Origin of the sequence: Salipiger marinus (genome assembly GCF_900100085.1) — a bacterium.
GTDB lineage: Bacteria > Pseudomonadota > Alphaproteobacteria > Rhodobacterales > Rhodobacteraceae > Salipiger > Salipiger marinus.
The window spans coordinates 1-52277 of sequence record NZ_FNEJ01000028.1 but is presented as its reverse complement, the minus strand read 5'-3'; the positions used below and the strand labels follow the sequence as shown (position 1 = coordinate 52277).

The 52277-nt window shown below is 66.9% G+C and carries 63 protein-coding genes, 1 tRNA gene and 1 other RNA gene (1 of these 65 running past the window's edge); 29 read left to right on the top strand and 36 right to left on the bottom strand.

Annotation, left to right across the window (positions count from 1 at the left end; translation table 11 throughout):
• The 7 genes from BLR51_RS23080 to BLR51_RS23050 all read left to right on the top strand — a co-directional run.
• A protein-coding gene (locus BLR51_RS23080) for a DUF6749 family protein (protein ID WP_089851429.1) crosses the window boundary here: on the top strand, positions 1 to 298 show its 3' portion. The gene continues 230 nt to the left of window position 1, outside the view; the window shows 298 of its 528 coding nt (coding positions 231-528); its start codon lies beyond the left edge, outside the window; it ends in the stop codon at positions 296 to 298.
• Positions 299 to 370: 72 nt separating this feature from the next.
• On the top strand, positions 371 to 1435 hold the full coding sequence (locus BLR51_RS23075) for a DUF6902 family protein (protein ID WP_089851427.1): 1065 nt from the start codon (positions 371 to 373) through the stop codon (positions 1433 to 1435).
• Complete coding sequence (locus BLR51_RS23070; protein ID WP_089851425.1) at positions 1432 to 2316, top strand: DMT family transporter; 885 nt, start codon at positions 1432 to 1434, stop codon at positions 2314 to 2316. Before BLR51_RS23075 ends, BLR51_RS23070 begins: the two co-directional genes overlap by 4 nt.
• Before the next feature lie 112 nt (positions 2317 to 2428).
• On the top strand, positions 2429 to 5101 hold the full coding sequence (gene alaS / locus BLR51_RS23065) for an alanine--tRNA ligase (RefSeq protein WP_089851423.1): 2673 nt from the start codon (positions 2429 to 2431) through the stop codon (positions 5099 to 5101).
• Between the two features lie 3 nt (positions 5102 to 5104).
• Positions 5105 to 5389, top strand: a complete 285-nt coding sequence (locus BLR51_RS23060; protein ID WP_089851421.1) for a DUF1330 domain-containing protein — start codon at positions 5105 to 5107, stop codon at positions 5387 to 5389.
• A complete protein-coding gene (locus tag BLR51_RS23055) occupies positions 5389 to 5676 on the top strand; it encodes a DUF1330 domain-containing protein (protein ID WP_089851419.1) in 288 nt (95 codons plus the stop codon). Before BLR51_RS23060 ends, BLR51_RS23055 begins: the two co-directional genes overlap by 1 nt.
• A 7-nt stretch (positions 5677 to 5683) precedes the next feature.
• The gene (locus BLR51_RS23050; RefSeq protein ID WP_089851417.1) at positions 5684 to 6031 is read left to right on the top strand and encodes a DMT family protein; all 348 of its coding nucleotides are present in this window, start codon (positions 5684 to 5686) and stop codon (positions 6029 to 6031) included.
• 168 nt (positions 6032 to 6199) lie between these two features.
• Here the strand turns inward: BLR51_RS23050 and BLR51_RS23045 are convergent, their stop codons facing one another.
• The 3 genes from BLR51_RS23045 to BLR51_RS23035 form a co-directional block, all read right to left on the bottom strand.
• Positions 6200 to 6550, bottom strand: coding sequence for a cupin domain-containing protein (locus BLR51_RS23045; protein WP_089851415.1), 351 nt, complete (start codon positions 6548 to 6550; stop codon positions 6200 to 6202).
• A gap of 42 nt (positions 6551 to 6592) precedes the next feature.
• Positions 6593 to 8410: a translational GTPase TypA gene (gene typA / locus BLR51_RS23040; RefSeq protein WP_089851413.1), complete on the bottom strand. Its 1818-nt coding sequence runs from the start codon at positions 8408 to 8410 to the stop codon at positions 6593 to 6595.
• 64 nt (positions 8411 to 8474) lie between these two features.
• Positions 8475 to 8804 (bottom strand): SMR family transporter, encoded by a 330-nt coding sequence (locus tag BLR51_RS23035; RefSeq protein WP_089851411.1) that lies wholly within the window; start codon positions 8802 to 8804, stop codon positions 8475 to 8477.
• 147 nt (positions 8805 to 8951) lie between these two features.
• On the opposite strand from BLR51_RS23035, the gene BLR51_RS23030 reads away from it, so the two are divergent.
• The 4 genes from BLR51_RS23030 to BLR51_RS23015 all read left to right on the top strand — a co-directional run bounded on the left by BLR51_RS23030 (position 8952) and on the right by BLR51_RS23015 (position 15122).
• The gene (locus BLR51_RS23030) at positions 8952 to 9740 is read left to right on the top strand and encodes a hypothetical protein (RefSeq protein WP_089851409.1); all 789 of its coding nucleotides are present in this window, start codon (positions 8952 to 8954) and stop codon (positions 9738 to 9740) included.
• A 71-nt stretch (positions 9741 to 9811) separates the two neighbouring features.
• Entirely contained in the window at positions 9812 to 10375 is a 564-nt protein-coding gene (locus BLR51_RS23025) for a hypothetical protein (protein ID WP_089851407.1), read from the top strand.
• A gap of 19 nt (positions 10376 to 10394) precedes the next feature.
• Complete coding sequence (locus tag BLR51_RS28300; RefSeq protein ID WP_242656820.1) at positions 10395 to 12137, top strand: methyl-accepting chemotaxis protein; 1743 nt, start codon at positions 10395 to 10397, stop codon at positions 12135 to 12137.
• A gap of 1896 nt (positions 12138 to 14033) precedes the next feature.
• Positions 14034 to 15122: an alpha/beta hydrolase gene (locus BLR51_RS23015; protein ID WP_165616911.1), complete on the top strand. Its 1089-nt coding sequence runs from the start codon at positions 14034 to 14036 to the stop codon at positions 15120 to 15122.
• Positions 15123 to 15126: 4 nt separating this feature from the next.
• Here BLR51_RS23015 and BLR51_RS23010 read toward each other — a convergent pair whose 3' ends face one another.
• The 3 genes from BLR51_RS23010 to BLR51_RS23000 form a co-directional block, all read right to left on the bottom strand.
• A complete protein-coding gene (locus BLR51_RS23010) occupies positions 15127 to 16260 on the bottom strand; it encodes a mandelate racemase/muconate lactonizing enzyme family protein (protein WP_089851403.1) in 1134 nt (377 codons plus the stop codon).
• Positions 16257 to 17165, bottom strand: a complete 909-nt coding sequence (kdgD, locus tag BLR51_RS23005) for a 5-dehydro-4-deoxyglucarate dehydratase (RefSeq protein ID WP_089851401.1) — start codon at positions 17163 to 17165, stop codon at positions 16257 to 16259. Before kdgD ends, BLR51_RS23010 begins: the two co-directional genes overlap by 4 nt.
• A gap of 78 nt (positions 17166 to 17243) precedes the next feature.
• Positions 17244 to 17960, bottom strand: a complete 717-nt coding sequence (locus tag BLR51_RS23000; protein ID WP_089851399.1) for a FadR/GntR family transcriptional regulator — start codon at positions 17958 to 17960, stop codon at positions 17244 to 17246.
• Between the two features lie 118 nt (positions 17961 to 18078).
• On the opposite strand from BLR51_RS23000, the gene BLR51_RS22995 reads away from it, so the two are divergent.
• A complete protein-coding gene (locus tag BLR51_RS22995) occupies positions 18079 to 18873 on the top strand; it encodes an NAD-dependent epimerase/dehydratase family protein (RefSeq protein ID WP_207543679.1) in 795 nt (264 codons plus the stop codon).
• Between the two features lie 3 nt (positions 18874 to 18876).
• Here BLR51_RS22995 and BLR51_RS22990 read toward each other — a convergent pair whose 3' ends face one another.
• A complete protein-coding gene (locus tag BLR51_RS22990) occupies positions 18877 to 19437 on the bottom strand; it encodes a cysteine hydrolase family protein (RefSeq protein WP_089851397.1) in 561 nt (186 codons plus the stop codon).
• A 240-nt stretch (positions 19438 to 19677) separates the two neighbouring features.
• Between BLR51_RS22990 and BLR51_RS27845 the strand changes: the two genes are divergently transcribed.
• On the top strand, positions 19678 to 19923 hold the full coding sequence (locus BLR51_RS27845; RefSeq protein WP_165616910.1) for a hypothetical protein: 246 nt from the start codon (positions 19678 to 19680) through the stop codon (positions 19921 to 19923).
• Between the two features lie 38 nt (positions 19924 to 19961).
• Here the strand turns inward: BLR51_RS27845 and BLR51_RS22980 are convergent, their stop codons facing one another.
• From BLR51_RS22980 to BLR51_RS22960, 5 genes are all read right to left on the bottom strand, one after another.
• Entirely contained in the window at positions 19962 to 20819 is an 858-nt protein-coding gene (locus BLR51_RS22980) for an ATPase (RefSeq protein ID WP_089851393.1), read from the bottom strand.
• Positions 20820 to 20895: 76 nt separating this feature from the next.
• The gene (locus tag BLR51_RS22975; RefSeq protein ID WP_089851391.1) at positions 20896 to 21798 is read right to left on the bottom strand and encodes a DMT family transporter; all 903 of its coding nucleotides are present in this window, start codon (positions 21796 to 21798) and stop codon (positions 20896 to 20898) included.
• A gap of 192 nt (positions 21799 to 21990) precedes the next feature.
• Complete coding sequence (locus tag BLR51_RS22970) at positions 21991 to 22482, bottom strand: hypothetical protein (protein ID WP_089851388.1); 492 nt, start codon at positions 22480 to 22482, stop codon at positions 21991 to 21993.
• Positions 22483 to 22568: 86 nt separating this feature from the next.
• A complete protein-coding gene (guaA, locus tag BLR51_RS22965) occupies positions 22569 to 24131 on the bottom strand; it encodes a glutamine-hydrolyzing GMP synthase (protein ID WP_089851386.1) in 1563 nt (520 codons plus the stop codon).
• Positions 24132 to 24209: 78 nt separating this feature from the next.
• On the bottom strand, positions 24210 to 25067 hold the full coding sequence (locus BLR51_RS22960) for a delta-class carbonic anhydrase (RefSeq protein WP_089851384.1): 858 nt from the start codon (positions 25065 to 25067) through the stop codon (positions 24210 to 24212).
• 222 nt (positions 25068 to 25289) lie between these two features.
• Between BLR51_RS22960 and BLR51_RS22955 the strand changes: the two genes are divergently transcribed.
• On the top strand, positions 25290 to 26699 hold the full coding sequence (locus BLR51_RS22955) for a trimethylamine methyltransferase family protein (RefSeq protein WP_089851382.1): 1410 nt from the start codon (positions 25290 to 25292) through the stop codon (positions 26697 to 26699).
• A gap of 3 nt (positions 26700 to 26702) precedes the next feature.
• Here BLR51_RS22955 and BLR51_RS22950 read toward each other — a convergent pair whose 3' ends face one another.
• A complete protein-coding gene (locus BLR51_RS22950; protein WP_089851380.1) occupies positions 26703 to 27002 on the bottom strand; it encodes a DUF6477 family protein in 300 nt (99 codons plus the stop codon).
• Positions 27003 to 27202: 200 nt separating this feature from the next.
• Between BLR51_RS22950 and BLR51_RS22945 the strand changes: the two genes are divergently transcribed.
• Positions 27203 to 28345 (top strand): DUF6456 domain-containing protein, encoded by a 1143-nt coding sequence (locus BLR51_RS22945; RefSeq protein WP_242656819.1) that lies wholly within the window; start codon positions 27203 to 27205, stop codon positions 28343 to 28345.
• A gap of 66 nt (positions 28346 to 28411) precedes the next feature.
• Here the strand turns inward: BLR51_RS22945 and BLR51_RS22940 are convergent, their stop codons facing one another.
• Positions 28412 to 29926 (bottom strand): catalase, encoded by a 1515-nt coding sequence (locus tag BLR51_RS22940; RefSeq protein ID WP_089851377.1) that lies wholly within the window; start codon positions 29924 to 29926, stop codon positions 28412 to 28414.
• A gap of 107 nt (positions 29927 to 30033) precedes the next feature.
• Between BLR51_RS22940 and BLR51_RS22935 the strand changes: the two genes are divergently transcribed.
• From BLR51_RS22935 to lipA, 3 genes are all read left to right on the top strand, one after another.
• On the top strand, positions 30034 to 30963 hold the full coding sequence (locus BLR51_RS22935) for a LysR substrate-binding domain-containing protein (RefSeq protein ID WP_089851375.1): 930 nt from the start codon (positions 30034 to 30036) through the stop codon (positions 30961 to 30963).
• 92 nt (positions 30964 to 31055) lie between these two features.
• On the top strand, positions 31056 to 31370 hold the full coding sequence (locus BLR51_RS22930; RefSeq protein ID WP_089851373.1) for a DMT family transporter: 315 nt from the start codon (positions 31056 to 31058) through the stop codon (positions 31368 to 31370).
• A gap of 150 nt (positions 31371 to 31520) precedes the next feature.
• Positions 31521 to 32471, top strand: a complete 951-nt coding sequence (gene lipA, locus BLR51_RS22925; protein WP_089851371.1) for a lipoyl synthase — start codon at positions 31521 to 31523, stop codon at positions 32469 to 32471.
• A 24-nt stretch (positions 32472 to 32495) separates the two neighbouring features.
• Here lipA and BLR51_RS22920 read toward each other — a convergent pair whose 3' ends face one another.
• The 11 genes from BLR51_RS22920 to BLR51_RS22870 all read right to left on the bottom strand — a co-directional run bounded on the left by BLR51_RS22920 (position 32496) and on the right by BLR51_RS22870 (position 40629).
• Positions 32496 to 32720, bottom strand: a complete 225-nt coding sequence (locus BLR51_RS22920; protein ID WP_089851369.1) for a ribbon-helix-helix domain-containing protein — start codon at positions 32718 to 32720, stop codon at positions 32496 to 32498.
• Positions 32717 to 32893 carry a DUF4169 family protein gene (locus BLR51_RS22915; protein WP_089851367.1) on the bottom strand — a complete coding sequence of 59 codons (177 nt, stop codon included), beginning with the start codon at positions 32891 to 32893 and terminating at the stop codon, positions 32717 to 32719. Before BLR51_RS22915 ends, BLR51_RS22920 begins: the two co-directional genes overlap by 4 nt.
• Positions 32894 to 33011: 118 nt before the next feature.
• Positions 33012 to 34406, bottom strand: a complete 1395-nt coding sequence (fumC, locus tag BLR51_RS22910) for a class II fumarate hydratase (protein WP_089851365.1) — start codon at positions 34404 to 34406, stop codon at positions 33012 to 33014.
• A gap of 100 nt (positions 34407 to 34506) precedes the next feature.
• On the bottom strand, positions 34507 to 35073 hold the full coding sequence (locus tag BLR51_RS22905) for a class I SAM-dependent methyltransferase (RefSeq protein WP_089851363.1): 567 nt from the start codon (positions 35071 to 35073) through the stop codon (positions 34507 to 34509).
• Positions 35074 to 35159: 86 nt separating this feature from the next.
• Positions 35160 to 35627, bottom strand: a complete 468-nt coding sequence (locus tag BLR51_RS22900; RefSeq protein ID WP_089851361.1) for an SspB family protein — start codon at positions 35625 to 35627, stop codon at positions 35160 to 35162.
• Between the two features lie 95 nt (positions 35628 to 35722).
• Positions 35723 to 36988: a chromate efflux transporter gene (gene chrA, locus BLR51_RS22895; RefSeq protein ID WP_089851359.1), complete on the bottom strand. Its 1266-nt coding sequence runs from the start codon at positions 36986 to 36988 to the stop codon at positions 35723 to 35725.
• A 40-nt stretch (positions 36989 to 37028) separates the two neighbouring features.
• Positions 37029 to 37679, bottom strand: coding sequence for a DUF1194 domain-containing protein (locus BLR51_RS22890; protein ID WP_089851357.1), 651 nt, complete (start codon positions 37677 to 37679; stop codon positions 37029 to 37031).
• 58 nt (positions 37680 to 37737) lie between these two features.
• Positions 37738 to 38090, bottom strand: a transfer-messenger RNA (tmRNA) gene (gene ssrA / locus BLR51_RS22885).
• Positions 38091 to 38103: 13 nt separating this feature from the next.
• Positions 38104 to 38523, bottom strand: coding sequence for a hypothetical protein (locus BLR51_RS22880; protein ID WP_089851355.1), 420 nt, complete (start codon positions 38521 to 38523; stop codon positions 38104 to 38106).
• 88 nt (positions 38524 to 38611) lie between these two features.
• Positions 38612 to 39031 carry a hypothetical protein gene (locus tag BLR51_RS22875; protein WP_089851353.1) on the bottom strand — a complete coding sequence of 140 codons (420 nt, stop codon included), beginning with the start codon at positions 39029 to 39031 and terminating at the stop codon, positions 38612 to 38614.
• A 98-nt stretch (positions 39032 to 39129) separates the two neighbouring features.
• Entirely contained in the window at positions 39130 to 40629 is a 1500-nt protein-coding gene (locus tag BLR51_RS22870; RefSeq protein ID WP_089851351.1) for a CoA-acylating methylmalonate-semialdehyde dehydrogenase, read from the bottom strand.
• A gap of 100 nt (positions 40630 to 40729) precedes the next feature.
• Here BLR51_RS22870 and BLR51_RS22865 point away from each other — a divergent pair, with 100 nt between their 5' ends.
• The 3 genes from BLR51_RS22865 to coaD all read left to right on the top strand — a co-directional run bounded on the left by BLR51_RS22865 (position 40730) and on the right by coaD (position 42704).
• Complete coding sequence (locus BLR51_RS22865; RefSeq protein WP_089851349.1) at positions 40730 to 41626, top strand: LysR family transcriptional regulator; 897 nt, start codon at positions 40730 to 40732, stop codon at positions 41624 to 41626.
• Positions 41627 to 41684: 58 nt separating this feature from the next.
• Positions 41685 to 42119 carry a CBS domain-containing protein gene (locus tag BLR51_RS22860; protein WP_089851347.1) on the top strand — a complete coding sequence of 145 codons (435 nt, stop codon included), beginning with the start codon at positions 41685 to 41687 and terminating at the stop codon, positions 42117 to 42119.
• 87 nt (positions 42120 to 42206) lie between these two features.
• Positions 42207 to 42704: a pantetheine-phosphate adenylyltransferase gene (gene coaD, locus BLR51_RS22855; RefSeq protein WP_089851346.1), complete on the top strand. Its 498-nt coding sequence runs from the start codon at positions 42207 to 42209 to the stop codon at positions 42702 to 42704.
• Between the two features lie 3 nt (positions 42705 to 42707).
• Here the strand turns inward: coaD and BLR51_RS22850 are convergent, their stop codons facing one another.
• Positions 42708 to 42857, bottom strand: coding sequence for a glyceraldehyde-3-phosphate dehydrogenase (locus BLR51_RS22850; RefSeq protein WP_089851344.1), 150 nt, complete (start codon positions 42855 to 42857; stop codon positions 42708 to 42710).
• A gap of 190 nt (positions 42858 to 43047) precedes the next feature.
• Here BLR51_RS22850 and BLR51_RS22845 point away from each other — a divergent pair, with 190 nt between their 5' ends.
• A complete protein-coding gene (locus tag BLR51_RS22845; RefSeq protein WP_089851343.1) occupies positions 43048 to 43269 on the top strand; it encodes a hypothetical protein in 222 nt (73 codons plus the stop codon).
• A 56-nt stretch (positions 43270 to 43325) separates the two neighbouring features.
• Here the strand turns inward: BLR51_RS22845 and gap are convergent, their stop codons facing one another.
• The 4 genes from gap to BLR51_RS22830 all read right to left on the bottom strand — a co-directional run bounded on the left by gap (position 43326) and on the right by BLR51_RS22830 (position 45701).
• Positions 43326 to 44327 carry a type I glyceraldehyde-3-phosphate dehydrogenase gene (gap, locus tag BLR51_RS22840; RefSeq protein ID WP_089851341.1) on the bottom strand — a complete coding sequence of 334 codons (1002 nt, stop codon included), beginning with the start codon at positions 44325 to 44327 and terminating at the stop codon, positions 43326 to 43328.
• An 85-nt stretch (positions 44328 to 44412) separates the two neighbouring features.
• On the bottom strand, positions 44413 to 44556 hold the full coding sequence (locus BLR51_RS27840) for a hypothetical protein (protein WP_165616909.1): 144 nt from the start codon (positions 44554 to 44556) through the stop codon (positions 44413 to 44415).
• 99 nt (positions 44557 to 44655) lie between these two features.
• Positions 44656 to 45120: a disulfide bond formation protein B gene (locus BLR51_RS22835; protein ID WP_089851339.1), complete on the bottom strand. Its 465-nt coding sequence runs from the start codon at positions 45118 to 45120 to the stop codon at positions 44656 to 44658.
• Positions 45121 to 45122: 2 nt separating this feature from the next.
• The gene (locus tag BLR51_RS22830) at positions 45123 to 45701 is read right to left on the bottom strand and encodes a YqaA family protein (RefSeq protein WP_089851337.1); all 579 of its coding nucleotides are present in this window, start codon (positions 45699 to 45701) and stop codon (positions 45123 to 45125) included.
• A gap of 187 nt (positions 45702 to 45888) precedes the next feature.
• On the opposite strand from BLR51_RS22830, the gene BLR51_RS22825 reads away from it, so the two are divergent.
• Positions 45889 to 45972, top strand: a tRNA-Leu gene (locus BLR51_RS22825).
• 112 nt (positions 45973 to 46084) lie between these two features.
• On the opposite strand, the gene BLR51_RS22820 is transcribed toward BLR51_RS22825, so the two are convergent.
• From BLR51_RS22820 to BLR51_RS22795, 6 genes are all read right to left on the bottom strand, one after another.
• The gene (locus BLR51_RS22820) at positions 46085 to 47125 is read right to left on the bottom strand and encodes a tyrosine-type recombinase/integrase (RefSeq protein ID WP_131821870.1); all 1041 of its coding nucleotides are present in this window, start codon (positions 47123 to 47125) and stop codon (positions 46085 to 46087) included.
• Entirely contained in the window at positions 47122 to 47328 is a 207-nt protein-coding gene (locus tag BLR51_RS22815) for a helix-turn-helix transcriptional regulator (RefSeq protein ID WP_089851461.1), read from the bottom strand. The genes BLR51_RS22820 and BLR51_RS22815 overlap by 4 nt, the downstream gene beginning before the upstream one ends.
• Before the next feature lie 220 nt (positions 47329 to 47548).
• Entirely contained in the window at positions 47549 to 47776 is a 228-nt protein-coding gene (locus BLR51_RS22810) for a hypothetical protein (RefSeq protein ID WP_089851333.1), read from the bottom strand.
• On the bottom strand, positions 47773 to 48024 hold the full coding sequence (locus tag BLR51_RS22805) for a hypothetical protein (protein WP_089851332.1): 252 nt from the start codon (positions 48022 to 48024) through the stop codon (positions 47773 to 47775). Before BLR51_RS22805 ends, BLR51_RS22810 begins: the two co-directional genes overlap by 4 nt.
• Positions 48021 to 48359, bottom strand: a complete 339-nt coding sequence (locus BLR51_RS22800; RefSeq protein WP_089851330.1) for a hypothetical protein — start codon at positions 48357 to 48359, stop codon at positions 48021 to 48023. Before BLR51_RS22800 ends, BLR51_RS22805 begins: the two co-directional genes overlap by 4 nt.
• Before the next feature lie 267 nt (positions 48360 to 48626).
• On the bottom strand, positions 48627 to 49277 hold the full coding sequence (locus BLR51_RS22795; RefSeq protein WP_089851459.1) for an XRE family transcriptional regulator: 651 nt from the start codon (positions 49275 to 49277) through the stop codon (positions 48627 to 48629).
• An 86-nt stretch (positions 49278 to 49363) separates the two neighbouring features.
• Between BLR51_RS22795 and BLR51_RS22790 the strand changes: the two genes are divergently transcribed.
• The 6 genes from BLR51_RS22790 to BLR51_RS22765 all read left to right on the top strand — a co-directional run bounded on the left by BLR51_RS22790 (position 49364) and on the right by BLR51_RS22765 (position 52103).
• Entirely contained in the window at positions 49364 to 49585 is a 222-nt protein-coding gene (locus BLR51_RS22790; RefSeq protein WP_089851328.1) for a hypothetical protein, read from the top strand.
• Positions 49582 to 49806 (top strand): hypothetical protein, encoded by a 225-nt coding sequence (locus BLR51_RS22785; protein ID WP_089851326.1) that lies wholly within the window; start codon positions 49582 to 49584, stop codon positions 49804 to 49806. The genes BLR51_RS22790 and BLR51_RS22785 overlap by 4 nt, the downstream gene beginning before the upstream one ends.
• Positions 49807 to 49808: 2 nt before the next feature.
• Entirely contained in the window at positions 49809 to 50123 is a 315-nt protein-coding gene (locus BLR51_RS22780) for a hypothetical protein (RefSeq protein WP_089851323.1), read from the top strand.
• A gap of 222 nt (positions 50124 to 50345) precedes the next feature.
• Positions 50346 to 50792 carry a hypothetical protein gene (locus BLR51_RS22775; RefSeq protein ID WP_131821869.1) on the top strand — a complete coding sequence of 149 codons (447 nt, stop codon included), beginning with the start codon at positions 50346 to 50348 and terminating at the stop codon, positions 50790 to 50792.
• A complete protein-coding gene (locus tag BLR51_RS22770) occupies positions 50785 to 50985 on the top strand; it encodes a hypothetical protein (RefSeq protein WP_089851320.1) in 201 nt (66 codons plus the stop codon). Before BLR51_RS22775 ends, BLR51_RS22770 begins: the two co-directional genes overlap by 8 nt.
• Positions 50970 to 52103: a DUF7146 domain-containing protein gene (locus tag BLR51_RS22765; RefSeq protein WP_089851318.1), complete on the top strand. Its 1134-nt coding sequence runs from the start codon at positions 50970 to 50972 to the stop codon at positions 52101 to 52103. The genes BLR51_RS22770 and BLR51_RS22765 overlap by 16 nt, the downstream gene beginning before the upstream one ends.
• Positions 52104 to 52277: the final 174 nt, after the last annotated feature.

Sequence of the window (52277 nt, the reverse complement as noted above, 5' to 3'; positions counted from 1 at the left end):
GGTCCGGAGCGCGCTTTCCGCAGGCGATGTGGTGGGGATGTTCACCTCGGGTGCAGCGCCGATGTGCAGCGAAATGACCGGAGGCGATGCGGTGGAGATGTTCACTTCTGGCGCGGCCCCGATGCGCAGCGCGATGACCGGCGGCGATGCGGTGGAGATGTTTACCTCGGGCGCGGCACCGGTGCGCAGCGCGATGACCAAGGGCGACGCGGTGGGGATGTTCACCTCGGGTGCCGCGCCTCAGCGCGGGCAGATCGCCTCGGGGGCGGCCACCGGGCTTTTCACCTCCGGCGCCTGACCGCCTGACCGCGCGGGGGCCGCAGCGCCAGCGGCCTCCGCGCGCCTCGCCTTTTCCTTGGGAGCACGGATCATGTCCAACATCGTCACCCTTCGTCCCGTCCCGCGTCTTGCCCCGATGCCGTCCCGCGCCATGGCGCTGCTGGACTGCGTGGCCCGGCACCGACGCCGCGAGGAGGATGTGTTCTGGCTGAAGGAAAACGCCGAGCTTCTGAACATCCTCGAATGCACCGGCGCGCGGCTGGACCCCGGGGCGCTGGAGGCGCATCAGGCCTTCTATGACAGTGCGGCAGAGCGGCTGGCCTTCTTTCCGCAATATTACCGCTTCCTGCTGTCGATCACGCTGGATCTGGAGGATCTGGGGCTGCCCGGCGATCAGGGGCTGCGGCTGGCCGAGGCTGCGGCGCGCTCCGATCTTGCCGGGGCCGAACTGTCGGATCTGCAGCGGATGGAGGCCTGTCGCCTGCTGGCCCGCCGGGGCGTCGCGCCGAAGCTCGCCGATCCGGGGCTGGCCGACCGGCTGCGCGACTTCTGCGCCCGGGCCCAGACCTTTGCGCTGCCCAACAAGAAGGCCGCCTATGAGCTGACCCATATCGTCTTTTACCTCAGCGAATACGGGCGGCATGATCCGCGCCTTGCACCGGAGGCGGTCACCAGCCTGCATTTCGCCGGCAACCTCGCCTTTCTGGAGCAGAATTCCGACCTGCTGTCAGAGATCTGCATCGCGCTGCGCTATGCCGGGCAGACGCCCCCCGTGCTCTGGACCGCGTGGCTGCGCCGCGAGGCGCATCTGTTCGAGGTCGAGACCGGGCCGGGCCTGTCGGTGCTGGATGACTATCACGATTACCTTGTCAGCAACTGGCATCTGGCGGTGATCGGAGAGGAACCGTTCCGCCAGCCGCTGGCGCCCGTGCGGATGCGGTTTGGCCGGGCCGTGCAGCAGGGGACGGCGCTGCGCGAACTTAGTCAGGCGCTGTTCGATCTGGGCGGCGGACGCACCGCCGACTGGTCGGTGATGCGGGGGCGGATCGGCGCGGCGCTGTCGCCGCAGGCGCTGGATCTGCTCGACACGCTGGCGCGGGAATCGGCGCATTTTGACGCCTTCTTCGAAGGTTTCGCCCGGGTGGCGCGCGCATGACCCCCGCACGGCACGCCACCGTCACCGGCGCGGCGCTGGTGGCGCTTTACACCGCGATGATCTCTGCCGCCGATGGCATTACCAAGCTGATCGCCGGGGGCTATGCCGCGCCGCAGCTTTTTGCGCTGTCCTCGGCGCTGGTGGTGGGCATGGCGCTATGGGCGGCGCGGCGCACGGGGCAGGGGCTGGCGGTGCTCGCCCGCCGCAGCATGGCGCTGCGCGCGGGCCTGACCGTGGTGGCGGCGCTGGCCTTTTTCCAGGCCTTCCGCCTGCTGCCCTTTGCCGATGTGTTCCTGTTCATCGGGCTGATGCCGCTGCTGGCCGCAGCGCTCTCTGGCCCCCTGCTGGGCGAGCCGCTGCGCCCCATAGGGTGGCTGGCGCTGAGCCTTGGCGCGGGCGGCATCCTGTGCCTGATGCCCGACGGGCAGGTGGGGCTCGATGCCGGGCATGGCTGGGCGCTGCTGGCCGCCACCTCCGGCACCGGATCCATGCTCGCCTCCCGGCACATCGCCCGCGCCGAACGCAAGCCGCTGGCGCAGGTGTTCTGGCCCAATCTTGCGCTGATGCTGGTGATGGGGGTGGCGCTGCCCTTTGTCTGGCAGCCGATGGCGCTGGCGGATCTGGCATGGATCGCCGCATATGCGCTCTGCCTCTTCGGCGCGCGCTATGTCTGTGCCGAGGCGCTGCGGCTGCTGCCCGCATTTGTTGCCACGCCGCTGATGAACCTGCAATTCGTCTGGATGGTGGGCATCGGGCTTGCGGGCTTTGGCGAGCTGCCCGCGCCGGGCACGCTGCTGGGGGTGGCGCTGGTCATCGGCTCGGGCCTGTGGCTGGTGGCCGACGAGGCGCTGGCGCCCGCGCGCGACAGCCTGCGGGCCTGACTGCTGGCCTGACTGCGGAATCATCGGGCAGCTTATGGACAGCCACGGGGCAGAGCGATACACCTGCGCGGACCGCTTGAGGACTGCTTGAGACTAGGCGCAAGGAAGACGCATGCCCACGCTGAACGATATCCGCTCCACCTTTCTCGATTACTTCGCCCGGCAGGGCCACGAGGTGGTGCCCTCCAGCCCGCTGGTGCCGCGCAACGACCCCACGCTGATGTTCGCCAATTCCGGCATGGTTCAGTTCAAGAACCTGTTCACCGGCGTCGAACACCGCGATTACAAGCGCGCGACCACCGCGCAGAAATGCGTGCGGGCGGGCGGCAAGCATAACGATCTGGACAATGTGGGCTACACCGCCCGGCACCACACCTTCTTCGAGATGCTGGGCAACTTCTCCTTCGGGGATTACTTCAAATCCGAAGCCATTCCCTTCGCCTGGGAGCTGATCACCCGCGAGCTCGACATCCCCAAGGACCGGCTGCTGGTCACCGTCTATCACACCGATGACGAGGCGGCGGATATCTGGAAAAAGGTGGCAGGGCTCTCGGATGACCGGATCATCCGCATTCCCACCAATGACAACTTCTGGATGATGGGCCCGACCGGTCCCTGCGGCCCCTGCACCGAGATCTTCTTTGACCACGGCGACAAATACTGGGGTGGCCCTCCGGGATCGCCCGAGGAGGATGGCGACCGCTTCGTCGAGATCTGGAACCTCGTTTTCATGCAGAACGAGCAGTTCGAGGATGGCTCGATGCGCGCGCTGGACATGCAGTCCATCGACACCGGCATGGGCATCGAACGGGTGGCGGCGCTGCTGCAGGGCACCAATGACAACTATGCCACCGACCTGATCCGCGCCCTGATCGAGGCTTCGGCCAACGCCACCTCCACCGATCCCGACGGGCCGGGCAAGACCCATCACCGCGTCATCGCCGACCATCTGCGCTCGACCTCCTTCCTGATCGCGGACGGGGTGATGCCCAGCAATGACGGGCGCGGCTATGTGCTGCGCCGGATCATGCGCCGCGCCATGCGCCATGCCCATATGCTGGGGGCCAAGGATCCGGTGATGCACCAGCTGGTGCCGTCGCTGGTCCGGCAGATGGGCGCGGCCTATCCCGAACTGGTCCGCGCGCAGCCGCTGATCGAGGAAACGCTGCGGCTGGAGGAAACCCGCTTCAAACAGACGCTGGACCGCGGGCTGAAGCTGCTGGATGACGAACTGTCGACCCTGCCCGAAGCGGCCCGGCTGCCCGGCGAGGCGGCGTTCAAGCTTTACGACACCTACGGCTTCCCGCTCGATCTGACCCAGGACGCGCTGCGCGAGCGCGGCCGCGAGGTCGATACCGACGGCTTCAACAGCGCCATGGCCGAACAGAAGGCCAAGGCCCGCGCGGCATGGTCCGGCACCGGCGAATCCGCCGATCTGGCGATCTGGTTCGATCTGGCCGAAACCCATGGCGGCACCGATTTTCTGGGCTATGACACCGAAACCGCCGAAGGCCAGATGCTGGCACTGGTCAGGGACGGCGCCGTGGTCGACACGCTGACGGCGGGCGAAACCGGCTGGATCGTGCTGAACCAGACGCCGTTCTATGGCGAGTCGGGCGGTCAGGTCGGCGATACCGGCTGGCTGCGCCGCCTTGACGACGAGGACGATCAGGCCGAGGTCACCGACACGCAGAAGATGGCCGGGGGCCGCATCACCGCGCATCAGGTCACGGTGCGTTCCGGCACCTTCCGCCGCTCCGAAGCCGTGGCGCTGGAGGTGGATCACGCCCGCCGCGCCCGCATCCGCGCCAACCACTCCGCCACCCACCTGCTGCACGAGGCGCTGCGCCGCGCCTTGGGCCCGCATGTGGCACAGCGCGGCTCGCTCAACGCGCCGGACCGGCTGCGCTTCGATTTCTCGCATTCGAAGGCGCTGACGGCTGCGGAGATCACGCAGGTCGAGAGCGAGGTGAACGCCTTCATCCGCCAGAACAGCGCAGTCACCACCCGCATCATGACCCCCGACGATGCCCGCGCCATCGGCGCGCAGGCGCTCTTTGGCGAAAAATACGGCGACGAGGTGCGTGTGGTGTCCATGGGCCGTCTCACCGGCTCGGGCAAGGGCAGCGATGGCGCCACCTATTCGCTGGAACTCTGCGGCGGCACCCATGTCACCCAGACCGGCGAGATCGGGACATTTGCCCTGACCTCCGAATCCGCCTCCGCCTCCGGGGTCCGCCGGATCGAGGCGCTGACCGGCGAGGCCGCCATGGCCCTGCTGCGCAGCCGCGACGCGGCGCTGGCCGAGATCGAGGCGCTGGTGAAGGTGACCGGCCCCGACACCGTGGCCCGCGTCAGCACGCTGCTTGACGACCGGCGCCGTCTGGAAAACGAGATCGCGCAGCTGCGCCGTGATCTGGCCATGTCGGGCGGTGCGCAGGGCGGGGCCGAGACGCGCGACGTCGCGGGCATCGCCTTCCTGCCGCAGGTCATCTCGGGGGTGCAGGGCAAGGATCTGCCGCCGCTCATCGACGAGATGAAGGCGCGGCTCGGATCCGGCGTGGTGCTGCTGATCGCCGATACCGGCGGCAAGGCCGCCGTGGCCGCAGGCGTCACCGCCGATCTGACCGACCGCATCTCCGCCGTCGATCTGGTGAAAGCCGCGGTCGAGGCGCTTGGCGGCAAGGGCGGCGGCGGTCGTCCGGATCTGGCGCAGGGCGGTGCCAAGGATACTGAGAACGCCGAGGCCGCGATTGCCGCCGCCGAAGCCCTGATCGGAGCCTGAGCCATGACCGTCTACATCATTGCCCGCATCGAAGTGACCGACCCGGAAGAATATTCGATCTATGCCGGTCAGACCATGGCGCTGGCTGAACGCTGGGGCGGGCGCTTTCTGGTGAAGGGTGGCCCGCAGACCGTGCTGGAGGGCCACGCGCCCTCCCGCCATGTCGTCATCGAATTTCCGTCGCGCCCGGCGGCGGAGCAATGGTTCAACTCGCCGGAATACCAGCGCATCCTGCCGATCGCGCAGCGCTCGTCAAACCGCGACCTCGTGATTGTGGAGGGGATCTGATGCCCGCACTCTGGATTGCTCATGTGACCGTCAGCGATGACGAGGCCTATGGCCGCTACGCCAAGCTGGCGGGTCCCGCCATCGCCGCGCATGGCGGCGTGTTCCTTGCCCGCGGCGGCCGCTTCGTGCAGCTCGAAGGCCGCGAACGTCCGCGTAACGTGGTGGCGCGCTTCCCCAGCGTCGAGGCGGCAGAGACCTGTTACCACTCGCCCGAGTATCAGCAGGCACTCGAACATGCGCGTGGTGCGTCGGAACGCGAACTGCTCATCGTCGAGATCAGCGACTGACCCCTCCATGACCGCGGCACATCTGCTGCCGATCCTGCTGCTGATCGGCTCGAACCTGTTCATGACCTTCGCGTGGTACGGGCATCTGAAATACCCCACGGCCCCGCTCTGGGCCGTGGTTTTCATCAGCTGGGGCATCGCGCTGGTGGAATACTGGCTGGCGGTGCCCGCCAACCGGCTCGGCCACCATGTCTACAGCGCCGCCGAACTCAAAACGCTGCAGGAAATCATCACGCTGGTGATTTTTGCGGGCTTCTCGGCGCTTTGGCTGAAGGAACCGCTGACGCTCAATCACGCCGTGGGTTTCGGCTTCATCGCGCTCGGCGCCTTCTTCATCTTCCGCGGCCCGTTCTGACCGGGGGCGAAGCCGCCCCCGAACATCAGCGCCGCGCACCCGTGCCGACCCGACCCCGGTTTCCATTGGCCCCAAATATCCCGGGGGAGTCCGCGCCAGCGGACGGGGGCAGAGCCCCCGGTTCTGCCGTCTGCCGCCAATGAACCAGCGCCCGTGGCCCCTGCGACCTCACTCCAGATCGATCTGGATCCAGCGTTCCGACAGATGAATGTCGGTGCTCTCGAACGGCGCCTCCAGCACCTCGAAACGGTGCGGGACTTCGGCGGGACCAAACAGGATGTCCCCTTCGCCTGCCTCGATCACCTCGTCGCCGATGGTGTAGCGGGCGCGGCCCCGGCGGATGATGAACAGCTCGTCATAGGGATGGACATGCAGCTTCGGCCCGCTGCCGGGCTGGTCCAGCGCCACGAACAGCACGGTGACTTCCGTGCCGAAGCGCTGGCCTTCCACGCGACCGGACCACAGCCCGGGCAGGCGGGCCCAGTCTGCAAAGCTCAGGCGTTCGGGGTGGGTGGTCATGAGGGGCTCCCGGACTTGATTCGCCCGGGAGCATAGCGCGGCTCAGGCGCTTCTGGACATGCGCTTGCGCTCATGCGGGTCAAGATACCGCTTGCGCAGACGGATCGCGTTCGGCGTGACCTCGACCAGTTCGTCGTCGTTGATATAGGCGATGGCCTCTTCCAGCGACAGCGTGATGGGGGTGGTCAGGCGCACCGCCTCGTCGGTGCCGGAGGCCCGCACGTTGGTCAGCTTCTTGCCCTTGAGCGGGTTCACTTCCAGATCGTTTTCGCGGCTGTGCTCGCCGATGATCATGCCGGTATAGACCGGCGCCTGCGCGCCAAGGAACATCCGGCCCCGGTCCTCGAGGTTCCACAGCGCATAGGCCACCGCTTCGCCATTCTCCATGGAGATCAGCACCCCTGCGCGGCGTCCCTCGATCGGGCCCTTGTGCTGGGTCCAGCCGTGGAACACCCGGTTCAGCACGCCGGTGCCGCGGGTGTCGGTCAGGAATTCGCCGTGATAGCCGATCAGCCCGCGCGACGGCACATGCGCCACGATCCGGGTCTTGCCAGCGCCTGCAGGCTTCATCTCGACCAGATCGCCCTTGCGCGGTCCGGTGATCTTTTCGATCACGGCGCCGGTGTAATCGTCATCCACGTCGATGGTGACTTCTTCCACCGGCTCCATGCGCTTGCCGTCTTCTTCCTTCATGATCACCTGCGGGCGCGAGATCGACAGCTCGAAGCCCTCGCGGCGCATGTTCTCGATCAGCACGCCCATCTGCAGTTCGCCACGGCCCGAAACCTCGAAAGCCTCGCCGCCGGGCGTGTCCTTGATCTTGATGGCGACGTTGGATTCCGCCTCCTTCATCAGCCGCTCGCGGATGACGCGGGACTGCACCTTCTTGCCGTCGCGGCCCGCCAGCGGGCTGTCATTGATGCCGAAGGTCACGGTGATGGTGGGCGGGTCGATGGGCTGGGCGTCCAGCGCCTCGTCCACGGCCAGCGCGCAGATGGTGTCGGCCACGGTGGCCTTGGTCATCCCCGCCAGCGAGACGATGTCGCCCGCGCTGCCTTCCTCGATGTCCTGCTGGCCAAGGCCGCGGAAGGCCTGCACGCGGGTCACGCGGAACTGTTCGATCTTCTGGCCGATGCGCGACAGCGCCTGCACGGTCTGGCCGACCTTGACGCGGCCCGTCTCGATCCGGCCGGTCAGCAGGCGGCCCACGAAGGGGTCAGCGCCAAGCGTGGTGGCCAGCATGCGGAAATCGTCGTCCTGACGCTTGATCTGGCGCGGGGCAGGGACGTGATTGACGATCAGCGCAAACAGCGCGTTCAGATCCTTGCGCGGCCCGTCCAGCTCGGCATCGGCCCAGCCGTTGCGGCCCGAGGCATACATGTGCGGGAAATCCAGCTGGTCCTCATCGGCGCCCAGATTGGCGAAAAGGTCGAAACATTCGTCCAGCGCGCGGTCCGGTTCGGCATCGGGCTTGTCGACCTTGTTCAGCACCACGATGGGCCGCAGGCCAAGCGCCAGCGCCTTGGAGGTCACGAACTTGGTCTGCGGCATCGGGCCTTCGGCGGCATCCACCAGCAGCACCACGCCGTCCACCATGGACAGGATGCGTTCCACCTCGCCGCCGAAATCGGCGTGGCCGGGTGTGTCGACGATATTGATCCGGGTGCCGCGCCATTCCACCGAGGTGGGTTTGGCGAAGATGGTGATGCCGCGCTCGCGTTCCAGATCATTGCTGTCCATGGCCCGTTCAGCCACGGCCTGGTTTTCACGGAAGGCGCCGGACTGTTTCAGCAGCTCGTCCACAAGCGTCGTCTTGCCGTGGTCGACGTGGGCGATGATCGCAATATTGCGCAGGTCCATGGGAAAGCCTTATCCGGGGGATTTTGCGCGGGGGTTAGCCCTGACGGGCGTAAAAGGCCAGCCCCTAATGCGGCGCGCTGCTGGAAAAGAGCTGGATCACGAGGATTCCGGCAAGGATCAGCCCAATTCCCGCCACCGCAGGCAGATCCAGCCGCTGGCCAAACACCACAAAGCCGATGATCGAGATGAAGACGATGCCCAGCCCCGACCACATGGCATAGGCCAGCCCCACCGGCATCACCTTCAGCACCACCGACAGCAGGTAGAAGGCGGCGGCATAGGCCACGACCACGATCACCGACGGCAGCGGCCGGGTGAACTGCTGGCTGGCCTGCAGCGCGGCGGTGCCGATAGTTTCCGCCAGCACGGCCATCACAAGCGCAAGATAGGGCATCAGGGCCTCCGTCATCCTCTGGCGACAGTGGTGGCCCGCCGCGCCGCCGGGCGCAAGGGCAGAGGGCCGTCGCGGCGGCGATGGCACTGGACAAGGCGGGGGCTTTCTTTCACCCAGCCCCGGATCCCCGACCGTGGAGCAGGACAGATGGCACAACATACCGAAGAACGCATCGCGCATGGGGCACTGGTCTTTGTGGCGCCGCATCCGGTTCTGGCGGAACTGGCGCGGGATCTGGCGCGCGGCATCACCGATCCCGCGGTAATGGCGCTGCCGGTGGACATTCTGGTGGGGCTGCACCGGCTCAGACCCCGTCTGCCCGCGCTCGGACGCCGCCAGCTGGGCATCCAGACCGAGCAGATCCGCGATGCCGAAGGCCGCCCGATGTGGAAAAAGGTCCGGCCCGGTCGGCTGCGCAAGCATCTGCTGGCCTGTCACCGGGTGCTGGATCTCTCGGTCTCGAATGCGCCGGTCTATGGGCTGGCAGGGCGGCTGCTGCGTCACCGGCTCGATTTCGGCCCCTATGTCTTTCCCCAGCGGATTCCCGATTTCGTGCCCGGCAAGGAGGCGGTGTTCTTTGGCGCGGCCAATGACCGGCGCGCGGATCTGGTGGCCCGGCACGGCATCCGGATGCTGCCCAACGGGGTCTTCGGCGCGGCGCTGGCGGCAGAGCTTGCAGGGGCGGCGGCGGTCGTCAACCTGCACTACACCGAGGGCGTCTATACCGAGGCGCCGCGGCTTCTGGCCGCCTGTCTGGCCGGCAAGCCGGTGATGTCCGAACCGCTGGCGCCGCCGCTGGTCGCGGGCCGTCATTACCTGCCGCTGGGGCCGCTGCCGACACAGCCGGATCTTGCCGCGCTGCAGGCCCGCTTTGCCACCGAGATCGCCGCGCGCCACCGCTTTGCCGAGATACTGCTTAAAATGCGCAGGGCTTAAGACAGTCGCAGGATTCTCTCCGTAAAAGGGGGGCAACGGGCCGCAGAGCCCCGCAGCCTTGGAGAGACATCATGCTGAAATACCTGACCGCCGCCCTTCTTCTGTCGACCCCGGTTCACGCGCTGGATGTGGGCGATGCGCTTGGCGTCTACCTTGACCGACAGGTGATGACCTGGGCGCAGGATCCGCTGCTGATGTCGGCGCTCGAGGCGCAGAACATCCGCCATGCCGGGCTGGAGGCTGCGGCTTACACCGAACTCGACCAGCGCTGGTCCGCCGAACTGGGCCGCACGCCCGCGCCGCTGGTGGATTCGGTGCTCCAGACCCCGGCGTCGGACTTCCTGCGCGCCCGGATGGAGGAGTCGAAGGGTCTCATCACCGAGGTGTTCATGATGGATGTCCACGGGCTCAACGTCGCCTCTGCCGGGATCACCTCTGACATCTGGCAGGGCGACGAGGCGAAGTTCACCGAAACTTTCGCCAAAGGGACCGGGGCGCGGCACTTCTCTCAGATCGAATTCGACGATTCCCGTGGGGTCTATCAGACCCAGATGTCCTTCACCCTGTCCGACCCGGTCACCGGCGCCCCGATTGGTGCGATGACCGTCGGAATCAACGCCGAAATGATGCAGTAAACCGCTTTTGGGGGTATCCATGGCCAGTCAGATCAAGGCGCCACGCCTGCGCAGCCACTTGGCATCCGTGTTTTTCCGTGTCGCGCTGCTTCTGGCGGCCTCCACACTGGCAGTCGCCGCCGTCATGGCGTGGCAGTCCTGGCGCATCGCCGATCGGGTGGCGAAGGATGGCGTGGCCGAAACCGCGCAGAAGGCGACCGAGGCCGCCGCGATCTCTCTGGTGCAGCCGCTGCGCTTCATGGATGCCCCCCGGGCGCAGCTTCTGCTGTCCGACGCGCTGCTGAGCGGCGGGGAAAACTCCGTTGCAGGGCTGGTGATCGGCGCTGACGGGGCGCCCGTGGCCGAGGGCGGAGACGTGGATCTGGACCGCGGCGTGCTGCTGGAACTGGCGGCGGCCGCGCTGGCCTCCAACAGCCGGGTGGAAGCGGAGGACGGGCATCTGATCGCGATTCCGGTGCCGACCGCCGATCCCGCGGTGGCGGGGGGCGCGCTGGTCATGAGCTGGTCGGATGATGCCGTGATTGCCGCGATTTTCAGCCGCAAGATGCAGATGCTGGCGACGGCTGCGGTGACCTTCGCCGTGATGATGGTGCTGACGATGCTGGCCATGCGCCGCTTCGTCACCCAGCCGCTGCGGCAGGTGGATCAGGCCATGAGCCGCATCGCGGCGGGTGATTACGACACCGAGGTTCCGATGCGGACGCGGCGCGACGAATTTGGCGGCCTTGCCCGGCATCTGGCGGATCTGACGGTGGCGCTGGCCGATGGCCGCGCCGCCGCAGAAAGCCGAAGCGCCGCGCATGAGGCGCAGAACCTCGTGGTGCAGCATCTCAGCGACGGGCTGGACCGGCTGGCCGCAGGTGTGCTGAGCCGGGGCATCGACCAGCGCTTTCCTGATGAATATGAAGGGCTTCGCGCCAATTACAACCGCGCGGTCAGCAGTCTGCGCGACGCGCTCAGCAATGTGCGCGCTGGCGCGATGAACATCCATTCCAGCGCCGAGGAAATGGCGCGCGCTTCCGACGATCTGTCGCATCGCACCGAAACGCAGGCCGCCACGCTGGAGGAAACCGCTGCCGCGCTGGAACAGATGCTGTCCAGCGTCCGGCAGGCGGCGGGATCCGCGCAGGAGGTGGAAAGCACCGTGCGCACCGCCTCGCAGCTGGCTGACCAGAACGGCTCGGTCATGCGCTCCGCCGTGGAAGCCATGGCCGGAATCGAGAAAAGCTCGGAACAGATCAGCGAAATCATCGGCGTCATCGACGACATCGCCTTCCAGACCAACCTCTTGGCGCTGAATGCCGGGGTCGAGGCCGCACGGGCCGGGGCCTCCGGCAAGGGCTTCGCCGTGGTGGCCTCCGAGGTGCGGGCGCTGGCACAGCGCAGTTCCGATGCGGCCCAGCAGATCAAGGCGCTGATCAGCGGCTCTGCCGAGCAGGTGAAAGACGGCGTGGAGCTTGTGGAACGCGCCGGTCAGGCTCTGTCGCAGGTGGTTGAAAAGGTGGGACAGATCTCGGGTCTGGTCAGCGGGATCGCCAATGTGTCGCAGGAACAGGCGCTGGGGCTGAACGAGATCAACCTTGGTGTCAGCAATCTGGACCGTGTCACCCAGCAGAACGCGGCCATGGTCGAGGAAAGCACCGCCGCGGTGCACATGCTGCGCAGCGATGCTGGCAAGCTGTCCGAACTGACCGAAAGTTTCGAGATCGGGGAGGAACAGGGACAGTCCGCGCAGGCCTCCGGACTGCACCGCGCCGCCTGAGGCAAGGGCCTACCGTGACGGATGGCCGCTGTTCCGCCGCCGCGCGTTGACAGGCGCGGGGACTGCGGCGAAAACAGCCCGGACGGAACCGGTGGCACGGCTGTGAGGCAAATTCGCCATGCGTAGGATGCTGACATTCGGCATGGTCTTGGACGAAGGCTCCGGCCTTGCAAACAGGCCTTCGTTCCCAGGGAACCTGGCGTCTGCCCTGCTACGACGGGAGGGGCGGAAGCTGCGCATTGCGCCCTGTTTCGCACGGCAACGGTATGGACCGACGTCGCGGGTAGGGTGGAGAAACGTGGGGCGGCTTTCGCTCTGCCCTCCGCCTGTCGCTGGCGTCTGGTCCCGGAGGGGCCCCTGCGCAGCGATGAACGTCGCGGTCAGCCCGGAGTGCCGCGTATCAGGGATGGAGCCCGGGCACAAACCTCGGACGTCCGAAGAATGCGGTCACCGTTGCGAAAGGGGCGCGCTGGCGAAACAGCGGGGCAGCAGGATCGGACAGCGCTGGAGCGCTTTCATCGGACCCCGCAATGCTGCGCCCGAACAGGCGCTGCCTGACGAGACGGCGAACAGCAGCTCTCACGGTCCCTTCGGGCCTGTGTCTGGGCGGGCGGCTGCGGCAAAGCCTCGACGCCGCGCCGGTCAGCACAGGCCAAGACCGGGCGCCGCCTTGGTCACCTGTTGTGGCCGCCAAAAGTCCGCCGTCTCGGCTCGGGCGGACTACGGATCTGCAGTCTCCCCTGTCGGAGCAAATGTCGGCAGGCCGATGCTCTTGCGCCATCTCGACAGGGCGGCACCGCGTCGCAAAAGACGAGCCTCTGCAAAACTGCGCAGGCTGTTGCAGAACCGCGCCTGTCTGTGCATCGGTCACGCCTTGAATGGGCAGGGGGCCGGATCCGTGGCCAAAGCGGTTGAGGCGGCAACCGGCCGCCGGACATCTTTTCTGCTCGCAGGCACAGGCCAGATGCCCCCGATTGTGGCTCCAGCTTCCACTGCAGGCCCGTGTCTGCGGCGTAGAGGGCGGGCCAGCGAAACTGCCTGCAATCACATATTACCGCCCCTTGCCGCTCAGGCAGAGCCATGGGCGCGGCGGGCAGGCTGCCGGAACATGGCGTCACAGGGGCCGGACCACATCCGCCTGTGCCCGGATCGCCACCCGGGTGCCGCGCCAATTGCCCGGAAGGTCGGGCATCGCCGCTTGAGCGGGGCTGTCGCTCCCCAGCGCTCGGAGCCGCGAATGCCGCATCAAACATGTGCTGTCCGTCAGAAGCAGTCGGCCTGCATGGACCGGAAGCTTGGCGCGGGGACTGTCGAGGCGCGGCGTGTGGCTGGCCCCGTCGCGGGGTCAGGGCAGGCGCCGATGCGGCAAGGCGGTCTGACCCTTGCAGCGGGACGTGGAGGCTGGGCTTGGGCTCCCAGCCCCGTGCGCCCCGCTGCGGCAGCCTGTTCCCACGGAACGGACCGACGTCGTAAAGGTCACAAAGGGGCGCTGAAGATGCCCGGCAGGTTTGGGGCCTGCACGACTTTCCAATGCTTTGGCGGCAGTTGCGGCGGGCGACCAGCAACGACCTTGCGCCTTGTCGCAGGCAGCACGGGTCACGCGCTTGCGGGGGCGCCGTTCAGGAACGGAGGCGCATCGAAACCCGGCAGCGCCGGGCAGGCGGGCTGTTTCGCGCCATGGCAAAGCTGGATGGCCTTTCGATCCATGACAACGCGACGGGCCGACCCGGAAAGCGCGCGCCGCGTCACAGCAGCTTGCGCAGGCAAAGCGCCGGGCCTGTGGCTGGGCCGTCACGTTGCCAAGCTTGGCGACCATGACCTGTCGGCATGCGGAGGGACGGCGCGCGGCGGCGGCGCAGGCGTCCATCGCTGCCCGCAAGACAGCGGGGTGGCACGATGAGGGCCCTGCTGCTGGCGCTGTTCATGCTGCTTGCCGCCTGCACCCCGCGCCCGGGGCCGGAGGCGCTGACCCCGCAGCCCGCGCCCGGGCCGGACCTGCGGGTGGTGCGGGTCTATGTGGCCACCACCCGCGCCCCGATGGCGCCGCCTGCCATCGGCTTCGGCGCGGGGCCGGCCATCGGGATGTCCTATCGCTGGTATGACATCTCTGTGCCGGAGCAGCCCCGGGCGCGCGGCGTTTTCTGGATGACCGATACCCCCGATCCTTCGCAGGATTTCCTTGTGGTCGGGCATGGTGCGCTGGACCGGTCCGGCTTTGCCGCCGAAGTTGCACAGCGCAACGCGCAGGCTGCGGAGCCGGTGACGGTCTTTGTGCATGGCTATAATTACAGCTTTCCCGAAGCGCTGCTGGAGCTGGCCCGGCTGACGGCGGAAACCGGGCGGGGGGGCGCGCCGGTGCTGTTCAGCTGGCCCTCGCAGGGGAAGGTGCTGGATTATGTCGGCGACCGGCAGGAGGCGCTGGCCTCGCGCGATGCGCTGGCGCGCGTGCTGGCGGATGTGAGCCGCGCCGAAGGCCGCACGCTGCTGGCGGGGCATTCCATGGGCGGCTGGCTGACCATGGAGGCGCTGCGCACGCTGGCACTGGCCGGGCGGCGTGACGTGACCGATGATCTGGACGTGCTGCTGATCGCGCCCGACATAGATCCGCTGGTGTTCCGCCAGCAGCTGGCACCGCTGCAGCCGCTGCCGCGTCCGCTGACGGTGATGGTGGCGCGGGACGACCGGGCGCTGGCCATGTCCTCGCGCATTTCTACCGGGCGGACCCGGCTGGGGGCGCTGAATGTCGACGATCCCGTGGTGGCGCGGGCCGCACAGAGCGCCGATGTGCAGCTGATCGACATCTCGGGCCTGCCCGCCGTCAACGCGCTGCATCACAACCGCTATACCGAACTGGCGCGGATGGTGGCCGAGCGCGGCAGCGACAGCGGCGATCCGCTGGGGCTTGTGCGCTCGGCCGGGGCCTTTGTGCTGGACACGCTGGGCAGCGGGCTGATCCGTGCAGGCCAGACGATCGGGGGCGGCTAGCTCGTCAGGCGCGCGGCGCAAACTCGCGCAGCGCGTCGCGGTTGATCTCGATCCCCAGCCCCGGCGCATCGGGGATGGTGAAAACGCCCGCCTCCGGCTCCAGCGGGCGGGTCAGCACCGCCTGACGGAACGGGTTGTGGGTGCGGTCATATTCGAGGATCGGCGCCAGCGGCGCCCGGCGTGGCGGATCGGGCAGCAGGGCCGCCACGAACTGCAGCGCTGCGGCGATCTGCACGCCCGTGCCCCAGACATGCGGCACCAGCCGGATGCCGTGCAGCGCGCACATGTCGGCGATGCGCCGGGTTTCGGTAAAGCCGCCGCTGCCGCAGAGATCAGGCTGCGCGATGTCGATCACCCGCCGCGCCAGCGGCTCGGCAAAACCGAAGCGGCCATGCCAAGTCTCGCCGCCCGCCACCGGGATGGGCTGGCCCGCGCGCACCTCGGCATAGCCCGACAGATGTTCGGGGATCACCGGCTCTTCGAACCAGTCGATGCCGTAATCCGCCGCCTGCCGCCCCAAGGCGAGCGCTTCGCCCACGGAATAGCCGTGATTGGCGTCGATCATCAGCCGGGCGTCGGGGCCGATGGCCTCGCGCACCGCACGGATCACCGCCAGATCCTCGGCCACGTCAAAGCCGATCTTGATCTTCACCGCATGGAAGCCTTGGGCGACATGGCGGGCGCAATCCTCGGCATTGTCCGTCACACGGTCGACACCGTCGCGGCGGAAGCCCCCCGTGGCATAGGCGCGCACGGTCTCGCGCACGCGGCCCCCCAGCAGCACCGACACCGGCACGCCAAAGCGCTTGCCCTTGATGTCCCAGAGCGCGATGTCGATGCCCGACAGCGCCGTCATGGTCAGGCCGCGCTGCCCCTGATCGCGCAGCAGGTTGTACATGTCCTGCCAGATCACCTCGGTCGCAAGCGGATCGCGCCCGATCAGATGCGGCGCGTAGGCGGCCACCACCGCCGCATTGGGCGCAGCGGGGCCCAGACATTCACCCCAGCCGATGGTGCCATCGTCGCAGATCACCTCCACCAGCACATGCTGGCGGCGGCTGAACCGCATGGAGGCGCTTTCAAACGGCGTCTCCAGCGCGACATCCAGCAGATGGGTGCGGATTTCGGCGATCTTCATGCCTTGCCCGCCGTGGCGATGAGAGCGCGCAGCATCTCTTCTTCCTCGCCGGTCAGATCGCAGAGCGGAGCACGCACCGGACCCGCGTCAAAGCCCGCCAGCCGCACCCCGGCCTTGATCGCGGCCACGGCATAGCCCTTGCGGCGGTTGCGGATCGCCATGAACGGATAGAAGAAATCGCGCAGGATATCCTCGCAGATGTCGCGTTCGCCCGCGCGCAGGGCGCGGTAGAATTCCATGGCGAGCCCCGGCACGAAATTGAACACGGCAGAGCTGTAGGTGGTGAAGCCCGCGCCCAGATAGGCCTCGGCAAAAAGCTCTGCCGTGGGCATCCCGCCCAGATAGGTCAGCCGGTCGCCCATGGTCGCGGTGATCTGGCGCACCTGACCGATCTCGCCCGAGCCATCCTTGAACCCGACCAGATTGGGGCAGGCCTCGCAGAGCCGGGCCAGCGTGTCGGGAGCAAGGATGCAATTGTCGCGGTTATAGACCATGACGCCGATCTGCACGGCATCGCAGACCGCTTTGACATGGGCGTAAAGCCCCTCCTGCGGCGCGTCGATCAGGTAATGCGGCAGCAGCAGCAGACCGTCGGCGCCTGCGGCCTCTGCCGCCTGCGCCATCTCCACCGCCATATGGGTGCCCAGACCGCAGCCCGCGACGATGGGCGTGCCCGCAGCCCCTTCCTTGGCGGTGCGGATGATCGCGGGCATCTCGGCAGGGGTCAGCGAGAAAAATTCGCCCGTGCCCCCGGCGGCAAACAGCACCGAGGCGCCAAAGCCCGACAGCCATTCCAGATGCGCACGATAGGGGGCGGGGGCAAAGGCGCCATCAGCGCCGAAGGGCGTCACCGGAAAGGACAGCAGCCCCGCGCCAAGGGCCGTCTTGAGTTCTTGGGGATCCATGCTCTTCCTCCTCGCTGGATGCCGCAGCGTTATCACGGTGCGCTGGGGGCTTGTCAACAACTTGTATGATGAGTCGGCTCAGCGCCGCAACATCCGGCGATAGCGGGCCTGTCCCTGTTCCAGATGATCGCGCATCGCGGCCCGGGCGGCTGCGGCATCGCGGGCGGAAATGGCATGGGCGACGGCGCGGTGCTCGCGCTGGATCTGCGCCAGATACTCCGCCTGCGCCGGGCGCTGGTCGGAGAGGCGGGCACGGGGAATGGCCTCTGGCCCCAGCATGTCCAGAAACTGCGCAAAGCGCGGGTTCTGGGTCGCCTCGGCCACGGCGCGGTGAAAGGCGAAATCTTCGGCGGTGGCGGACCCCTCTGCGGCATGGGCGGCCTCCAGCGCGGCAAGGGCGGCAAAAAGCGCCTCTTCCTGTGCTGCGGCACGGCGCTGTGCGGCAAGGCCCGCTGCCTCGATCTCGACGGCGGCGCGCAGTTCCAGCACATCAAGGATCGAGGAAATGCGTTCAGGATCAATGTCCTGAAAGGGAGAGCCGCCATGCGGATGAAGCTGCTGCACAAAGACCCCCGCACCTTGCCGCGCGGCCACCAGCCCGTCGGCGCGCAGGGCCGCCACCGCCTCGCGCACCACGGTGCGCGACACGCCATGCGCCGCACTCAGCCGCGATTCCGACGGCAACCGCCCGCCCACCGGAATGGCGCCCGCCGCAATTTCCGCCCGCAGGCTGTCCGCGAGCTGCTGCACCAGATTGGGGCGCGGGCTTTGTGGGTCGACCTGCCTGTGCCGCATGGCCGGGTTCCTTTCCTGTTGCGCAGCGGGCAGTGTAGCGGGAGAGGGCGAAGCTGCAATATGAATCTTGACACGTTATCGTATGACTTTAGGCTTCGCGGCAATGACGGAGGGTCTTATGCTGAAGAAACTGCTAATCACGGGCGCGGCTGGCACGCTGGGCCGGATGATCCGCACCGAAATGGGCGGGGTGGCGGAGACGCTGCGCCTGTCGGATCTGGTGCCGATCGAAGATGCCCCCGAAGGCGCCGAGGTGGTGACCTGCGATCTGGCGGATGCCGAAGCGGTGGACCGGCTGGTCGCGGGATGCGACGGGGTGGTGCATCTGGGCGGCATTTCGGTGGAAAAGCCGTTCGGGTCGATCCTGCAGTCCAACATCATCGGGCTGCACAACCTTTACGAGGCGGCGCGGCGCCATGGCCAGCCACGCATCCTCTTTGCCTCCTCCAACCATGTGGTCGGGTTTCATCCGCAGGACGCACGGCTGGGCACCGATGCCGCGCACAAGCCCGATGGCTGGTATGGCGTGTCCAAAAGCTTTGGCGAGGCGGTGGCGCTGATGTATTTCCACAAGTTCGGGCAGGAAACGGCCCTGGTGCGCATCGGCTCGGTCACGCCGGAGCCCATCGACCGCCGGGCGCTGGCCACTTGGTTCGCGCCAGAGGATTTTGTGTCGCTCATCGCCTGCGTGTTCCGGGCGCCCCGGCTGGGCTGCCCGGTGATCTGGGGCGCCTCGGACAATGACACAAGCTGGTGGGACAATTCCGGCGCCCGCTATCTGGGCTGGCGGCCCAAGCGCAATTCGGCGGAATTCGCCAAAAAGATCGCGGCCCTGCCCATGCCTGCCGCCGATGCGCCGGTGTCGAAATGGCAGGGCGGCGTGTTCACCGCGCTGCCGATTCAGGAGGACTGAGGCTCAGATCTCCTCGGCGCAGGCGTGATGCGGCAGATCCGCCATGCGCGCCAGCAGGTCAGGCGTGGGCAGCGCCGCACAGTCAAGCGCTGTGGCCTGCGGGGCGGGGCTGGCCTCCGCAAGGCAGGCGTCGGGAAGCAGCAGCAGCTCGACGCCTGCGGCCACCAGCCCGTTCAGCAGCGACAGCGCCGCGCCGTCGTGGCAGCGGCCCGCCGCGATGATGCGGCGCAGGCCCCGCTCGGCCAGCAGTCGGTGCAGGGCGTCGACACTTCCGCAGACCGTGTCGCCGCGCTGCACCGCATGCGGGGGGCGTTGCTGCTGTGCCGCGTCGTGCCGGGATGCGCTGTTCCGGCTTTCGGTCAGATGCACGACCGGCAGGCCGGTATCGCGGGCAGCGATGCAGATCCGGGCCAGATTGCGCAGCGCGTCGGATTGCGGGGCCGCGTCCGGGTGCACAGGAAGTCCGATCAGCAGCACCGCGGTCCGGTCCGGGTCGATGTCGACAGCCGCAGGGTGCGGCACGGGCTCGCAGGGAAAAGACAGGAAACTGATCGAACAACTCACCTCTATGACCTCTTTTTCTGTGGATCTCCGTCGGGTCCTCGCGGCCCGACAGCGTCGAAGATTGAGGAGGAAGAGCTGCGGTTTCAATCATGAAAATCACGCTGTCCGGAATCCGGTCAGGTGCCCCGGCAGCAGCCGCCGAGGCCGTGCACAGGTGCACCGAAAACGGCGCGTCCAGAGTCGTTAGGCGGCGTGGAGCGGGCAGAAATGCCGACAGTAGGACGCCGAGCGGCGCGCGCAATGCGCGACCTTCAGACTGTCAGGACCACAGGTGATGCTCAGGCTTTTGCAGAGCGGTCCCGCGCTCTGCATCGCGGGAAGCGCGGTCTTGACCACAAGCGCCAGCGCCTGCTGGTCATGAGACTGGGCGAAGCTGACGACGCTGCGCAGAAACCCAAGAACATCTTCGCTGTCCTGCACCAAGTCGGCTCCCGCTGCGGCGACATTTTCTCCGTCAATGTCAGCAAATGGTTAATCAAAGGTTAATAAAAAGATGGAGCACAAGGGCGCCGGGCCAGCGGCCGCTATCCGGGCAGCGCCGCCGCGATCACTTCGGTAAACGCCGCCTCGTCGGTCAGCCCTGCCATCTCCGAGGCATCGACCGTGATGCCCCAGTTGCGCGCCATCGCCTCGTAGCGTGGCTGACGGTGGGCCAGCGCGCGGGCATAGGTCCAGCGGATGAAGGCGTCAGGATCGACCTCGGCTTCGGTGATCTGCTGCTGCTCCAGATAGCTCTGCCACGCGGCGCTCAGGAATTGCGGCTGATAGGCCATCGGTTTCGGCGCGCGGTCGAAGCGGCGGATCAGCTCTTCGGTATGCGCCTCGCTGCCACGGACCCAGACCAGCAGCGCCACGCGCGAAAGCTCGGTCAGGATCGGATCCTCCGGATCCTCGGGATCGACCCATTCGCAGATCGACCCGCCGGTGTCGCAGACAAAATGCGGATAGCCATACAGATCCTGCGCGCGGTCGATGAAATAGCCGGTATCCAGCAGCGCCTGTTCCTCGGCGCGGCGGAACTGGTCCTGACGGGCGCGATAGGTGTCCATGGGCAGCCCGCCGCGATCCGGATTGCCGGGCTTGCCCAGATAGGTCGACACCGGGCTGAGATTCTGGAAGGTCAGGTTGGAGCCGATATAGATGGAATCCGACAGCAGCAGATCGCGCAGGAAAGGCACCTTCATCGCCTCGCGCTTGGCATTGTCGACGATATATTCGCCCATGTAGCGCGTGCCGATGCGGTAATCGATGGAGTAATGAAACCACCGCCCCGAATGCCGCAGCATCGAGGAGACATGGGTCTTGCCCAGCCCCGACATGGCGAAGAGCAGCACCCGTTTTCTGGGGGCGGCACGCCACTCGGCCGCGGTGTCATACAGCATGGTCAGGCTCCCGTTGATCCGCCCGTCTGGTAGAACGGGGCGCAGGCGGCGTCAAATGGCGCGCGGGGGCGCCGGGTCAGGCTTTGCGGGCCCTGCGGGTCTCGCGCAGGATATTGCCGTAATTTGCCGCAAAGATCACCGCAGCCCCCAGCAGCACGAATGGATCGAGCGGTTCGGCATAAAGCAGCATCCCCACCAGCGCGATGACCGGAAGCCGGGCAAAATCGATGGGCATGACCACGGCGGCGGGCGCGAGGCTGAGCGCGGTGGTCAGGCAGAAATGCGCCACCAGACCGGCCACCGCAATCACCCCCACGGCGGGCCAAGCGGTCAGGGGCGGCAGCGCGATGTCGCCATCGATCCCGGCGCAGATCAGCCCGAACACCGCCTGCATCGCGGTCAGCCAGAACAGGATGTTGAGCGTGCTGACGCTGCGGGTCAGCCTGCGGGTGAACACCGCCGACCCAGCAAAGCCCAAGGCCGCCAGCGCCGCCGCGATCAGCCCCGGCGACAGCGTGTCCGGCGAGGGGCGCGCCACGATAAGGATGCCGACAAAGCCCGCCAGCGCCGCCAGCACCCGCGCGCGGGTCAGCCGCTCTCCCAGCACCAGTGGCGACAGCAGCAGCGCCCAGATCGGTGCGGTGAATTCCAGCGCGAACACCTGTGCCAAAGGAATGGAGGCGATGGCGAAGAACCACAGGTTCTGCCCGGTGAAATGGCTGATGTTGCGGATGATCTGCAGGCCGAAATGCCGGGTGGTGACCTCGGCCCAACGTCCGGTCAGCAGCACCACGGCGGTGATCAGCACCAGCCCGATCAGCGAGCGGTAGAGCATGATTTCGAACGTGTCGAGGTCAAGGCTGACCGTGCGGCCCGCCACTGCCATCGACGAGAAGGACACGATCGCCCCCGTCATCCAGAGCGCGGCGCGCAGGGTCTGCGACGCGGGAGGGGCGGTCACGGTGGTCTCGGCAGTCATCGGCGGGCATTTCCGTTGCGGCGGGGCGGACCCGCGAAAGGGCGAAGCGGGAAAGATCACCGCAGGCAGACCCCGGCCATCCGGCGCTGTCGCGCCGTCCGTCAGGTTGTGATGCCATGCTGCGTCTCTCCCGGCGCCAGAGTGACCGCAGACGCGCCGGACGGCAAGCCCCGGCGCAGACTTCCGTGCCGGTCAGATCGGTGCAAAATCTCCGGACCGTGAGGGCGCGGCACGCTGCCATGTCTCCGCTTCGCGCTCATGCGCGTCGCGCAGCGCGCGCAGCCCGCCGATGTGATGGCTGAGAAGGGTGACCAGCGCCGCGACGCGCCCCAGCGCAAAGGCCGCGATCCCGGCACCACCCACAGCCAGCGCCACCAGCAGCGGATGGCCAAGCGCCAGCGGGCAGAGCCCCAGCGCCAGCGTCGCCAGCACCGCGAGTTCGCGCCGCTGCTTGAGACGGGCGAGCCGGGCTTCGGCGTGGCGCAGATCTTCGGAGACAGTGGCGCCGCGACGCTCCAGCGCGTCCAGATACCGGGCGACCGCCTCGGGGCAGGTGCGGTCCTGACAGGTCTCGGGCCCGGCCACCTGCAGGTCAGACTGCCATGTCTTGTGGCTGGTGCCACGATAGCCGGCAAAGCCTGAGGCCAAAGTTGTCCCCAGAGTCAGGACAAAGGCGATGAGCATGACACGCCGCTCCTTTAAAAACGTACAGAACACTCCGCCAAGCCTAACACAGGGCTTGGCGGTTCACAGGTATGGAAAACGTGAGGTCATTCCCACTCGATCGTGCCCGGCGGTTTCGAGGTGATGTCATAGGTGCACCGGTTGATGCCCTTCACCTCGTTGATGATCCGGGTGGCCGTTTCGCCAAGGAAATCATGGCTGAACGGGTAATAATCGGCAGTCATGCCGTCCACGCTGGTGACGGCGCGCAGGGCGCAGGCAAAGTCATAGGTCCGCCCGTCGCCCATCACGCCCACGGTGCGAACCGGCAGAATCGCCACGAAGGCCTGCCAGATGTCGTCATAAAGCCCGTGGCGGCGGATCTGGTCGATGAACACCGCATCGGCCTTGCGCAGGATCTCCAGCTTTTCGCGGGTGATCTCGCCGGGGCAGCGGATGGCCAGACCGGGGCCAGGGAAGGGATGGCGGCCAATGAAGCTGTCGGGCAGTCCCAGTTCCCGGCCAAGCGCGCGCACCTCGTCCTTGAACAGCTCGCGAAGCGGTTCCACCAGCTTCAGGCCCATCTTTTCGGGCAGGCCGCCGACATTGTGGTGGCTCTTGATGGTGACGGAAGGACCGCCGGAGAAGCTGACCGATTCGATCACGTCGGGATAAAGCGTGCCCTGCGCCAGAAACTCGGCACCCTCGATGCCGTCGGCGTATTTCTGGAAGACCTCGATGAAGAGGCGCCCGATGATCTTGCGCTTGGTTTCCGGGTCCGACACGCCTTCCAGCTCGCCGAGGAACAGCTCCTGCTCCTGCGCGTGGATCACATGCAGGTTCATGTGGTCGCGGAACATGCCCACGACCTCTTCCGCCTCGTTGAGCCGCAGCAGGCCATGATCGACAAAGACGCAGGTCAGCTGGTCGCCCACGGCTTCGTGGATCAGCGCGGCGGCGACCGAACTGTCGACCCCGCCGGAGAGCGCACAGATCACCTTCTTGTCGCCGATCTGGTCCCGGATGCGCTGCACCGCTTCCTCGCGATAGGCATCCATGGTCCAGTCGCCCTGAAATCCCGCCTCGCGGACGAAGTTTTCATAAAGCGTGCGCCCGTTGGGGGTGTGATGCACCTCCGGGTGGAACTGCACCGCATAGAAGCGGCGGCTGACATCGGCGGTGATCGCAAAAGGCGCACCGGGAGAGGTGCCGTAGACCTCGAATCCCGGAGCGATTGCAGAGACATGGTCGCCATGGCTCATCCAGACCTGTTCGCGCCCGGTGCCGTCAAGGAACCAGCCCGACAGCAGGTCCAGCCGGTTTTCCGCCGGGGTGACCCAGGCGCGGCCAAATTCTGCAGTGCCGTGCCCGGCTTCGACGCGGCCACCAAGATCCTGCATCATGACCTGCTGGCCATAGCAGATGCCAAGGATCGGGACGCCCATGTCATAGACGCTTTTGGGCGGGCGCGGCGAGCCATCGCGGGTCACGCTGTCGGGGCCACCGGAAAAGACGATGGCGCGAGGGGCGAAGTCCTGCAGAAAGGCGTCGGTGACGTTCTGATAGGGATGGATTTCGCAGTAGACATTCAGTTCGCGGAGGCGACGCGCGATGAGCTGCGTCACCTGGCTGCCGAAGTCGACGATAAGGAGGCGATCATGCTGGGTCATAGCGCTGCTTTAGGCAGGTTGCCGGGTCCGCGCAAGAGCCCTTGCGCCTGCCTTCGCGCGGGCGCGTGCGGGCGGCGGTTATTCCCCGATGGGGCTGAGCAATTCCGGTGCGGTGACAAGGGGGCGGACGCCGTGGCTGTGGGTTTCCTCGAACACGTTGCCCATCTCGGCCCAGGCGTCCAGAGAGGCGATGTTGAGCCGGGCGCAGCGCGGGCGCACCGACCATGTGACCTGCAGCGGCGAGCAGGTGGCCTGCGAATAGGCAGGCCCGGTGGTGGAGCCGCGGAACAGCACCGGCTGACCGGTGCCCGTGGGCAGGGAGCGCGCCTGATAGCGCCCGTCGCGCAGGGTGCCGTAATAGATGAAATCGCGGAAATCCAAGGCGTTGGGATCGTTCACCACCAGAAACACCTGCGCCTCAACGCGCAGGTCAGGGTTCTGGCAGGTTGGCGACAGGCAGGAGGCCAGCCCCGGCCCCGGAGCGACCTGACAGGAGGAATAGACCCAGTGCACCTCGATCGTGTCGCCCGGTTCTACCCCGTCGAAGCGCACATGCCCCGGTTCGGGGCGAGTCAGTTCGGCGGGGCTGAGCGAGGTGCTGCCCGCGCAGCGAAAGCCGCCATGCTCCCCGGAGCCGGCATAGATGGCAAAACCCGGCCCCATATGTTCGGCATTCGAGTGAAGATGGATGTTGCACAGGTTCAGATCCTCGGGCGGCGGGGCCATGGCGTAGCGGGCGGGATTGAGCCCGTGGGGGTTGGAGATGTCGCGCGGGCTTTGCGGGCCAAATCCCTGACAGAGGCTTATCTGACCGGCAGAGGGAGCCGCACCGCTGGCGGGGTGCGGCGCCGCGCCATGTGCCGCAGACTCGGCATAAACCGGCACCGTCAGGAACAGGGCAAGCAGCACGACAACATGCACAAGAACGGAAACCATCACTGCCGCACCAGATTGGGGTCATTCCGGTGATCCTGACGCAACAGGCGTGAATATCCGCTTAAGCCGAACCCGAGGCATTCCCGAAAATGCGGCGCAATTCACCTGCAACATGTCGTTTTTGTGCGCGAAGCGCCGCTGCGGGTCGGCGACATGCGCCCTTTGCCGGGCTAGACTGTGACGGCGGCGCCGGGTTTGTGCCGCGTCAGATAAGGAAACCGGATGGCCGATGCGTTGATGACCCGCGATGACACCCCCCATGGCCTGCTGGATGATGGCACGCTGCGCCAGATCGAGGCGGTGGCGGATCGCCTGCTGGCGGAGGTCGGCGTGAACTTCATCAACTCTCCCGACGCGCTGGCCCGCTGGTCGGCTGCCGGGGCGCAGATCGAAGGCGAACGGGTGCGGCTTGCGCCCGAACTGGTCGCCAGCCTGTGCGCCAAGGCGCCCGCCCGCTTTGTCCAGACGGCGCGGACGCCGGATCGCAGCGTCGAGATTGGCGGGAAAACTCCTGTGATGGCGCCCGTTTACGGGCCGATCTTCGTGCAGGATGCAGCGCGCGGACGGCGTTTCGCCACGCTGTTGGATTTCCGGGATTTTGTGAAGCTGGCGCAGATGGCTCCGGCGCTGAACCATTCCGGCGGCACCATCTGCGAGCCGACCGACGTGCCGGTGAACAGCCGTCATCTGGACATGCTGCTGGCCCATATGACCCTGTCCGACAAGCCCTTCATGGGGGCGGTGACCGAGCCCGCCCATGTGCGCGACAGTCTGGACATGGCGCGGATCCTGTTCGGCCCGGCGCTGGAGGACGGGCTGACCGTGCTCGCCGCGCTGATTTCCGTGGGATCGCCGCTTTGTTTCGACGAGACCATGACCAAGGCGCTGGAGCTTTATGCCGCGGCCAATCAGGCCTGCATCGTGGCGCCGTTCCTGCTGCCCGGCGCCACGGCGCCCGAAACGGTGGGCGGCACGCTGGCGCAGATGCTGGCAGAGGTGCGGGCGGGCGTCGCCTATGCGCAGCTGATCCGACCGGGCGCACCGGTGATCTTTGGACCCTTCGTGGCCTCGGTGGATGCGGCGGGAGGCGCGGCGCGGTTCGACACGGCAGAGGCGGTGCAGATCACGCGCGGGGCCGGGCAGCTGGCGCGGCGCATGGGGATTCCGTTCCGCTGCGGCGGCGCCCTGACCGGCGCGGCCCTGCCGGATGCGCAGGCGGGATACGAGGCCGCGCGCGGTCTGGCAGAGACGCAGGCGGCGGGCGTGGATTTCATCCTGCATGCCTGCGGCTGGCTCGATGGCGGGTTGGTGGCGGACTTTGAGAAATTCGTCATGGACGCCAACCAGTTGGAAACCGATCTTCAGGTTCCGTCGCACTCCGTGGCCGAGGAGGGCGCGGCGGCGCTGGACCTGATCCGCGATATCGGACCGGGTGGGCATTTTGTCGGGCGCGGCGCCGCCGCAGAGGATCCGGGCGGCGCGGCGGAGACGGGGGATGCGATGGAACGGGCCTCTGCGCAGGTCCGGCACTGGCTGGACAGCCATAACGTGCCGCCGCTGCCCGAGGATGTCGAGACGGCGCTGCGGGCCTTCGTGGCGCGGCGCAAGGCCGAGATCGGCCCCGAGATCTGAGCCTCAGACCGCCTCCGCGCCCAGACCGGCACGCAGCAGCCGCGCCTCTCCCATGATCGCCGCCAGCACCTCGACATGGCGGGCGATGGAATAGGCCGTGTCTTCGGCGCGACGGCGCAGGTCCAGATCCGCCTCCAGATCGACAAGCCGCATCAGCGCGGCACCGCTGCGCGGCAGGGCGGCATAGCCCAGAATCCGCGACAGATGCGCCTCGCGGCGGTAATCGTCGGCGCCGATGCGCGCGGCACGGATCAGCAGGCGCGGGCGGCGCAGGCTGGCAAGCAGGCTCAGGATGTCTTGCATGGTCTTGTCCCTTCGGTCTGGTGACGGGGGCAAGGCTACACAGGCCGGAGCGCTGTTGCCGTGAGGCCGGAGCGCACGTCCGGTCGTTTCAAGATTGTTTATATTTTGGGGATAATTTGACGAAACCAGGATGATTTTAACCGTCGGGTAACACACACACCAATAGGTTGCGTGCTGCTGGGGATAAACTTGTGAACAACATGACCAAGCCACCGGGATCAGGATCATCTGCCGCCGCAGCCGGAGCGGCCCGCTGGGCGGCGCATTTGCCAGCATGGGTGCCGGAAGAGGCCCGGCTTTATCTGGCGCATACCGAAGGCGGCGAGGGCATCCGCAAACTGGCGCGCGAGGCGGGGCGCCATGCCTCCACCGTGCTGCGGCAGGTGCGGCGCATGGAAACGCTGCGCGATGACCCGCTGGTGGACGGGGCGCTGCGCAAGCTTGGCGGGATCGAGGCGGGGGCGATGCAGGCGCGGCCCGGCAAGGAGTGCGGAACGATGGCCGAAGCGCTGAACGACATGACCCCCGACGCGGTGACGCTGGCGCGGGAGGCGCGGCGCGTGCTGCGGCGGCTTTGCGAAAACGGCGCCGTGCTGGCGGTGGCCGCCGAGATGGACAAGGCCGTGGTGGTGCGCGACACCGGGCAGGGCGGGTCGGCCCGCACGGCGGTGGTGGATGCGCCGGTGGCGCAGGCCCTGGCGCTGAAGGGCTGGATCGCCTGCGAGGCCCCGGCGCGGATTTCCCGCTATCGCATCACCCCCGGCGGGCGTGCTGCGCTGAGCCATCTGCTGGCGGAACAGGAAAACAAGCTGCGCGGCTTTGCCGAGGCGCAGGCGGGCTTTGACACCGGGCGCGCGGCAGAGGCGGCGCTTGACGCCGAAGAGGCCGATCCCCGGGGCCGCCGCCGCTATGTCATCGCCGAAAGCCCGCTCGCCGTGCTGGCACGACGGCGCGAGAAGGACGGCGCGCCGTTTCTGGCCGAGGATCTGGTGCGGGCGGGCGAAAGGCTGCGCGAGGATTTCGAACTGGCGCAGATGGGGCAGCGCGCGGCGCAGAACTGGGACCAGTATCTGACCGAAGGCGTGGTGCCGGGCGCGGGCGAAGCGCATCCGCGCGGGCCCGAAGCGGCGCGGCTGCGGTTCTCGGCGGCGCTGCGCGAGTTGGGGCCCGGGCTGGGCGACGTGGCGCTGCAATGCTGCTGCTATCTGGAGGGGCTGGAGACCACGGAAAAGCGCATGGGATGGGCCGCCCGGTCTGGCAAGATCGTGCTGCGCATCGCGCTGCAGCGGCTGAAACGGCATTACGACCTGACCACCGGACCCGGCGGCGGGCTGATCGGCTGAGCGCTTGCGGGGGCGATGGAAAAGGGGGCGGTGCCGTGGCACCGCCCCCTGACGTTGGGCCCTAGATCATTCCGCGACGCGCACCGGCGTATCGCCGGTGACGGGAATGCCGGGATAATCGTCGATAGTGCCGGATTTCAGATCCTCGGCAGCCTTGCGCACGCCCGCCTCATATTCGGGGTGCACGCGGCGCAGCACGGCATACCAGCGCTCTTTCACGCTGTCCGAACAGGGCGACATGGCGCGGGCCATGTTCAGATGCAGCCGCTTGCGCCCGCCCTCGTCGAGCACCTCGGCATAAAGCGCGCGGGGCTGGACGTAATCGGCATCCTTGTCTTCCTGCACATAGCGGTCGGCATCGCCGGAAATGCGCAGCGGCGGCTCCATCACGGAAGGATCGGCCTTGGCGGATTCCTCATACTGGTTGGGCTCGTAATAGGCATCCGGATGGCCGGTGACCTGCGGGAAGAACCGCATCGATCCGTCCTTGTGATAGTGATGCACCGGCGCTTTCGGCGCATTGGCGGGCAGGGCCTCGTAATGGGTGCCAAGCCGGTAACGATGCGCATCGGCATAGGCAAAGATCCGGCCCTGCAGCATCTTGTCCGGTGAAAAACCGATGCCGGGGATCTTGTTGGACGGCGAATAGGCAGCGTTTTCCACGAACTGCCAGTAATTGTCGGGGTTGCGGTTGAATTCCAGCATGCCCACCGGGATCAGCGGGAACTGGTCATGCGGCCAGACCTTGGTCAGATCGAACGGGTTGAAGTCCAGCGTTTCCGCCTGCGCCTCGGGCATGACCTGAATGTTCAGCTCCCATTTCGGGAAGCGGCCCTCGTCGATCGCGTTATACAGATCTTCCTGATAGCTTTCGCGGGTCTTGCCGATCAGTTCCTCGGCCTGTTCGTTGGTGTAGTTGCGGATCGGCTGCTGGCAGCGGAAATGGAATTTCACCCAGTGCCGTTCCCCCGCCGCATTCCACATGGAATAGGTGTGCGAGCCATAGCCATGCATGTGCATCGGGTTCACCGGAATGCCGCGATCCGACATCAGGATGGTGACCTGATGCACCGATTCGGGCTGGGCGGCCCAGAAATCGAACATCGCTTCCGGCGAACGCAGGTTGGTCTTGGGGTGGCGCTTCTGCGTGCGGATGAAATCCGGGAATTTATAGGCGTCGCGGATGAAGAAGATGGGGGTGTTGTTGCCCACCACATCCCAGTTGCCGTCTTCGGTGTAGAATTTCACCGAAAAGCCGCGCACGTCGCGTTCGGCATCGGCAGCACCCAGTTCGCCCGCCACGGTGGACCAGCGCGACAGGATCTCGCAGGTGGTGCCCACCTTGGAGAACAGGCTGGCGCAGGTGTAGCGGCTGATGTCATGCGTGACGGTAAAGGTGCCCTGCGCGCCCCAGCCCTTGGCATGCACCACCCGTTCGGGGATGCGTTCGCGGTTCTGATGGGCCAGCTTTTCGATCAGCTGATAATCCTCCAGCAGCACCGGGCCGCGCGGGCCCGCCGTGGCGGAGGTGTTGTTGCTGGGCACCGGCGCGCCGGCGGAGGTGGTCAGTCGCTTGGTCATGGCTTCCTCGATGGAGTGGTGGGGCAGCTTCCCCTTCACCGACAGGATGTAGAAGCCCTTAGATAATTTCCAATTGCAGTTTATTTAAAGATTGATAACATTTTCCTATGAACCTGACCCTCCGCCAGCTCGGCTATTTCAAGGCCCTGTCCGAACAGCGCAATTTCCGCCGCGCGGCGGAGGCCTGCCATGTGTCGCAGCCCGCGCTGTCGGTGCAGATCCGCGAACTGGAAACCACCCTGAACGGCCCGCTGGTGGAACGCCATGCGCGCGATGTGGTGCTGACCCCCTTCGGGCGCGAGGTGCTGGAGGTGGCCGACCGCATCCTTGGCGAGGTGGCGGCGCTGGAACAGGCGGCACGGCGGCGCGGCGGGCTGACCGGACGGCTGGCGCTGGGGGTGATTCCGACCATCGCGCCCTATTTCCTGCCCGAAGCGCTGGCGGCGATGCGCGCGGCGGACATCTCGCTTGACGTGTCGGTGACGGAGGCGGTGACCGACCGGTTGCTGGATCAGCTGCTGGATGGCAGGCTGGATGCCGCCGTGATCGCGCTGCCCGCCGAACGCGAGGGCATCGCCGCAGAACCGCTGTTCGAGGACCGCTTCCTGCTGGCGGGCAGCGCCGCACGGCTGGAGCTTTACAACGACGTGCCGCATCCCGAAGGACTGGGCGAAAGCCAGCTGCTGCTGCTGGAGGACGGGCACTGCCTGACCGATCAGGCGCTGGCGGTCTGTGGCCGCAGCCGGGGCAATGCGCGCATCAATATGGGGGCATCGTCGCTGGCCACGCTGTCGCGGCTGGTGGCGGCGGGGTTCGGCCTGACCCTGATGCCGGAGATCGCCATTCCGACCGAAGCGCGCGCCGCCGAGGGCATGTGCCTGCGCCGCTTCGCCACTCCGGAGCCGTCGCGCAGCATCGGGCTGGTGCGCCGCGCCAGCACGCCCGCGCAGGGCTGGTTCACCGATCTGGCGCAGCGGCTGCGCGGGGTGGGCGAGGATCTGACGGCGCGGTCGCGGGCAAGCGTTCCTGCCTATTGACCCCCGCGCCAGAGCCGCCATATCTGGCGGCGAAGGACGACGTTCCCCAGATCGGGAACCACGCGGGACGGCCCGAAGCAATGGAGCGTGTCATGGCGTGGATCCTTCTGGTGGTCGCCGGTCTTCTTGAAATCGTCTGGGCTTTTGCGATGAAGCAGTCGCATGGCTTCACCCGGATTGTCCCAACGCTGGTGATGGTGGCGGGCATGGCCGGGTCGTTCTGGCTGCTGAGCCTGTCGATGCGCAGCCTGCCCTTGGGCACCGCCTATATGGTCTGGACCGGGATCGGCGCGGTGGGGGCCTTTATCGTCGGCATCCTGTTTCTGGGCGAGGCGCTGACGCTGCAGCGCGGGATCGCGGCGGCGCTGATCGTGGCGGGCATGGTCACCATGAAGCTCTCCTCCTGACCGCGCGGCGGGCTTGGCAATTGCGCTTTCCCCACAAGGGGCGTAGGGATCGGGGAACCGTCGCCCCCGATCGGGCGGACCGGCTCTGGCATGGGGCCGGACGCTGCCCTATCTTGAAGGCGACCTGACCCAGCACGCGGGGAATTTGCCATGCGCGACCTCAAGATCCCGGCACAGCGCCACCCGGAAAAGGCGCACCGTCCTGACAACGCCCAGCCCAAGAAACCGGACTGGATCCGCGTGAAGGCGCCCGGCGGCGAGGGCTATAACGAAACCCGCCGCATCATGCGCGAACACAAGCTGGTCACCGTCTGCGAAGAGGCGGGCTGTCCCAATGTGGGCGAATGCTGGAGCCAAGGTCACGCGACCATGATGATCATGGGCGACATCTGCACGCGCGGCTGCACCTTCTGCAACATCGCCACCGGTCGCCCCGAGACACTGGACGTGTTCGAGCCGGGCCGGGTCGGGGATTCGGTGGCCAAGCTGGGGCTGAACCATGTGGTCATCACCTCGGTGGACCGCGACGATCTGGACGATGGCGGGGCGGAGCATTTTGCCCAGACCATCCGCGCCGTGCGCCACCGTTCGCCCGGCACCACGATCGAGATCCTGACGCCGGATTTCCTGAAATGCGCGCCCTCGGTGCTGGAAACCGTGGTTGCGGCGCGGCCTGACGTGTTCAACCACAATCTGGAAACCGTGCCCGGTCTTTACCCCGAGGTGCGGCCCGGCGCGCGGTATTTCCATTCGCTGCGCCTGCTGCAGCGGGTCAAGGAGCTTGATCCGCGCATCTTCACCAAGTCCGGCATCATGGTCGGGCTGGGCGAGGACCGCAAACAGGTGGGGCAGGTCATGGATGACATGCGCGCGGCGGATGTCGATTTCCTGACCATCGGGCAGTATCTGCAGCCGACGCCGAAACATCACCGCGTCGACCGGTTCGTGACGCCGGATGAATTCGCGTCCTACGAAAAAACCGCCTATGGCAAGGGCTTCCTGATGGTGTCGGCCACGCCGCTTACCCGGTCGAGCTACCATGCGGGGGATGATTTCGCCCGTCTGCGCGCGGCGCGCGAGGCGCGTCTGGCGAAAGCCTGATCCCGTCCCCAAGGGCGCGGCGGCTCAGCCCTGCCGCGCCTTGACCTGCTGCAGCACATAGACACGGATGGCGGAGGCGAGCCCCGATTCGAGCCCGCGCGATTCGTCGATCTCCGTGGCCAGCGCGTTCAGGGTCTTGCCCTCGGCTTCGGCGATGACACGGAATTCCCGCCAGAAAATCTCTTCCAGCGATACAGATGTGCGATGCCCGCGCAGCGTCAGCGAGCGTTTGACCGGACGCCCGCTCATTCGTCGAGCTTGTGGCCGTCCAGCGCCGCGTCCGCTTTCTTGGCGCGCGCGGCTTCCAGCATTTTTTCGGCCTTGCTCAGACCGTGTCGGGCGGCATTCTGATCCGCGGCGGCGCGTTTTTCGGCGCGCTGCCGGTCCTTGCGGGCCCGGTTGAGATTGATGACCTTGCTCATGGCAGGGACTTTAGCGCGGCGGTGCGCGGCGGCAATGTGTGCAAAATGATAAGGCGCTGCCACATCGGCGGAAAACCGGGGCCCGCGCAGGGCCCCGGAGGACAGGCAGAAGACCGGTTCAGCCCTTGGGGCCGATCATGTCTTCGGGGCGCACGATGCGGTCGAAGGTCTCGGCATCGACAAAGCCAAGCGCGATCGCCTCTTCCTTCAGCGTGGTGCCGTTCTTGTGCGCGGTCTTGGCGACCTTGGTGGCGTTGTCATAGCCGATGGTGGGGGCCAGCGCCGTGACCAGCATCAGCGATTCCTTCATCAGCTTTTCGATCCGCGCCACGTTGGCCTGCGTGCCCACCACCATGTTGTCGGTGAAGGCAGAGGCGCTGTCGCCCAGAAGCTGCATGGACTGCAGCACGTTGTAGCTCATCATCGGGTTGTAGACGTTAAGCTCGAAATGGCCCTGCGATCCGGCAAAGCCCACGGCGGCGTCATTGCCCATCACATGCGCGCAGACCATGGTCAGCGCTTCGGCCTGCGTCGGGTTGACCTTGCCCGGCATGATCGACGAGCCCGGTTCGTTTTCCGGCAGGATCAGTTCGCCCAGACCCGAGCGCGGGCCGGAACCCAGCAGACGCATGTCGTTGGCGATCTTGAACAGCGAGGCCGCCACGGTCTTCAGCGCGCCCGAGAACATCACCATGGCGTCATGGGCGGCAAGGGCTTCGAACTTGTTGGGCGCGGTGACGAAGGGCAGGCCGGTGATGTCGGCCATGTTCTTCGCGACCATCTCCGCCCAGCCTTTCTGGGTGTTGAGCCCGGTGCCCACGGCGGTGCCGCCCTGCGCCAGCTCGTAGATGTCGCCCAGACAGGCCTCGACCCGCTCGATGCCCTTTTTCACCTGATGGGTGTAGCCGCCGAATTCCTGACCCAGCGTCAGCGGCGTCGCATCCTGCGTATGGGTGCGGCCGATCTTGATGATGTCGCGGAATTCCTCGGACTTGGCGGCCAGCGCGTCATGCAGCTTGCGCAGGCCCGGCAGCAGCACGTCACGCGCCTGCATCGCGATGGCGACATGCATCGCGGTCGGGAAGGTGTCGTTGGAGGACTGGCCCATGTTGCAATGGTCGTTCGGGTGCACGGGCTTCTTGGAGCCCATTTCGCCGCCCAGCATCTCGATGGCGCGGTTCGAGATGACCTCGTTCGCGTTCATGTTGGACTGCGTGCCCGACCCGGTCTGCCAGACCACCAGCGGGAAGTTGTCGTCGAACTGGCCCTCGATCACCTCGGAGGCGGCGGCGATGATCGCATCGGCGATCTGCGCCTCCATCGTGCCCAGATCCTTGTTGGCCTGCGCGCAGGCCTTCTTGACCACGCCAAGCGCGCGGATGATCGGCACGGGCTGCTTTTCCCAGCCGATCGGGAAATTCATGATCGACCGCTGGGTCTGGGCGCCCCAGTACTTGTCGGCGGGAACCTCCAGCGGGCCGAAGCTGTCGGTTTCGGTGCGGGTCGTGGCCATCTCTGCCTCCTGAAAGCATACGATTGTGTGCGGTTTAGCGGCAGCTTGGGGCAGGGGCAACGGCGCAGAAGCTGCCCGCGCTGCCGTTAGCGCCCCAATCTCAGGCCGCAGGCCTCCGCAGGCGGTAGATCTGGGCGGGCGGCATGTTGTGCCAGACCCGGCGCCCGCGTTCCGCCACCAGCCCCAGATCGCGCATCAGCGGGCCGGGCACCGGATTGGACGGACCATAGGTGAACTGGATAAGCGGCGCCCCCGGCGGCAGCAGCCGGAACGCCGCCTCCAGAATGGCGCGCTGCAGGTCGCGCGGCAGCGACAGCAGCGGCAGGCCCGACACCACGGCCCGCGCCGTGGGTAGCCCGATGCGGTCCATGTCCTGCGCGCCGCGATGATGCAGATGCACATCCGGGTGCCGCAGCCGCAGGAAAGAGACAAAATCATCATTGATTTCGAGCAGATGCAGATCCGACGGCGCGATGCCCGCCTCCAGCAGCGCCCGGGTGATCTTGCCGGTGCCCGGCCCCAGTTCCACCACCGGCCCCGTGCCCTCGGGCACTTCCGCCGCCATGGCGCGGGCCAGCCGTTCGGACGAGGGCATCAGCGCCGAGACCGACTGCGGTCGGCGCAGCATCTGCCCCAGAAACAGGCTCAGATCGCTGGTGTTCCGCATGTGCCCCCGCCCTCCCGCGCCGCGCTCAGCCGTGAGGCCGATGCGACGCGGCCCGCCATCGGTGGCAGCGGGTCACGGGCGAATGCTCATTTGCGGAAGGAATCAAGCCGGACCACCTCTGCGTCCTGCTGGCGCGGCTCCACCGCGCGGGGGCGCTTGGGCTTGTCATCCGGCGGGGTCGGATCCTCGTCGTCATCCTCGTCATGGGTCTCGAAGCGCAGACCGAATTCCACCGACGGATCGACAAAGGTCTTGATCGCGTCATAGGGGATATACAGCCGCTCCGGCGCGTCGCCAAAGTTCAGCGTGACCGCGAAACCGTCGTCATTCACCTCCAGATCGTCATACCAGTGCTGCATGACCACGGTCATTTCGCCCGGATAGCGGTCGGACAGCCAGTCGGCCAGTTCCACATCCGGATGCTGGGTGTCGAAGGTGATGAAGAAATGATGCTCGCCCGGCAGACCGGAGGCCTGCACCCCCGCCAGAACGTCATGAATAAGCCCGCGCATGGCGCGATGCATGAGATTGCCGTAGTCGATGCCGCCGGACATGGCCCTGATCCTCGTGCCTTTCGGCCACCATATTCGATTTGGCGCCGAGGAAAAGAGGTGCGGGGAATTTTCCGCCGACGGCGCGGCATGGGGCATCACCCCCAGCCCGCCAGCCGCAGCGCGCCGCCCGCCATCGCGCAGACCAGCAGCGTCAGCAGGATCGACCGCTTTGCAGGCCCCAGCAGCAGCGCGGCAAGCGCTGTCAGCAGCACCGCATCCAGCCGCAGCGTGGCGGGATCAGGCAGGGTCAGGCGCAGCGGCCACGCCTCCAGCACGACGCTTTGTGCAAACAGCACGTTGATGGCGAACCACAGCGACAGGTTGGCGATGACCCCCAGCACGGCGGCGGTCACCGCCTCCAGCGCTGCCTGCAGGCGCGGACGGGCCAGCAGCCGTTCCAGATGCGGGGCAAAGGCGAAAATCCACAGGAAACAGGGCAGGAAGGTCATCCACAGCACCAGCGCGCCCGCCGCCAGCGCCATGGGCCAGCCCCCCGCGCCATGGCCCGCCAGCATGCCCACAAACTGCGTGACAAGGATCAGCGGCCCCGGCGTGGTTTCCGCCAGCCCCAGCGCATCGGCCATCTGCGCGGGCGTCAGCCAGCCGCGCAGCGCCACCGCCTCCTGCGCCATCCATGCCAGCACCGCATAGGCGCCGCCAAAGGACAGCACCGCGAGCTTGGCGAAGAACAGGCCCAGATCGACCAGCAGGCCCTGACCGGCCAGCGCCAGAACCGGCAGCGGCAGCAGCCAGAGCGCGGCCCAGACCAGCAGCGCGCGCCAGTTGCCCGCGCCCGCAAGTGGGGGCGGGGGCGCGGCGGGGGCGGGATCCGCCCTCGGGCGCAGGATTCCCACCAGCGCCGCCCCCGCCACCACCAGCGGAAAGGGCAGCTGCAGCGCATAAAGCGCCACAAAGGCGGCCAGCGCCAAGGCCAGCGCCAGCGGCCCCCGCAGCACCCGCCGCCCGAGCCGCAGCAGCGCCTGCACCACGATGACGATCACCGTGGCCTTGACCCCCAGCAGCACCGCCTCGGTCTGCGGCAGGTCGCCCCATGCGGCATAGGCCAGCGCCAGCGCCGCGATGACCAGCGCGCCGGGCAGCACGAACAGCCCGCCCGCGATCAGCCCGCCGGGCACGCCGCGCAGCCGCCAGCCCGCCCATGTGGCAAGCTGCATCGCCTCTGGCCCCGGCAGCAGCATGCAGAAGGACAGCGCGCGCAGATACTGGCGTTCGTCCAGCCAGCCGCGTTCGTCGACCAGAACGCGGTGCAGCAGGCCGATCTGCGCGGCGGGGCCGCCAAAGCTCAGCAGGCCGATGCGGCCAAAGGTGCGGGTGAGGTCGGCAAGGGTGGGGGCAGTCATCGCGCCTGTCTGCCCGGCAAGGGTAACGGGATCATGACGCTCAGCCCAGAACCCGGGACAGTTCGCGCAGCATCTTGGCGCGCAGCGTCTCGGCATAGCCCCGGTGGCTGCGGGCCGTCATCACGAATCCGTCGCGGGTGGCAAGGCTGCGGCGGTAGAAATTGGTGACCGGCAGGCCCGCGCCCTGTGCCTCGATCGCGAGCCCGTTGACCGTGACCCCCATGCGTTCGGCCCGCACCCGCGCGGCGGCGGGATTGCTGCCCGCATTGGGCGTGCCGTCGCCGGACATGTCGATGATGCGCCGCTTGCAGTCGGGGGCCGTGGCAAAGGCATCCAGCGCCGCCATCAGCGCGGCCCCCGGCGCGGTGTCCGACAGCAGGAAGGCGCGCGGCATCGTCTCGACCCGCGCGGCCAGCGCGGCAAGTCCTGCGGCATCCCCCGGCTGCAGCCAGCCCAGCGACAGTTCCTGCCGGTCGGGGCCCGACCATTGCAGCACCGCCAGCGCCACGCGGTCGCGCAGCACGATCTCTGCGATGGAGGGATCGCGCAGCGCCAGCGCCAGACCGTCGGTCTGGATCCGGTATTCGGCGGCATCCACGGAATTCGACACGTCCATGGCCAGAAGCAGCGCGGTCTCGCAGGCCCGCGCGGCAGAGGAGAGGACACAAAGACACAGGGCCAGACGCAGCATGCGCCGATGCTGTCAGCCGCCACGGGTCCGGTCAATGCAGAGAATGGGAGGGGGGGAAAGTGCAGGCTTCTGTTGCCAGGTGCCTGCGAACCCCGCCTTACGCTGCTAGGCACAAGGGCTTAAGAATCGATCTTTCGGACTGCTTACGCAGCCAGAGCGACCGGAGCACGATTGTCGTTGGCAATTATGCTTGATGAACCGATAACGGTGGTATCTCACCGGGACAAAGCCACATCTTTACACGTTCGTCGATCCTGTTTCGGCCCCATGGTCCCCCAACGAAGGGATGTCTGGTGGAGCCGCCGGGTACCGCCCCCGGGTCCGATCCGCTTATTCCATGCGCGTTTATGCCCATAGTCCCGTTGCCGAGACAGATCACATATAGACCCGTGCCGCGCCGGTTTCAACGGTGAAGCGACGCAATCTAGCGCGCTTTGGCGAGAAAGGCGGCAAGCTCCACCTCGGGCTGGCCCAGATGCGCCAGCGCCCGGTCCGCCTCGCGGAAGACGCCGATGCGCATCGGCAGCAGGCCCGCGCAGATCTGCTGGTACATGCGCCCGACGCCGAACCCCAGATCCGAGGGGGCGTAGATGGCGAGCGGGGTATCGGGGGGCTGGCCGTCATGCTGCAGCGCCACCTGCTGCACCGCCGCGCGCATCTCGTCAAAATCGCTGCCGAAGCCTTCAAGCGCCGAGAAATCGACGAGCCAGCCCTGATCCTCGCGCCGCAGCGGATGGTCGCGAAGCGTCCTGCTGGTGCCAAGGCACTGCGTGGCCGTCGTCCGGCCCGCATAGTGCAGATAGGCCAGATTGCGCTCTGGAAAGATGGTCAGCTGGCTTGGCATGGCAGGCCCCTCGCAGGCATCTCGGGCGGCAGGCGACATGTGGCTTTGATCACAGATAGGGCGGGCGGCGGCTTCTGCCAGCGCGACGTCACACCGCCGTCTGCAGCAGCGCGGCAAAGCTGCGCTCGCGCAGCCCCAGCAGGGCCAGCGCGCCCGCTTCGGTCTGCTGGACCAGCGCCACGATGCTGTCGAGCCCGTCCCAAGACCGCAGCACCATCTTGCTGAGATCGTAGGACAGCGGGGTGGGGGCGTAATAGACGATCATCGTCTGGCCTTCATGGGCGCTGAACAGATCCGCCTTGCGCGACTGCAGCGCCATCAGGCGCACGTAATCCTGTTCCACGCCGGTGATGCCTGCCAGATCGACCAGCTGTTTCTGGCCGGGGCGCTGCTGCGGGTGGCGGGCATAGGCGTCAAAGGCGCGGAAGGTTTCCTCCAGCACCGCGATGCCGTCATACCTGACATAGACAAGCCCATGGACAGGAAGAATTCGGAATGTGACTGACATCTGTCCCCGTTGCTGCGCCCGGTTCGGGTCACGGGCACATCGTCCCGCCTAAACGGGCGGGAGGCAACCCCCCTGAACAGGGGGGTCGCCGAGGCCGGTCAGTCCATCGGCTTGAAGTTGAACTCTCCGCCGTCCTTGATCCCGGAGAACCAGCGCGCCGTCACCGTCTTGGTCTTGGTGTAGAAGCGGAAGGCATCGGGGCCATACTGGTTGAGATCGCCGAAGGCCGATTTTTTCCAGCCGCCGAAGGTGTGGTAGCTCAGCGGCACCGGGATCGGGAAGTTGATGCCCACCATGCCCACATTGACCCGGTGCGCAAAATCGCGCGCGGTATCGCCATCGGCGGTAAAGATCGCGGTGCCGTTGCCATAGGGGTTGTCGATGACAAGGTTCAGCGCGTCCTCATAGGTGTCGGCGCGGACCTGCGACAGCACCGGGCCAAAGATCTCTTCCTTGTAGATTTCCATGTCGGGGGTGACGTGGTCGAAATAGGAGGGGCCGACAAAGAAGCCGTTCTCATAGCCCTGCAGCGAGAAGTTGCGGCCATCCACCAGCAGCTTCGCGCCCTGATCGACGCCCGAGGCCACCAGCCCGTCGATGCGCGCCTTGGCCTGCGCGGTGATGACGGGGCCGTAATCCACATCGGCGCCCCCGGTATAGGGCCCGACCTTCAGCGCCTCGACCCGTGGCACCAGCCGTTCGACCAGCGCGTCGGCGGTGGCCTGACCCACCGGCACGGCCACGGAAATCGCCATGCAGCGTTCACCGGCCGCGCCGAAGCCCGCGCCCACCAGCGCATCCGCCGCCTTGTCCAGATCGGCATCGGGCATGATGATCATGTGGTTCTTGGCACCGCCGAAGCACTGCGCGCGCTTGCCGTTGGTGGCGGCGCGGCCATAGATATACTGCGCGATCGGGGTCGACCCGACAAAGCCCACGGCCTGCACCGTGTCATTGTCCAGAATGGCGTCCACCACTTCCTTGTCGCCGTTGATGACCTGCAGCACGCCATCGGGCAGCCCGGCCTCTTTCAGCAGTTCCGCCAGCCGCAGCGAGGTGGAGGGGCAGCGTTCCGACGGCTTCAGGATCATCGCGTTGCCGCTGACCAGCGCCGGACCCATCTTCCACAGCGGAATCATCGCCGGGAAGTTGAAGGGCGTGATGCCCGCCACCACGCCAAGCGGCTGACGCATGGAATAAAGGTCGATGCCCGGCCCGCCATTGTCGGTATATTCCCCCTTGAGCATGTGCGGCGCGCCCATGCAGACCTCGATCACCTCCAGCCCGCGCTGCACGTCGCCGCGCCCGTCGGGCAGGGTCTTGCCATGCTCGCGGCTGACCAGTTCGGCAAGCTCGTCCATATGGGTGTTGATCAGCGCGCCAAAGGCCATCATCACGCGGGCCCGACGCTGCGGATTGGTGGTGGCCCAGGCCTTCTGGGCCTCGGCGGCCTGCGCCACGGCGGCGTTCAGCTCCTCGACGCTGGCCAGCGGCACGCGGCCCTGCACCTCGCCGGTGGCGGGATTCATCACGTCGGAAAAGCGCCCCGAGGTGCCCTTGACGCGCTGGCCGTTGATGAAATGGCAAAGTTCTTCCATGTCTGATCCTCCTGATCGGTCGCGGCCAGCCTAACCTTGCAAAAATGCGGGAAACAGGGGTAATCCGGCAAAAGCGTTTTGCAGAAATTCAGGTGCGACCATGACGGAAAACTGGGATGACCTGCGGATTTTCCTTGCCGTGGCGCGCGGCGAAAGCCTGTCGGCGGCGGCCCGGCTGCTGCGGATGGATCCCGCCACGGTGGGGCGCCGTGTCGCGCGGCTGGAACAGGGGCTGGGGCATCCGCTTTTCGGCAAGTCGCCGCAGGGCTACGCGCTGAGCGAGGCGGGCGCGCGGCTTCTGGCCCATGCCGAGGCGGCGGAGCAGGCGCTGGGGCAGGGGGTGCAGGCGCTGCGCGGGGCCGAAGGCACGCTCTCGGGCCAGATCCGCATCGGTGCCCCGGATGGCTGCGCAAATTTTCTGCTGCCGCAGGTCTGTGCCGCGATTTCCGCCGACAATCCCGATCTCGATCTGCAGATCGTGGCGCTGCCGCGGGTGGTCAACCTGACCCGGCGCGAGGCGGATATGGCGATTGCCGTCTCCGCCCCCAGTGCGGGGCGGCTGCTGGTGCAGAAGCTCAGCGATTACCGCCTGCATCTCGCGGCCTCGCGCGACTATCTGGCGCGGCATCCGCCGATCCGCAGCCGCGCCGATCTGCAGGGGCATCGCATCGTGGGCTACATCCCCGACATGATCTTCGACAAGGAGCTGGATTATCTGGCGGATCTGGGGCTGGACCGGGTGCGGCTCGCCTCCAATTCCGTGGCGGTGCAGTTTCACTGGCTGCGGCTGGGGGCGGGGCTGGGCATCGTGCATGACTTTGCGCTGCCCGCAGCCCCGGGGCTGGTGCGGGTGCTGCCCGAGGAGGTGGCGCTGACCCGCAGCTTCTATCTGGTGCGCCATGTGGACGACCGGCGGCTGGACCGGCTCAACCGGTTTGCCGCAGCACTGGCCGAGGGTGTGCGGCGGGAACTCTCCTCTCTCGAAGGTCTGGCTTGACAGAAGCCCCCTGCGGTCGGACGCTTTCCCGACAGGCGCAAGGCAGGAGGAGGCCCAGATGCAGGTGCAACAGATTCTCAGGGACAAGGGCGGCGATGGCGTGATCACGGTGCCGCCGCAGACCAGCGTGGCCGACGCGGCAAAGCTTCTGGCCGAACGCCGGATCGGGGGCGTGGTGATCTCTCAGGACGGGCAGCATCCTCTGGGCATCCTGTCGGAGCGGGACATCGTGCGCGTGCTCGCCGCGCGCGGCGCCTCGGTGCTGGAGGCGCCGGTGGAGGATCTGATGACCCGCAAGCTGAAGGTCTGCACCCGCGACGAGGATGTGAACGTGGTGCTGGCCCGCATGACCGAAGGCCGCTTCCGCCACATGCCCGTGGTCGAGGATGACGTGCTGGTCGGCATCATCTCCATCGGCGATGTGGTCAAGGCGCAGATCGCCGAACTGGCCATGGAGAAGGACGCGCTGCAGGGCATGATCATGGGCTTCTAGTGCCGTGCGCGTTTCGGGGTTGCAATCACCGGCGCAATATTGTTGCGTGCGCCGAGGTTCAGCCCCCACGCAGGACAGGAAGACCCCATGCGCATCGGCCTTTATCCCGGCACTTTCGATCCCATCACGCTGGGCCATATGGACATCATCAGCCGCGCCGCCGCTCTGGTCGACCGGCTGGTGATCGGCGTCGCGATCAACCGCGACAAGGGTCCGCTGTTTTCGCTGGACGAGCGGGTGGCGATGATCGAGGGCGAATGCGCCGATCTGTCCGCCCGCACCGGGACAGAGATCGTGGCGCATCCGTTCGAGAACCTGCTGATCGACTGCGCCCGCGACGTGGGGGCGCAGATCATCATCCGCGGCCTGCGGGCCGTGGCGGATTTCGAGTATGAATTCCAGATGGTCGGCATGAACCGCGCGCTGGATACCAGCATCGAGACCGTGTTCCTGATGGCCGAAGCCCGGCATCAGGCCATCGCGTCAAAGCTGGTCAAGGAGATCGCGCGGCTTGGCGGCGATGTCAGCAAGTTTGTCACCCCCACGGTCAACGACGCGCTGAAGGTCCGCTTCGGCACCGCCTGAGGGTCAGGCGCCGTAAACCGCGCGATGGGCCAGCGCGTCTTCGCGACCATCCAGATTGCAGTCCATGCGGGTGCGCAGGGGCAGGGCGCGCAGCGTGCTGCGGGTGCGCAGATAGGCGAAGTGACGGGCGAGGCTTTGGAAGGCATGGGTCATTTGAGGGTTCCTTTGTGATCTGATCTGTGGTGTTGGCGCTAACCTAAGCCTCGCTGCGGTGCAGCACAATTGTCGGAACGGTCGTCCCGGGATGCACTCTCTGCATGGCGGCGGCGGATGGCCGGGTTCTGGAAAGGGTTTGTCAACCACAGCGCGCTAGGCTCCGGTCAGTAGCAACAGGAGCCGGATCATGGAGATCACCGACCCCCCCCCCGCCGCGCGGCGGCTGACGCTGGGCGCGCCCAGACCCGCAGGCCGGACCGGGCCGGATATGATGCTGGTGGAGCGGGCGATGCCCGCGCCGGTGCCGGTGCAGACGCAGGTGCTGCCGGTCTTCACCAGCCGCCGCAGCCCCGCCGGGGCAGAGGTGCAGCAGGGCTATGCCGCCGCCCGGCAGATGGTGTCGGACTGAAACGGAAAACGGGGCCTTGCGGCCCCGTTCCGGTCACGTCTCCCGTCCGTTCGGGATCAGATCAGCTTGCCCATCGCCACGGCGGTGTCGGCCATGCGGTTGGAGAAGCCCCATTCGTTGTCATACCATGTCAGGATACGCACCATGGTGCCGTCCATGACCTTGGTCTGATCCATGTGGAAGATCGACGAATGCGGATCGTGGTTGAAGTCGATCGACACGTTGGGCTTGTCGGTGAACCCCAGAATGCCCTTAAGCGGCCCGTTGGCGGCGGCGCGGATGGCCTCGTTCACCTCCTCGACCGTGGTGCTGCGCTTGGCTTCGAACACCAGATCCACCACCGACACGTTCGGCGTGGGCACCCGGATCGCGACGCCGTCCAGCTTGCCGTTCAGTTCCGGCAGCACCAGACCCACGGCCTTGGCGGCCCCGGTGCTGGTCGGGATCATCGACAGCGCGGCGGCGCGGCCGCGATACAGATCCTTGTGCATGGTATCCAGCGTCGGCTGGTCGCCGGTATAGCTGTGGATGGTGGTCATGAAGCCCTTTTCGATGCCGATGGCATCGTTCAGCACCTTGGCCACCGGCGACAGGCAGTTGGTGGTGCAGGAGGCGTTGGACACCACCAGATCATCCTTGGTCAGCGTGTCATGGTTCACGCCGTAAACGATGGTCTTGTCCGCCCCGGTCGCGGGGGCAGAGACCAGCACGCGGCTCGCGCCATTGGCCAGATGCTGCGCCGCCTTTTCGCGGGCGGTAAAGATGCCGGTGCATTCCAGCACCACATCCACGTCGCCCCAGGGCAGGTCGGCGGGGTTGCGTTCGGCGCTGACCTTGATCGGCCCGCGGCCCACGTCGATGGTATCGCCCGCGACCTTGACCTCGACCGGAAAGCGGCCGTGGACGCTGTCGAACTGCAGCAGATGGGCGTTGGTCTCGACCGGGCCCAGATCGTTGATGGCAACGACCTCGATATCGGTGCGGCCCGATTCGATGATGGCACGGAGCACGTTGCGCCCGATGCGCCCGAAGCCGTTGATGGCTACCTTGACGGTCATGGAAATCTCCTCGTTGTCCGAGAGTTGGCAGGCGTGGTGAAGTCAACAGGATCGCAGGGGCAAGTCAACCGCAACATGTTAGCGCTCACCTCCAGAACGCGATCCAGTCCAGAAGCACGAAGAACCTGCGGCCAAGAAACAGCAGATGCTCCGCGTCGTAAAGCAGGATGTCCGCCATGATGGCGGCCAGCAGCGCGGCTCCGATCCAGAGGGCGAGGCGGTTGGTCATGACAGTGTGATGGCGGAGTTTGCGCGCGCTGTCACGGGGCATGTGGCCGCAGCGCGCGGTGCAAGGCGGGGTCCCGCCTGCGCAGGGCATGGCTGCGGCTCAGGCCCGGCGGGCCGCCGCGATCCACAGACCCAGCAGCAGCAGCGACGCAATGGCATTCCAGCCCGCCATGGAAATGCCCATCAGCTGCCACGGGATGTCGTCACAGCGCACCAGCGGCGCCGCCATGATCTGGTTCAGCAGCTCGTCGGTGGACAGCCCCCCGACCGGACCCGAGGTGCAGGTGGTGGGACCGGGCCACCAGCCCTGTTCCACCCCGGCGTGATAGATCCCGACCCCCGCCGTGGCCGCCGCGGCCAGCGCCCCGGCCCATGCCAGCGCGCGCTGCCCGAAGGCAAGGCAGGCCGCACCGATCAGCACCGCCGCCGCATGGGGCCAGCGCTGCCACAGGCAGAGCTTGCAGGGCGCCATGCCCCCCAGATGCTGGAAGCCGAAGGCGGCAAGCAGCAGGGCGGCGGACCCGCCTGCGGCAAGAATGACAAGGGTTCTGTGCGACAGCCTCATGCTCAGAGGTATTTCACCAGAAAGAACCCGCCTGCAAGCAGCAGGACAAAAAGCGTGAACACAAGTCCGAGACGGCGCTCGATGAACTCGCGCACCGGCGCGCCGAAGGTCCGCAGCAGGGCCGCCACCACGAAGAACCGGAAGGCCCGCGCGATCACCGAGGTGACGATGAAGGTGGCCAGCGGCATCGCCGTCCAGCCCGACATGATGGTGATGACCTTGAACGGGAAGGGCGTGATCCCCGCGATCAGCACGGCCCAGAAGCCCACGCCGTTGAAGCGGCTGTTGAAGGCCTCCATCGAATCCGCCTTGCCCAGCGATTCGAGAATGGGCTGGCCAAGGCTTTCGAAGAAGAAGGCGCCGATGCCATAACCCAGAACACCCCCCAGCACCGAGGCCAGCGTCGCCACCAGCGCGATCAGCCACGCGCGATGCGGTGCGGCCAGAATCATCGGGATCATCAGCACGTCGGGCGGGATGGGAAAGACCGAGGCCTCGATGAAGGACACCGCGGCCAGCGCCCAAAGCGCGTGGCGGTGTTCGGCCAGAGACATGGTCCAGTCATAAAGGCGGCGCAGCATGCGGGAAGATCTCCGTCTGGGTCAGCGCGCACGAAGCATGGCGGCGGCAGCGGCGCAACCCGCAAGTGCGAAAATGGCGCAAGTCACCGCCCCTGCGTGCGCCCGCCGCCGCAGCTGCCTGTGCTGCAGGCAGCGCCGCCCATTTGGCACTTTACGAGCCCGGAGGCTGCGGCTAGATCAGGGTCAGGCCCAAGTGGCGGAATGGTAGACGCAGGGGATTCAAAATCCCCCGCCGCAAGGCGTGCCGGTTCGAGTCCGGCCTTGGGTACCACGCTCGAATCAGTGGGGAATTTTTCCCGGACCAGCGAACGCTGACGGCGCGACCTGCGCCCATTCACACTCCGCGTTCACACAGTCCCGTTCTGTTTCCGCTCCGTTCTGCGTCATTTGCGGCGCTCCTGAGCCGCCTTCGACAGGGCCCGCTTGCTCGCACGCTTGCGGTAATAGGCCACCATATCCGCGCTCTGTCCGGTCACTGCTTGGATCTCCGCATCGGACGCCCCGGCCTCGGCCAGCTCCACAATCGCCAGCTTGCGCAGCCCGTGCAGCGTGAAGGGGCGCGCCGCGTCACCAAGATCGGCGCGCCAAATGCGGAACGCCCGTTCGACCGCGTGATAACCCAGAGGCTCGCGCAGGTTCTTCGCGAGGAAATGTGCCCCGCGAACCGGCAGGGCGGCTGCAAAGCTGCGCAGGCTCTGCGGGCAATAGACCTCCAGCCACTGATCGCCCTTTTCATCGCGGACCCGCATCCATTCGCCGTCGATCTGGTCGCGCCGCATGGTGATTGCGGCATTCGGACGCTGGCCTGTGCCAAGGATCAGCCGCGCGGCGATCTTCACCGACTCTGGCGCGCTGTCGAGCTTCGCCACCATCCATTCCGGCCACGGCTCAAATTCGCGAGCGGGCTTGTAGCGCGCCAGCCGTCTGGCCGGGTTTTCGCCCAAGGGCCAGTCCAGCTCCGTGGCGGCATAGTTCCACAGCAGGGACACGGTCTGCGCGTAGCGGCTCGCCTTCCTCGGCGTGTCGCTTAATGTGCTGATTGCGGCGCGCACGCCCTGCCGGGTGGTCTTGCGCATATCCTTGTCCGAGTTCTTTTCCATGATCGCATCCATGGTCCGGCGATACCCGGCCTTGGTGCTGTCCTGCAGCTTGCCCTGTCCTGCGACAGCGTCCCGGCGCCATGCCTCGATGCATTCGCGCCATGTATAGCGCGCGGGGCTTTGCTGCGCGCTATGGCGCCCGGACTGGGCCAGCCAGTAGAGCCGGTCAAGCTCCTCGCTATCGCCCTTCCAGTCGAGCTTGACCTCGCGCGACCGGCGTTTGCCGCCTTCCGTCCATGTCACCCGGTGATAAGGCTCCCATTTGCCGCGCACCCATCGCCAGTGCAGGCGGGGTTTTGCGATGCGGGGCTTGGGTGGTCTCACAGTTCGAAATCTTCGTGCGGAATGGCAGAGTCGCCTGACAGGATCGCCTCGATATCGGCGGTACGCCACCGCTCATGGCCCCCGATGCGACGGGGTTTCGGCAGCGCTCCGGCGTCAACCAGACGTCGAAACTCTGCCGCTGGCATGTCAAGCATGCGCGCCGCCGTGGTGTCGCGGACGGCGAGGGGAGCCGGTGCTGCCATGATCAGTCCTCCTTGCCCAAGGATGCCCGGCAACATTGCTGCCGGGGCATCCGTCCGTGTCTTTCGTGGTTGCGGCGCGGTAGGGTGACCGCGCCAGCGCGGGACATCGACCGCTGCGGATCGGCTGTCAGTACGCTTCGGGCGTCATGGTCGGGGACGCGCTGGCGCTTCGGGTCCGGGCCCGGCCACAGGTGCTGTCCGATCGCGAAGGGGTCGCCCATCACCACCTCCGCCTGCCGGGATAGCGCCGCGGACGCGGCGCCTTTGCCTGCAGCCGCTCCCGCAGCTCGCAGGCCTCCCGCGCCTCGGCGGGATCATCGCTCTGATCCTCGATCACGGCGCAGGCGGCGATCAGTTCCTCCACGCCGGCATGCAAAGCATCGGCCAGCGTGGCCCGGGCCTCGGCGAGGGACGGGACGGCGTATCCGTGACTGGTGGCTGCCGTCATGCCGCCCTGCCTGTCACCTGCGCGAGGTATTGCGTCACGCAGTCCGACATGGTGCCGCCGGTGGTCCGGATGCCGCCCACCACGAGTTCCTGATAATGTGGCGTGGCGGGCGGGTTCTCAGGCACCTGCCACAGCCCGCCTGTGGCCTCGATCACCTCGCGCAGGACACGCGGCTGGTCCGCTGCGGGCACCGCCTCCAGCAGGAGCGCGATTTCCGCGTGCAGGTCGTTATCTTCTGCGCTGATCATGCCGCCGATCCCCCGCGGGAGCCCATGGCGCGCGCGGCGATGGCGCGGAAAATGGAGGGTTCCGCACGCCGCCGGGCCGCCTCCACCTCGGTCATGGCCGGGGCGGGCGGCAGCGGGTCCGGATCGCAGTCAGTGCTGACATGCACCAGCGTCGACCGGCCCGTGATGCGCTCTTCCAGATCGTTCAGCCGGTTTCCGGCTTCGCGTTCAATCGGATGGCCCTGACGGGCCTTCAGCATCAGCCAGCAGTCCTGCCGCCACACGCGGTTCGCGGCGGCGGCTTCGGGGTCGGTCAGAAAGGCGACCGGATCGGAGGGGAAGGTTCCTTGTGGCATCGTAAACTCCATCGGTTTAATGGAGACAAGTCGTAAGTGGGAAAGAATTCCCATGTCAAGCAAAATGGGAAAGTATTCCCCGGGTTTTTGTTCCTATGAGTCGCTTGACAAAAAAGCCCGGCGCGGGGCCGGGCGCGTTTGGTTCTGGGTGTGAGGTACTCGCTGGGCTGGGCCTTTGTGGCGCCTCCAAGTCTTGGCCGCACCCAAGCTTTCGCTGAGCTTTAATCCTCATGGACGCAAGCAAGCCTAACGATCGCTTCTTCTTGTTCAGATTCTTTTCGCCAGTTCGGCTGGCCAGTGCAGCCGCACCCGCGCGGCCCACTTCAGCTTCACATCGTGCATGTTGTCAGCGCCGGGATTGAGCGAGATCAGGTTGAACAGCCCCGGCGCACTGCCCAGCTTAACCTGCTTGACCCAACCCATGCCCGCCTCGTCTTCGCAGACGCAGCGATGGCCGACCTCGTCGGCAGGCACGCCTTCATGAGTCGCGCGGGTGTAGAACAGCAGATCACCGGCGCTGTAGGTCGGTTCCATGCTATCACCGGTGACTTCTACAGCAACCACGCCATGCGGAGTCAGGCCGGGGGGGCATTCTACCTGCGGGCCGTCGCCTTTTTCGTAGACGTCGAACACGGGCACCTGTGCGCCAGCACCGACCTTACCTGCTATCGCAATTGTCGGGGCCACGATGGCAGGCATTTCGACATGGGCAGAGGCGATGACCTGCTCAACGGTGAGACCCAGTGCAGAGGCGATCTTGATCGCGTTCGAAATCTTTGGCGAGGCTGAGGGGTTCTCGAACATCTTGCGAATGGTGGAGTTGCTGAGCCCGGCCTTGGTCGAAACGGTAGCCGGTTTTAACCCACTGTCGCGGTCAAATATCGCCTTAAGGCCTGATACAAACGGGTCCGCTGACATGGGCATATTTTCCCATGAAGCGATCATGCTGGCGACGGGAAAGAATTCCCTTGCAATGGTAGTAAAATTTTCCCATCAAGACTGCCATGGAGCAGTTGATCGCAGATGTTGAGGCCTACGCGGCCTCTGTGAACCGGACGCCGCAGGCGGTGTTGCGCGATGCCATCGGCGCGGGCTGGAAGGAATGGGGCTCGTGGAAGTCCGGCATCTCCAGCCCGACCATGGCTCGCGTCGATCGGCTGCGCGACTTCATGGTCGCCAACCCGCCCCCGGAAGTTGAGGGCCCTGCGCAGGAGGATGCCGCATGATCCGGCGTTTGATTGGCCGCGCCCTCGGGCGCCGCACCATTGATGCGCCGGAGCCGGTGCTTGGGGATGCCATGCTGCTGGGGCGGGGTGATCTGCTTGACCGGCTGGTGCGGCTGCGGGCCAGCGCATCGCTGATGCGGCGCAGTTCCGAGGCGCTTGCCCTGGATCTGGAAGGGCTGCGCGGGGATCTCGAGCAAATTCTTGGGGAGAAAGGGCGGTGAGCATGTCTTTACGCCTTGTCGTTAATAACTCGGGCCAGCCTGCCGCGCAGGCGGCGCCAGCGTCCTGCACCAAAGTTCTGGACCGCTACTGGCTGCGGATTGCGGCACCCGAGATCTGGGCCCGGTTCCTGCACACGGCATTCGCCGGTCCCGAAGCGGTGGCGGTGCATTTCGAGGTGCGGTTTTCGACTGCCTGCAACTGGTGGAACGGCCTCAACCGTCCCTCCGCCGATAAGATGCTGATCGCCATGGTGGAAATGCCCGAGGCGCTGACTGCCGCGCTGGCAGCAGAACTGGACGCACGGAGGGCGGCGTGACCGTCGCCGTCCCATCGAATGTTCGGGCCTGTCACCCGAGCATGCTGCGGGGTGCGCTCGTGCCCTGCAGCTTGTCGCGCGGGGAGTCCCCCATCCTCCCCGATGCCCCGCGCGCCTTTCTGAATCCCCAACCGTGCCGGGGGCAATCGGCGCGGGTTTCCTTCCTGTCAGACTGGATCCCCGCGTCGCCCCCGCGGCGCGGGGCCTTTTTGTGAGGTAGACATGACCGACATCGCAATGACGACAGCACGCGGGGCCGATCCTCGTGGGGATGCCGGACGCCCGGCGCAGTCCGCTGACATGACCCGTCCCGTCGATCCCATCCTTGCCTTCGGGCTGCGCGCGCAGGCGGTGGCGGTGAAGGCGCAGGCCTCGTGTCTCACGGAGCGGGAGATGCTCGGGCTGGTCGAGGCGCTGCTGGACTGGGCCGGGGAGGATGTGCGCGCCCGCGACGCGGTACGGGAGTTTCTGGCGCTGTGCCGGCACGACGTGCCCGCCGCCGGGCGATTCCTGCAGGAATGGCTCGAGGGCTGGATCTGCGTGATTTCCGACAATTGGCCGGGCGATGTTCTGGCGGGGCTGGAGGGGGAGGCTCCCGGGCCGCTGCCTGCGGGCTGGCGCCATGTGGCGGCCTGTCTGCCGCCGATCGGGGGCGCGGGCCATGGCTGAGCCGGTGCTGGATCCACAGGACAAGCTGACCATCATTGCGGATCTGCCTCGGGCGGAGCTGAAGGGCTGGCTCTGGCAGCTGCGCCATGCGCGTCAGCGGGGGGCGTTCCCGGGCGAGATGGCGGCGCTGACCGCGCGGGCCGATCAGCTCAACCTCGATCTGCGGCAGGAGGCGTCATGGACCCTCGGCTGACTGAGGCCAAAGCTATCCCGGTGCGCGAGCTGGTCGACCGGCTGGGCATCACCGGCCTGCGGGCGGCAGGTGGCGAGCTGGTCGGGCCCTGTCCGCTTTGCGGTGGCCGGGACCGGTTCGGCATCAACCTGCACAGCAGGGCGTTCCTGTGCCGCAAATGCGGCATCACCGGCGGCGACACGGTCGAGCTGGTGCGGCAGGTGCTGAATCTGGGCTTTGCCGATGCCCTGACCTGGGCTTGCGGCGAGGCGCCCGCCTCGATCGATCCGGCGGAGCTGGCCCGGCGTCGGGCCTTGGCCGAGGCGGAGGAACAGCGCCAGCGCGCGGCGCAGAACCGCTATCGCGAGCAGAGCCTGCGCGATGCCCGCGAGATCTGGGCCCGGTCGCGGCCCGGATCGCAGGGTGTGGTGCGGGCCTATCTGATGGCGCGCGGCTTCACGCCCGACATGCTGCCAGAACTGCCCGAGGCGCTGCGATTCCTTGTCGATCACCCTTACGTCAAAAAGATCGGGCACGAGCTGGTGACCGTGCATCGTGGCCCCTGCATGATCGCGGGCGTGCTCGATGCCGGGGGCGCGCTGACGGCGGTACACCAGACCTGGGTCGACCCCGAACCGCCCCACGGCAAAGCCCGGATCACATGGCAGGGCGAGACACTGCCCGCCAAGATGGTGCGCGGATCCAAGAAGGGCGCCGCGATCCGGCTTTGCACGCCCGAGGGTGCCGACACGCTAGTGATGGGCGAGGGGATCGAGACCACGCTTTCGGCCATGGTGGCGGGCGCGGTGCCGGGCGCCGCCTATTGGGCCGGGATCGATCTGGGCAACATGGCGGGCCGGGCGCGGCGCGGCGAAGGCCTGCGCTATGCCGGTCTGCCGGACCTGACTGACACCGAGGCCTTTGTGCCGCCCGCTTGGGTGCGGCGGCTGATCTTCATTCAGGATGGCGATTCCGACCCGCGCGCCACGCGGCACAAGCTCGAATGCGGGCTGCGCCGCGCCATGGCGCTGCGGCCCGGCCTGCGCGGCCAGATCGTCCATCCCGGGGAGGGGGTGGATCTGAACGATGTCCTGACGGGACGGGACCAAAAAGACGACAGGACGGGACAGGACGCATGACCGACCGCAGAGATGACGTGCGCGCGCGCTTCGCCGCAGCCGAGGATGTCGACCTGCCCGAGGGCGTGGCGGCCGAGGCGCAGGAAGACCCTAAAGGCTCAGCAGAAGAGGCCGAGACTGGCGGCATCAAGGGAGGTGGCAAGAAAGGCAGGGCCTTAACCCCGGCGCAGCAGG

Bases quoted from the DNA above. Each gene is read 5' to 3' on its own strand.
- BLR51_RS23075 (WP_089851427.1), top strand. From the start codon at position 371: ATGTCCAACATCGTCACCCTTCGTCCCGTCCCGCGTCTTGCCCCGATG.
- BLR51_RS23070 (WP_089851425.1), top strand. From the start codon at position 1,432: ATGACCCCCGCACGGCACGCCACCGTCACCGGCGCGGCGCTGGTGGCG.
- alaS (WP_089851423.1), top strand. From the start codon at position 2,429: ATGCCCACGCTGAACGATATCCGCTCCACCTTTCTCGATTACTTCGCC.
- BLR51_RS23060 (WP_089851421.1), top strand. From the start codon at position 5,105: ATGACCGTCTACATCATTGCCCGCATCGAAGTGACCGACCCGGAAGAA.
- BLR51_RS23055 (WP_089851419.1), top strand. From the start codon at position 5,389: ATGCCCGCACTCTGGATTGCTCATGTGACCGTCAGCGATGACGAGGCC.
- BLR51_RS23050 (WP_089851417.1), top strand. From the start codon at position 5,684: ATGACCGCGGCACATCTGCTGCCGATCCTGCTGCTGATCGGCTCGAAC.
- BLR51_RS23045 (WP_089851415.1), bottom strand. From the start codon at position 6,550: ATGACCACCCACCCCGAACGCCTGAGCTTTGCAGACTGGGCCCGCCTG.
- typA (WP_089851413.1), bottom strand. From the start codon at position 8,410: ATGGACCTGCGCAATATTGCGATCATCGCCCACGTCGACCACGGCAAG.
- BLR51_RS23035 (WP_089851411.1), bottom strand. From the start codon at position 8,804: ATGCCCTATCTTGCGCTTGTGATGGCCGTGCTGGCGGAAACTATCGGC.
- BLR51_RS23030 (WP_089851409.1), top strand. From the start codon at position 8,952: ATGGCACAACATACCGAAGAACGCATCGCGCATGGGGCACTGGTCTTT.
- BLR51_RS23025 (WP_089851407.1), top strand. From the start codon at position 9,812: ATGCTGAAATACCTGACCGCCGCCCTTCTTCTGTCGACCCCGGTTCAC.
- BLR51_RS28300 (WP_242656820.1), top strand. From the start codon at position 10,395: ATGGCCAGTCAGATCAAGGCGCCACGCCTGCGCAGCCACTTGGCATCC.
- BLR51_RS23015 (WP_165616911.1), top strand. From the start codon at position 14,034: ATGAGGGCCCTGCTGCTGGCGCTGTTCATGCTGCTTGCCGCCTGCACC.
- BLR51_RS23010 (WP_089851403.1), bottom strand. From the start codon at position 16,260: ATGAAGATCGCCGAAATCCGCACCCATCTGCTGGATGTCGCGCTGGAG.
- kdgD (WP_089851401.1), bottom strand. From the start codon at position 17,165: ATGGATCCCCAAGAACTCAAGACGGCCCTTGGCGCGGGGCTGCTGTCC.
- BLR51_RS23000 (WP_089851399.1), bottom strand. From the start codon at position 17,960: ATGCGGCACAGGCAGGTCGACCCACAAAGCCCGCGCCCCAATCTGGTG.
- BLR51_RS22995 (WP_207543679.1), top strand. From the start codon at position 18,079: ATGCTGAAGAAACTGCTAATCACGGGCGCGGCTGGCACGCTGGGCCGG.
- BLR51_RS27845 (WP_165616910.1), top strand. From the start codon at position 19,678: ATGCGCGACCTTCAGACTGTCAGGACCACAGGTGATGCTCAGGCTTTT.
- BLR51_RS22980 (WP_089851393.1), bottom strand. From the start codon at position 20,819: ATGCTGTATGACACCGCGGCCGAGTGGCGTGCCGCCCCCAGAAAACGG.
- BLR51_RS22975 (WP_089851391.1), bottom strand. From the start codon at position 21,798: ATGACTGCCGAGACCACCGTGACCGCCCCTCCCGCGTCGCAGACCCTG.
- BLR51_RS22970 (WP_089851388.1), bottom strand. From the start codon at position 22,482: ATGCTCATCGCCTTTGTCCTGACTCTGGGGACAACTTTGGCCTCAGGC.
- guaA (WP_089851386.1), bottom strand. From the start codon at position 24,131: ATGACCCAGCATGATCGCCTCCTTATCGTCGACTTCGGCAGCCAGGTG.
- BLR51_RS22960 (WP_089851384.1), bottom strand. From the start codon at position 25,067: ATGGTTTCCGTTCTTGTGCATGTTGTCGTGCTGCTTGCCCTGTTCCTG.
- BLR51_RS22955 (WP_089851382.1), top strand. From the start codon at position 25,290: ATGGCCGATGCGTTGATGACCCGCGATGACACCCCCCATGGCCTGCTG.
- BLR51_RS22950 (WP_089851380.1), bottom strand. From the start codon at position 27,002: ATGCAAGACATCCTGAGCCTGCTTGCCAGCCTGCGCCGCCCGCGCCTG.
- BLR51_RS22945 (WP_242656819.1), top strand. From the start codon at position 27,203: ATGACCAAGCCACCGGGATCAGGATCATCTGCCGCCGCAGCCGGAGCG.
- BLR51_RS22940 (WP_089851377.1), bottom strand. From the start codon at position 29,926: ATGACCAAGCGACTGACCACCTCCGCCGGCGCGCCGGTGCCCAGCAAC.
- BLR51_RS22935 (WP_089851375.1), top strand. From the start codon at position 30,034: ATGAACCTGACCCTCCGCCAGCTCGGCTATTTCAAGGCCCTGTCCGAA.
- BLR51_RS22930 (WP_089851373.1), top strand. From the start codon at position 31,056: ATGGCGTGGATCCTTCTGGTGGTCGCCGGTCTTCTTGAAATCGTCTGG.
- lipA (WP_089851371.1), top strand. From the start codon at position 31,521: ATGCGCGACCTCAAGATCCCGGCACAGCGCCACCCGGAAAAGGCGCAC.
- BLR51_RS22920 (WP_089851369.1), bottom strand. From the start codon at position 32,720: ATGAGCGGGCGTCCGGTCAAACGCTCGCTGACGCTGCGCGGGCATCGC.
- BLR51_RS22915 (WP_089851367.1), bottom strand. From the start codon at position 32,893: ATGAGCAAGGTCATCAATCTCAACCGGGCCCGCAAGGACCGGCAGCGC.
- fumC (WP_089851365.1), bottom strand. From the start codon at position 34,406: ATGGCCACGACCCGCACCGAAACCGACAGCTTCGGCCCGCTGGAGGTT.
- BLR51_RS22905 (WP_089851363.1), bottom strand. From the start codon at position 35,073: ATGCGGAACACCAGCGATCTGAGCCTGTTTCTGGGGCAGATGCTGCGC.
- BLR51_RS22900 (WP_089851361.1), bottom strand. From the start codon at position 35,627: ATGTCCGGCGGCATCGACTACGGCAATCTCATGCATCGCGCCATGCGC.
- chrA (WP_089851359.1), bottom strand. From the start codon at position 36,988: ATGACTGCCCCCACCCTTGCCGACCTCACCCGCACCTTTGGCCGCATC.
- BLR51_RS22890 (WP_089851357.1), bottom strand. From the start codon at position 37,679: ATGCTGCGTCTGGCCCTGTGTCTTTGTGTCCTCTCCTCTGCCGCGCGG.
- BLR51_RS22880 (WP_089851355.1), bottom strand. From the start codon at position 38,523: ATGCCAAGCCAGCTGACCATCTTTCCAGAGCGCAATCTGGCCTATCTG.
- BLR51_RS22875 (WP_089851353.1), bottom strand. From the start codon at position 39,031: ATGTCAGTCACATTCCGAATTCTTCCTGTCCATGGGCTTGTCTATGTC.
- BLR51_RS22870 (WP_089851351.1), bottom strand. From the start codon at position 40,629: ATGGAAGAACTTTGCCATTTCATCAACGGCCAGCGCGTCAAGGGCACC.
- BLR51_RS22865 (WP_089851349.1), top strand. From the start codon at position 40,730: ATGACGGAAAACTGGGATGACCTGCGGATTTTCCTTGCCGTGGCGCGC.
- BLR51_RS22860 (WP_089851347.1), top strand. From the start codon at position 41,685: ATGCAGGTGCAACAGATTCTCAGGGACAAGGGCGGCGATGGCGTGATC.
- coaD (WP_089851346.1), top strand. From the start codon at position 42,207: ATGCGCATCGGCCTTTATCCCGGCACTTTCGATCCCATCACGCTGGGC.
- BLR51_RS22850 (WP_089851344.1), bottom strand. From the start codon at position 42,857: ATGACCCATGCCTTCCAAAGCCTCGCCCGTCACTTCGCCTATCTGCGC.
- BLR51_RS22845 (WP_089851343.1), top strand. From the start codon at position 43,048: ATGGAGATCACCGACCCCCCCCCCGCCGCGCGGCGGCTGACGCTGGGC.
- gap (WP_089851341.1), bottom strand. From the start codon at position 44,327: ATGACCGTCAAGGTAGCCATCAACGGCTTCGGGCGCATCGGGCGCAAC.
- BLR51_RS27840 (WP_165616909.1), bottom strand. From the start codon at position 44,556: ATGACCAACCGCCTCGCCCTCTGGATCGGAGCCGCGCTGCTGGCCGCC.
- BLR51_RS22835 (WP_089851339.1), bottom strand. From the start codon at position 45,120: ATGAGGCTGTCGCACAGAACCCTTGTCATTCTTGCCGCAGGCGGGTCC.
- BLR51_RS22830 (WP_089851337.1), bottom strand. From the start codon at position 45,701: ATGCTGCGCCGCCTTTATGACTGGACCATGTCTCTGGCCGAACACCGC.
- BLR51_RS22815 (WP_089851461.1), bottom strand. From the start codon at position 47,328: ATGGCAGCACCGGCTCCCCTCGCCGTCCGCGACACCACGGCGGCGCGC.
- BLR51_RS22810 (WP_089851333.1), bottom strand. From the start codon at position 47,776: ATGACGGCAGCCACCAGTCACGGATACGCCGTCCCGTCCCTCGCCGAG.
- BLR51_RS22805 (WP_089851332.1), bottom strand. From the start codon at position 48,024: ATGATCAGCGCAGAAGATAACGACCTGCACGCGGAAATCGCGCTCCTG.
- BLR51_RS22800 (WP_089851330.1), bottom strand. From the start codon at position 48,359: ATGCCACAAGGAACCTTCCCCTCCGATCCGGTCGCCTTTCTGACCGAC.
- BLR51_RS22795 (WP_089851459.1), bottom strand. From the start codon at position 49,277: ATGTCAGCGGACCCGTTTGTATCAGGCCTTAAGGCGATATTTGACCGC.
- BLR51_RS22790 (WP_089851328.1), top strand. From the start codon at position 49,364: ATGGAGCAGTTGATCGCAGATGTTGAGGCCTACGCGGCCTCTGTGAAC.
- BLR51_RS22785 (WP_089851326.1), top strand. From the start codon at position 49,582: ATGATCCGGCGTTTGATTGGCCGCGCCCTCGGGCGCCGCACCATTGAT.
- BLR51_RS22780 (WP_089851323.1), top strand. From the start codon at position 49,809: ATGTCTTTACGCCTTGTCGTTAATAACTCGGGCCAGCCTGCCGCGCAG.
- BLR51_RS22775 (WP_131821869.1), top strand. From the start codon at position 50,346: ATGACCGACATCGCAATGACGACAGCACGCGGGGCCGATCCTCGTGGG.
- BLR51_RS22770 (WP_089851320.1), top strand. From the start codon at position 50,785: ATGGCTGAGCCGGTGCTGGATCCACAGGACAAGCTGACCATCATTGCG.
- BLR51_RS22765 (WP_089851318.1), top strand. From the start codon at position 50,970: ATGGACCCTCGGCTGACTGAGGCCAAAGCTATCCCGGTGCGCGAGCTG.